Raw genomic sequence first — 46,424 nt, 5'->3', positions numbered from 1 at the left:
ACGACGCCCCCGAGGCCAGCATCGCCGCAGCCGCCAGCGCTGTCAGTTTCAGTCTCATATCTCCACCTTTTCTTGTTAGCTTCCCTATAGCGGTGATGCAAGGCGAGGGGGAAGGGCCTCGCGCAGCATCGAAACGTCGAACGACTTGTTCAGCCCCAACGCATCACGATCAACAACACCACAAAACCAATTGCGCCGCCGATGGCCTGATGCATCTCGGTCAGGCCGGCCCAGGCGAGATTGATATACGCCGCCGTCAGCAGCCCGATGAACAGACGGTCGCCGCGCGTCGTGGAAATCGGCAGGAAGCCCTTGCGCTCGACGCAGGGCGAACGGATTTCCCAGACCGTCATGCCGATCAGCGTCAGCACGATCACGCTGAAAAAAATCGCGACCGGCGTCGTCCATGCCATCCATGCAAATGCGTTTTCCATGTCACACCCTCCCCATCGCAAAGCCTTTTGCGATGTAATGCCTGACGAACCAGATCACCAGCGCGCCGGGCACGATGGTCAGAATGCCGGCCGCTGCCAATACGCCCCAGTCCATGCCTGCCGCGGACACGGTGCGTGTCATGGTGGCCGCGATCGGCTTGGCGTTCACCGAGGTCAGCGTGCGCGCCAGCAGCAGTTCGACCCAGCTGAACATGAAGCAGAAGAACGCAGTCACGCCGACGCCGGCCTTGATCATCGGCAGGAAGATCTTGATGAAAAACTTCGGGAAGCTGTAGCCGTCGATGTAGGCGGTCTCGTCGATCTCCTTCGGCACGCCCGACATGAAGCCTTCCAGGATCCACACCGCGAGCGGTACGTTGAACAGCATGTGCGCCAGCGCCACCGCCAGGTGCGTGTCCATCAGCCCGACCGTCGAATACAACTGGAAGAAGGGCAGCAGGAATACCGCCGGCGGCGTCATGCGGTTGGTCAGCAGCCAGAAGAACAACTGCTTGTCGCCGATGAAGGAATAGCGCGAGAACGCGTAGGCCGCGGGCAGCGCGACACCGACCGACAGCACCATGTTGATCACCACGTAGATGATCGAATTGATGTAGCCGTCGTACCAGGACGGGTCGGTCAGGATGGTCTTGAAGTTGTCGAAGGTGAGGTGCGTCGGAATCAGCGTCATGACGCTGGTGATTTCCTCATTGGTCTTCAGGGCCATGTTCAGCAGCCAGTAAATCGGCAGCATGGCCAGCAGCAGATACAGAAACAGTATCGGGCCGGTAATGCGTTTGTCCATCATTTTGAATCTCCTGTACCGAGGCGCTGCATCCAGTTGTAGAGAATGAAACAGAACAGCAGGATGATGAGGAAGTAGATCAGCGAGAATGCCGCCGCCGGGCCGAGATCGAACTGGCCGACCGCCTTCTGCGTCAGGTATTGCGACAGGAAGGTCGTCGCGTTGCCTGGTCCGCCGCCGGTCAGCACGAAGGGCTCGGTATAGATCATGAAGCTGTCCATGAAGCGCAGCAGCACGCCGATCATCAGCACATTGCGCATCTTCGGCAACTGGATGAAGCGGAACACCGCCCAGCGCGATGCGCCATCGATGCGCGCCGCCTGGTAATACGCATCCGGAATCGAGCGCAGCCCCGCATACGCCAGCAGGATGACCAGCGGCGTCCAGTGCCAGATGTCCATCACCAGCACCGTGATCCAGGCATCGAAGGAATCGCCGGTGTAGTTGTAGCTGATGCCCATGTTATTGATCGTGTATCCCAGCAGACCGATATCGCCGCGGCCGAAAATCTGCCAGATGGTGCCGACCACGTTCCAGGGAATCAGCAAGGGCAGGGCGATCAGCACGAGCGACATCGAGGCCTTCCAGCCTTGCGCAGGCATGGTCAGCGCGACCAGGATGCCGAGCGGAATCTGGATCGCGAGCACGCACAGCGAGAACACCAGCTGGCGCGACAGGGCGCCGTGCAACTCGCTGTCCCGCATGATCATGCGGAACCACTCGGTGCCGACGAAGACTTTCTGCGTCGGGCTGAGGATGTCCTGCACTGAATAATTCACGATCGTCATCAGCGGCAGAATCGCCGAGAACGCCACGCACAGCAGGACGGGAAGGATAAGGAACCAGGCGCGGTTATTAAAGGTTTTCATGTCAAGCCACCCGCTTATCGTTGAGGTAATACAGCGTGCGTTCCGGAGGGAAGCGCAGCCACGTGGTCGAGCCTTGCGTCAGCGGCAGGGGAGTGCGCAGCTTGGCCGAGACCGTACGCTGTCCAAGCCGGAACTCCGCCAGATGATGCGTGCCCAGGTCGCGCACGAAGACCACGCTGGCCGGCACGGTGCCCGCCTGTTCGGTGAGCGAGCATTCGACGAATTCCGGGCGGATGCCCAGCACCGCGTCGCCGCGACCCATGCCCAGCGCGTTCAGGATATTTTCCGGAACACCGACTGCATGCTCTTCGATGGTTGTTACACCGTTCCTGATCGTCAGCGGCAGCAGGTTCATGCCGGGATTGCCGATGAAGTAGCCGACAAAGGTATGGCCCGGCGCTTCAAACAATTCCTGCGCGGTGCCGGTCTGCACCACTTCGCCCTGCGTCATGACCACCACCTTGTCGGCGAAAGTCAGCGCCTCCACCTGGTCGTGCGTCACGTAGATGAGCGAGAGCTTCAGTTCGTGATGGATTTCCTTGAGCTTGCGGCGCAGCAGCCATTTGAGATGCGGATCGATCACGGTGAGCGGTTCGTCGAACAGCACCGCCGCCACATCGGGGCGCACCAGGCCGCGTCCCAGCGAGATCTTCTGCTTGGCATCGACCGACAGGCCGCTGGCGCGATGCTTGAGGTCGCTGCTCAGTTCCAGCATTTCCGCCACTTGCTCGACGCGCTTGCGCAGCTCGCTCTCTTTCCAGCCGCGATTGCGCAGCGGGAAGGCGAGGTTGTCGAACACGGTCATGGTGTCGTAGATGACCGGGAACTGGAACACCTGCGCAATATTGCGCTGCTCCGGCGGCAGGTCCGTCACGTCCTTTCCGTTGAACAGCACGCGGCCATGCGAGGGGCGCACCAGCCCGGAGATGATGTTCAGCAGCGTGGTCTTGCCGCAGCCGGAAGGGCCGAGCAGCGCATAGGCGCCGCCGTCTTCCCAGCTCATGTTCATCGGGCGCAGCGCGTAGTCGGTGGGCTGGGACGGATTGGGCTTGTAGGCGTGCGCCAGGTCAACTAAATCAATACGCGCCACGGTTTCCTCCTGACAGATGGGGGGCGAACAGCAAGTCGCCCTCGGGCGAAAAGACAAACAGCTCGTCCGGCCGGAAGTACATGCGGCAGCGCTCGCCAAGGTCGATGGTGTGCACGCCGGGCAATTGCGCGACCAGGGCAATCCCGTCGCGATGCACGTGCACATAGGTTTCGGAACCGCTGATTTCGGACAGGTCGACGTCGGTCTCGATGGAGGTATCCTTGTCGCTCGCCGGTGCCAGACGCAGGCTGTGCGCGCGCAGGCCCAGCGTGACCTCCTTGTGCGCGCCTATCCTTTCGCGCTGTGCCGGCGACAAGGCCACGGTGAAGTCCACACCCGCACGTGCCATGCCCTGGCCGTCGACTGCTGCGCGGATCAGATTGATCGGCGGATCGCTGAAAGTGCGCGCCGCATCGATGCTGACCGGCGCGTTGAACACGTCGAGCGTCTTGCCGAACTGCAACATGCTCCCTTCGTGCAGTACGGCGGTGTAGCCGCCGAGTTGCAGGGCTTCGAGCGGTTCCGTGGTCGCGTACACCACGGTCGTCTTGCCGTTGGAGAAGAGCTCGGTCAGTTCATTGCGCAGCTCTTCGCGCAACTTGTAGTCGAGGTTGACGAGCGGCTCGTCGAGCAGCAGCAGTTCGGCATCCTTCACCAGCGCGCGCGCCAGCGCAGTGCGCTGCTGCTGACCGCCGGACAGTTCCGCCGGCCGGCGCTGCAGGTAAGGCGTGATATGCAGGCGTTCCGCGATGTCGTGCACGCGGGTGCGGACCTGGCTCTCGGGCACCCGGCGCAGGCGCAAGGGCGACGCGATATTGTCGAACACCGACATCGCCGGGTAGTTGATGAACTGCTGATACACCATGGCGAGGTCGCGCTCGCGCACCGACACGCCGGTGACATCCTGCCCATCCACCAGCACCCGTCCGCCGGTCGGTCTGTCCAGCCCCGCCATCAGGCGCATCAACGATGTCTTGCCGGCACGCGTGGTGCCGAGCAGGATGTTGATGGCGCCCGGTTGGAGCTCCAGTGACAACGGATAGATGTGGTCCTCAGCACCATGCTTTTTGCTGGCACTCTCTAATGCTAGGCGCACTTTGTTCTCCTCCAAAAAAATCCCTTGCGTCGACACTTATGCCGGTGCGATCGCAGCCGTTTCAGTTTCTAGTTTCGCCGATTTTTCAACCAGTCGTCCAAGACGGCTTCGGCGCCGGCCGGAACACGCAGCCCGAGCTTGGAGCGGCGCCACAGGATGTCTTCCGCGCGTGTCGCCCATTCATGCTGCATCAGGTAGACGACTTCTGCCGCATACAGGCCGGGAAGGATTTCCTCGCCCATGTCGCGCAGTGCGTTGCGGCCTTTCAGCAGCACATCGATGCGCCTGCCGTAAGCATGCGCATAGCGCGCAACCAGACCGGCATCCAGCCAGGAATACTGCTGCTGCTTCTGCTGCACGAAGGCGTCGAACTCGAGTACCGAACGGTTGTTGGGACGCGCGCCGTGGATGTCGCCGCCGGGCAGGCAGGCATGCTCGGTCCATGCGCCATGTCGATTGCCGAGACGTTCCGCAACCATGTCGACCGCTTCTTCGGCCAGCTTGCGGAAAGTCGTGATCTTGCCGCCGAAGACCGAGAGCAGAGGCGCGCCGTCGTTTTCCATTTCCAGCCGATAGTCGCGCGTGACCGCCGATGCGCTGGCGGACTCGTCCTCCACCAGCGGACGCACACCGGAGTAGGCCCAGATCACGTCGGACGGCTGCACCGGGCGCTTGAAATAGCGTTGCGTCAGTTCGCACAAGTACACGATCTCCTCTTCATCGATGCGGACCTTGTCGGTGTCGCCGTGGTACTCGATGTCGGTGGTGCCGACCAGCGTGAAATCGTCCTGGTAGGGAATCGCGAAAACGATCCGTCCGTCGGGATTCTGCAGGATGTAGGCATAAGGATGATCGAACAAGCGGCGCACCACGATATGGCTGCCTTTGATAAGACGCAGAGCCTTGTCGGATGGCTGGTGCGCGGCGCCTTTCAGGAAGTCGGTCACCCAGGGGCCGGTCGCGTTGACGATGCAGCGTGCCTGCACCGTGGTGATGGTGCCTGAAGCGTGACGCATCGCGGCCGCCCATCGATCGCCTTCGCGCCAGATGGTTTCGCAGGCGCTGCGGGTGAAGACCTGGGCGCCGTGTTCGGCCGCGTCCATCGCGTTCAGAACCACCAGGCGCGCGTCATCGACCCAGCCGTCGGAATAGACGAAACCGCGCGTGAATTCGGACTTGAGCGGCTTGCCGGCCGGGTGATTGCGCAGACTGACGGTTTCGGACCCCGGCAGCAATTCGCGACGGGCCAGATGATCGTAAAGGAACATGCCGGCGCGAATCATCCATGCCGGGCGTTGCCCCTTGTCGTGCGGCATGACAAAGCGCATCGGCCACATGATGTGCGGCGCCGCGCGCAGCAGCACTTCGCGCTCGATGAGCGCCTTGCGCACCAGGCTGAACTCGTAATGTTCGAGGTAGCGCAGGCCGCCATGAATCAGCTTGCTGGAAGCGGACGACGTATGCGACGCAAGATCATCCTTTTCACACAGCACCACGGACAGGCCGCGACCCGCTGCGTCGCGCGCAATGCCAACGCCATTGATGCCGCCGCCGACGACCAAAAGGTCGCACTGCAAGTTTCCTGATGTCTCCACCGCGTATCCTCGTCGCACGTAGTGTTTAGTAGTAATATCTGATAACAATAGATCGATTGACCTCCTTTTGCAAGCGTTTTTTTTCGTTTGTGTTCGTTTATGATTAATTTGCGTGTTTTTGATTTCGGAGGTGATATTGGCACTTAATCCCAGGCAAAGGCGTTTGCTGGAGTATGTCCGGACGCACGAGACCGTTTCGGTCGAGGAGCTGGCGCGCGAATTCAGCGTCACCTCGCAGACCGTGCGCCGCGACATCAAGCAGATGGCCGAGGCCAATCTGCTGGCGCGCTATCACGGCGGAGTGGGGCTGGCCTCCTCGGTGGAAAACATCGACTACGCGCAGCGCCAGTCACTGCATGTCGGTGCCAAGCGCAGCATCGCCGCGGCCGTCGCGCAGCGCGTGCCCGAGGGCTGCTCGCTGCTGATCAACATCGGTACGACGACGGAAGAAGTGGCGCGCGCACTGGTCAATCACCAGGGACTGCACGTCATTACCAACAACCTCAATGTCGCCACCATCCTGTCCGACAACCCGCGATCAGAAGTCATCATCGCCGGCGGCGTCGTGCGCAAGCGGGACCGCGCCGTCATTGGCGAAGCCACCAGCGATTTCATCCGCCAGTTCAAGGTCGACATCGGCATCATCGGCATCTCCAGCATCGAAGCCGACGGCACGCTGCGTGACTTCGATCCGCGCGAGGTGAAAGTGGCGCAGACCATCATCGAACAATCGCGCGAAGTGTGGTTGGTTGCGGACGGCGACAAGTTCGGCAGGGAGGCGCTGGTGCGCATGGGGCACGTGTCCCAGGTGAACAAGCTGTTCACCGATACGCGCCCGCCGGAAGCGCTCGCCAGGATCCTGAAAACGCATGCAGTGGAGGTCATCGTGACCGAAGCGGCCGACCGCGCCGCGTGAGCGCGAAGCGCGGCCTGATTGCCGCCGGCCAGGATCCGTGAGATTCGGGTCGAAGCGCACAACACCTCAGGCGACCCGCAAACGGGCGCACTTGTCATGCATTGGTTCTATTCAGTTGGAGCAGGTGCTGGAAGTCAGCGTGGCGAATTGCCGGGGGAAGGGCGGAGACACCCTTGCAGAGAAAAAAGAAGGCGGGAACATGCCCGCCTTCTTTTTGTTTTTCCTTGTATTGCGACTTACTTCGCTGCAGCGGCCATGTAATCCACAGCAGCCTTGACTTCATCATCCGAAGCGGTAGAGCCGCCCTTCGGAGGCATCATGCCGGCTTTGCCCTGGAAGCCCTTGATCGCGTGGTCATACAGCGTGGCCGAGCCTTGCTTGAGGCGCGGCGCCCATGCTGCCTTGTCGCCGAACTTCGGCGCGCCCGCGATGCCTGCTCCATGGCAAGCCTGGCAGGTTGCTTCATACAGCTTCTTGCCGTCGGCCTTGCCTGCGTCGGCAGCTTTCGGCTGTTCGGCCGCTGCCGCCGGTGCTGCTGCGGCCGGTGCCGCTGCTGCAGGTGCCTCCGCCGGAGCGGCTGCCTTTGCTGCCGGTTCCTTCAGCTTGCCGCCGGACTGGTTCGCCATGTAGACGACCGCGCGTTCGACTTCGACATCGTCCAGGTCCGGATTGCCGCCCTTGGCCGGCATCGCGCGGATGCCCTTCAGAGCATGATCGACCAGCGTCGACTGGCCTTGCCCGAGACGGGCAGACCAGGCTCCAGCGTCGCCAACCTTCGGTGCGCCTGCTGCGCCGGTTGCGTGGCAGGCAGCGCAAACTGCCTTGAATACCGCTTCACCGCTTTGCAACTGCTTCGGCACGCTCGCGTCCTTCAGCGTGAAGCCCTCATCGGCCACCGGGCGCAGACGCTCGGCGATCGCTTCCGGCGACTGGGCGCCCGATCCGGCGCCAACCTTGTTGCTGTTGGACACATACTGGACCAGCAGCACGATGCAGATGATCGGAACCAGGAAGCCGGCAATCACGGCAGCGATCAGCTGCTTCGGCGTCTTGATGGCGGATTGGTGTTCGTTGTGTGCGTCGCTCATTATTCCCTCAATGCAATTTCGAAACCGATGGGGCGGGTATGCAGATCAAGCGCACAGCGTCTCTGAAGCTCATTAATGCTGCGACGCAATACCTCGCAAAACCCTTGATTATAGACGCAAAGAGGTCGATTTGGAACGAAAGATCAATGGTTTGCATGGACGCGCAGACAGAAAAACGGTATCCTTCATGCCTCTTCAGCATTCCCTCTACGCGGCTGTAGCTCAGTGGATAGAGTATTGGCCTCCGAAGCCAAGGGTCGTGGGTTCGATCCCCGCCAGCCGCGCCAGTATTACCCATAGCCTGCCCGACAGTAAGCGCTATCAATTCTGCAAGCTATTTTCTTTGTCTATCTGGCCTGCTTCCGAATTTCCAAAAAAATAAAATTTGGGAATAGGGATTTCAACTGCGACTTGATATTTGTCCGCTTAACACTTCACGCTGGAATCGCTCCGCTCATGCAGAACTCCCAGCCTAGGCGATGCGGAAATTCAATGAGTGCAGGAAACGAGAATCATGCGATTGCAAACGGTGAATCGGAACACGGGGCGTGTCCTGGCAGCACCACACTACGCGTTGTCCCTGTTCCGTCTCCGAACCGCCTGTCTTAACGGAACTTCACACTCACGGCCGGCGTTCCATCAAGCCCTTCATAGACGACGCGTATGTCCGTCCCCGGCTTCGGCGGCGTGAGTTTCGAGAACGAGCCGAGGCTCAGCAAGTCGCCTGCGCGCAGACGGCCGCCGGCGCGGGCGATGTCTTGTGCGAGCCAGATCACCGCGTTGAGCGGGTGCCCCATGACGTCGCTTCCCTTTCCATGGTCGAGTTCATGGCCTTCGCCGTCGAGCATGCGCACGGTCATGCCGGGAAGCTGACTGCCGAGTGCTGCCGACATGGGCAAGGGTTTGCCCATCACACCCAGCCGCGCGCCGACATTGAGATAGGTGAGCGTGGCGCCATTGAGTTTGCCCGGCTCCTGCACGATCAGATCCGGCAGCTCGATGAAAGGAATGACCGCATCGATATGCTTCATGACTTCCTCCGGGGTCTTGGCCCGGTGGATGGCGGAACTCTTGACCCGAACCAGAAGGTCAGCCTCGAACACCGGCCGCGCGCCGAAGCGTGCCGGTACTTCCGCGCCATCCGGCACCAGCATGCCCTTGAATAGGACGCCGCGCACGGGTTGATCGTGATTGAAGCGCTTCTGCACCGCGGGGTTCGTCAGTCCCGCCTTGTATCCGACGACCGGGCCAAGTTGCTGGCCGAGGAACCGGACAATCTTGTCGCGGCCGCATTGCGCATCGTCGAGCGACATTGGCGGCGGATTCCCGACCGCCTGGCGGTTCATGTAGGAGGCGACAACCGTGGCCGCATCGAGGTCCGAGGGGCAGGCTGCCGAGGCGATGGTGGCGATGCCTGCGCAAGCGAATCCTGCAGCATATTGAAGCCAGCGTTGTTTCTTCATGTGTCCCCCTTGTTATGTTGACTGGACTGCAAAGCATAACCCAATAGTTGTTGCCGCCATCTGCGCATCGATACCGGCGCGGCCTGCATCTGATTCAATCCCCTTTTTCCAGAATACGCAGCGCACCGCCGAAGCGCCACACGCGCCGGATCTCGACGACGTCATATCGGCGCAGCAGATCAGGGGGAAACGCATTCTGTTGTCCTGGAGATGCGGCAATCCGGCGCACCGTCTGGTCCAGTTCATGCAGCTCGTCCGAGCGATGGATGATGACGTTTTCGATGCTCCCGTCGCTGCGAATGACGACGGTCACCTCGGCATCGCCCTGAACCTGGGATTGCTCGCGATCGGGATTGCCGTTGCGCTCGACCGTCTGGCGCCAGCGATCGATATACATTTTCAGGACGATATCGTCATCGGCACCGCCGAAGATCGTGCGGCGGCGCGCGTCCTGCTCGGTATGCGCTTCAAGCCGGGTGGCATCGACTTTCCGGAGCTGGACGACTTTGGCAGCGGCAAGATCGCTATCGGAAAGCAGGATCGGGCCCTCATCGGTATCGGCCGGCGCGCTGTCCTGCGCCTGCACGGCGGACGCGCCCGAGGAGGGCGAGGTCGGCCTCTCTTGAGGCGCGGCGGACAGGCTCGATGTCGCCGCATTGTCGCCATGGGGCACGAGGGCTTGCCCTGGCGCAGGCGACGCAGCCTGCGCACGCGCCTCGTGGTCGGCGGCTTCGCGTCTGGCGTTTTCATCCGCTCGCCTTGCTTCCTCCAAGCGCTTGCCTTGTTGTAGACGTTCTTCCTCCCGTTGCTGCGCCGCCTGCTGCTGTGCCATCTGTTCCGCTTGTCTGCGCGCTTCCAGTTCCTCGGCCTGGCGCCTTGCGTTCTCTTCTTCCTGCCTTGCCGTTTCGAGTTGCCGGGCGCGCCGCTGTCTTTCTTCTTCAAGTTGCTGGACGGCCTGCCTTTGCGCTTCCAGCTCCATGGCTTGCCGTTTTGCATTTTCTTCTTCCAGCCTGAGTGCCTCGATTTGCGCGATGCGACGCAGGTTTTCTTCTTCACGTTGCTGGGCGGCCTGCTGACGGGCGATTTGTTCGGCCTGTCGTTGCGCTTCCTGCTCCTGGGCTTGCCGTCTGGCGCTTTCCTCCTCCAGCTTTTGCGCCGCGATTTCGTTCTCTATTTCGTGCTCTCTTTGCAGGCGTTCCTCTTCGCGCTGCGCAGCGAGAGCCTGTTCGCGCGCATCCGTTTCCGCAGGAGGCGCGTGCGGCTCGACCATCTCCGGCGCCTGCTCTTGCCTGCCGGTTGCATTGATCGGTTCGCTTGTAGCGATCGGTACCGAAAAACTATCCTGCGCAGGCTGTTCCTTTGCGACGAGGCGCGGATGCGGCTTGGCCGGAACGGATTTGCGATGCGGATGACGCTGTGGAGCGCGCGCCTTGTGCGGCTGTTTCGCGGTTGACGGACTGCGTTTGCGTTTCTGGCGCGGCGTCACGCGATGCGGCGCTTTTTCTGAAGGCTGCAACAGCTTCAATCCAGGAGCGGGAGCGGGCGAGCTGCCGGAAGGAATCTCCGCGTGCCGCACATTGTTTTCAAGTGGCGGGAGTGGCGCGACATTGACGGCATTTGCCGAAGCGCTTGTTGTGCTGTTCACACCGGCAATGCGGATATTCAATGCCGGTGCGTACGCGCGCCGCTCATCCCAGGGCAGTTGCAGACCGGGCAAGCCAAGTCCTCGGATGCCGAACTGCAGCGACAGCAATAGTGCGTGCGCCAGCAAGGAAAGCAGCAGTGCCGTGGTCAGGCGGCGTTGTGAGTGCGCACGTCGCGTTGCGTCTTCGGTGTTGCGAGCTCCGTTGAATCCCGACGCATGCTGGAAGATCATCCGCATCCCGTGCAATTGCTCAATGCCCTTGCGCGCGTGCGTCATGCGCCGTGCCAACTATTGAGCCGTCCACTATCTGTCTCAGCGTCTGTTCTTCCTGCCTCGCCATGGCCTTGCTCGCATCTGCTGTGGAACAAGTGAAGCTACAGCACACGCATCATCGGCTTCTTGTGTAAGCGCAAAAATCGATCGCAGTTGATTGCGTTCGCGCTATCCCATGGCCATCCGGAATTGTTGTGCGGCGAGCGCAAGAGCAGGCGAGCACAATGCAGGTCGGGATGGTTCGTGCCGTGTGCCGGCAGACCATCCCGACCTGCGAATGCAAAACGCCGCGCGGGCGGCCTTTGCCTTGTTTTAATGCAGGGTGGTGTTCGTCACCAGAGCCCCGTGCCGCCCGCGGGGCGTGGCTTTGGTGACGGCGCCTTTCCCTTTGCCTGCCTTGGCGCTTTTGGTGGGGCTCTTGGCCTGGGCCTTGTTCGCCGTTTTCGCGCTTGCCTTGCTCACGCCCTGCACGCCGCCCTTGGTCGCGGTCTTCTTGCCGATTGTCGATTGCGCGGGTCGATTAACGCGGCCTTTTGTGGTGCCGGCGGATTTGGCGGCGGCTTTCGCCTTGTCCGAAGTTGCCCGCTTGGTGGTACTGGTCGTCGTGCTTTGGGCCGGTGTCGCGACTTTGCCGCTTGACTTCGCCGGCTTGGCTGACATGGTGCCTTGCGAAGCGGCACCACTGCCTGCCTTGGCGGACCGTCGCTCAAAGCGTGCCAGCGTTTCCTCGAAAATTTTTTCCTTTGACATCGCTTCCTTCAGATTGGCCGAGGGAGCGGTGCCGCGTTGTGTGGTGGAGGACGCCTTGCTGCGCTGCCGTTCCAGCATGGTGTGATATCTGTCCCGGGCCTTGCGTGCCCGCTCCTTCCGCTGCAGGAGTGCCTTGTCGCTCAATTCACCGACCAGGGGCGGGAAGCTCTCATTGATCAGCTTGAACTCGGTATCGGAAACCAGTCGTTTTGCGGTCGATCGTTGAATCGGCATGTGTATCTCCTTGTGAAAAGATGGGAGTGAGATAACACGCACACCAGAAAGTTTCCATTTTTGATAACAAGAAGTGACTCCGCGCGAATTATTGGATTGATCTTCACGCCGATGGCCACCCTGGCTCCGGCATACACACCTATTGAACAGGCCCGTTCACATCACTGCAGCGCTGCACGGACCAGCGGAGCCAGCGGCGTGGTCGGGCGACCGATGAGCTGGCTCAGCTGGCGGCTGTCGTCGAACAATCCACCCTTGGAGGCGCCGACGTCGGATTCCGCCAGCAAAGTGGCGAGCCCTTCGGGCAAGCCCGCACCGATCAATACGGACCTGAACTCCGCTTCGGGAAGATTTTTATAGGCGACGGGCTTGCCTGCCTGCCGTGCAATCTCTGCAGCGAGCTCCGCCAATGTATATGCCGCATCGCCCGCCAATTCATGGACACGGCCGGCCTGCTGGTCGAGCGTGAGCACGGCGGCTGCTGCGGCGGCATAGTCGGCCCGGGCCGCGGAAGCGATGCGTCCTTCGCCGGCACTGCCGAGGTAGACGCCGTGCTGCAGCGCTGCCGGGATGCTGGCAAGATAGTTTTCCGTATACCAGCCGTTGCGCAGCAATACGAACGGGATGCCGGAGGCGCGCAGCATGGATTCGGTTTCCTTGTGCTCGGCGGCCAGAGGCAATGGCGAGGTATCGGCGTGAAGAATACTTGTATAGGCCAGCAGTTTCACACCGGCGCGCTGCGCGGCGTCGATCACGGCGCGGTGCTGTGGGACGCGCCGCCCCACTTCGCTGGAAGAAATCATGAGCAGCTTGTCCGCTCCCTGCAGCGCTGTGTGCAGGGTCTCGGGCTGATCATAGTCGGCGTGCCTGACCTGAATCCCGCGCGCGGCCAGGTCTTTGGCTCGATCGGGATTGCGCACGGCGGCAACGATCTCATTGGCGGGCAGCTTCTGAAGCAGAGAATCGATAACCAGGCGGCCAAGCTGGCCGGAGGCAGCAGTGATGACGATCATGTCGGAACTCCTTGATGGATACATGGAGCCGGTATAATAATGCTCAAGCTAACTTAAAGTAAGTACGCACAAAAAGGTAAGTGTCAATGAGCAAGAACGCCGAAAAAAATGCAGGAAAGCCGTCCCGCCTGTCGGCAAAAATGCAGCGCGGGAATCTGTTCTCCGAGAAGTGCCCGTCGCGAGAAGTGCTGAAGCATGTGACGAGCCGCTGGGGCGTGCTGCTGCTGGTTGCGCTGCTCGGCGGGACGCATCGCTTCAGCGACTTGCGCCGCAAGGTGAACGGCATCAGCGAGAAAATGCTGGCCCAAACGCTGCAGTGGCTGGAGGCCGACGGATTTGTGGAACGCATCTCCTACCCGGTCGTGCCGCCTCACGTGGAATACACGCTGACCCCAATGGGCCGCGCGGTCGGGCAAAGGGTGGAGTCGCTGGCCGACTGGATCGAGGGAAATCTGCCGAAGATCATGGCCGCGCAACGGGCAGGAGCGGACGCGCGATAATCGACGCGAGACCCGCTGCGTCAAGCAATGCGGTTGAGCTGCCCCGTCTTGTGCAGCCGGTAGCGGGCGAAATCCTCAGCCAGAAACAACTGCCCGGGATAATTCGCCGCCGCTTCGGCACGAATGTCTTCGATGGAAGGCGAGCGGCTGGCGTCCGACTGATAGCGCGGGCTGAAATGGGTCAGCACCAGATTCGGCAGCCCGGCCGAACGCGCGAAGGAAGCGACTGCCGCGGCCGCGCTGTGACGCACGACGCTGCCGGCCTTGTCCGCCATTGCTTTTGTATAAGTGGCTTCATGGACGAGAGCTTGCGCCTGCCGGCATGCCTCGCCTAACAGCTCGGGACGATCGTTGTCGCCGCCGATCACAATGCGCCTGGGCGTATTCGGAAAATAAATATAGTTGCTGCTCTCGAGCGTCCGGCCTTCGTAAGCGACATCCATGCCGTTTCTCAGCTGCCCCCAGACAGGCCCGCGAGGGATGCCCTGTGCCTCGAGCTTGCCGATGTCCAGACGCGCTTCGGTGCTCGCTTCGGTAAAGCGGTAGGCAAAGGAGGGCACTCGATGCGAGAGAGGATAGGCATCGACCAGCCAGTGATTGATCTCCCACTGCGCGAGCGATTCGGCAGCCAGGAATTCCAGATCGTAGGGCAGAAGGAGCTGGGTCAGCCGCAGAGTCGACCGGATCCATTCTTCGATCCCGTTCGGTCCGATGATCCGCAACGGCTTGTTTCTGCCATGCATACCCGCGCTGGCGAGGAGCCCCGGCAAGCCATAGCAATGGTCGCCATGCACATGCGTGATGAACACCGCATGCAGATCATGCAGTGACAGCGGCGCGTGCAGAAGCTGATGCTGCGTGCCTTCACCGCAGTCCACCAGGTACCAGGCGCTGCCGATTTCATCGATCAGGGCCAGGCCGGACACATTGCGCGTCCTGGTCGGTGTTCCAGATGACGTACCTAGAAAAAGCAGGTCCACGGATGTCGTCTCGATGCATCGCGTTGCAAACGGGATAGAGAATGCGCTCCGTTTCGATCCTTCGCAAGCCGCGTCAGTTCACTCGATCCGCCAGCATTCCTTGATCGCACAAGGCCGATGCCGGCAAGCACGTCAGCAGAGGTATTCGATGGCGTGCACTCGGCGCACACAAGGCGAGGGCGGCGAAGCTCTGGGTCGCTTCGCCGCAGCGTCTTATTGCACGGAAATGGCCTTGCCGGTCAGCGAGGCATCGAAAATCAGGGTTCCGGGCCAGGTCGGCCAGACCACGTCGATCGACCGGTTATTCGGATCGCCCTTCTTGGCGAAGGCGCCGATGGTTCGCATCATCGCTTTCGACAAGTCCATGCGGCCGGGGAGGTTTGCGCTCGTATTCATGATGTTGGACATCAGGGATGGGCCGAAATTGCCGAACACAAAGGGCAGATCGAACAGGTGTGCAGCACCGTAGATGTCGTTCCAGGGGGAACGAGCAACAGTTTGCGTGAAATCAAGCTTGAATCGCGGGCAGCGCATTCGGGCGGACGGGCCAAGGCTGCCACCGTGATCGCAATTCACTCACCGCGCGCAGTGGCGAGCTGATATTTCTTCAGCTTGTCGTACAGGGTCTTGCGCGGAATGCCCAGTGCGTCTGCCGCGGCGGCGACGCTGCCTTCGTTCCCGGCCAGCGCGTCGACGATCAGCATGCGCTCGAAGGCGTCGACTTTCTGCGGCAGGCTGTTGCCCTCCGTCATGGCGTCGCCCTTCGGCAATGCGGCAGTCCCGTCGCCGACACCCAGCACCAGACGATCCGCGAAGTTGCGCAGCTCGCGCACATTGCCCGGCCATTCGCGTGCCTGCCACTGCGCCATCTGCGCCGCTGTCCATTGCGGCAGCGGGCGCTGGTAGCGGATTGCCGCGCCCTGCGCGAAATGCGCGAGCAGCAGGGGGATGTCTTCACGGCGCTCGCACAGGCGCGGCAGGTCGATGCTGACCACGCCGATGCGGTAGTAGAGGTCTTCGCGAAACATCCCCTGCGCCGAGAGCTTCAGCAGGTCGGCCTTGCTGGCGGCGATGATGCGGCAGTCGATCGCCACCGCGTCGTTGCCGCCGAGGCGTTCCAGGCGGCGCTCCTGCAGCACGCGCAGCAGTTTCACCTGCAATGCCAGCGGCATGCTTTCGATTTCGTCGAGGAAGACGGTGCCGCCGTTCGCATATTCAAGCTTGCCGATGCGGCGCTTCTGCGCGCCCGTGAATGCGCCGGCCTCGTGCCCGAAAATCTCGCTTTCGAACACGGTCTCCGGCAGCGCGCCGCAGTTGATGGCGACGAAGGGACCTTTCCTGCTGCTGGCAACATGCAGCTGGCGCGCGACGACCTCCTTGCCGGTGCCGGTCTGGCCGTTGATCAGGATATCGGCCGCGGTGGGGCCGAGACTGCGGATCAGGGTGCGCACCGCTTCGATTGGCGCCGACTGGCCGATCAGCGAGGGCATGTCGGGATGTGCGGACCACGCCGCCTTGAGGCGTCGGTTCTCCAGTGTCAGCGTGCGCTTTTCCTGGGCGCGCCGCACCGTTTCCAGCAGCCGGTCTGCGGCGAAGGGCTTTTCGATGAAGTCATAGGCGCCGGCACGCATCGCCTCGACCGCCATGTCGATGTCGCCGTGGCCGGTGACCAGGATCGCCGGCAGTTCGTCGTCCAGCGTCGCCAGCCGCGTCAGCAGGTCCAGCCCGGAACATCCCGGCAGCTTCACGTCGGAGACCACCACGCCGGGATAGCCGGGCTGCAGCCAGGGCCAGGCTTCTTCCACGCTGCCGCAGGCACGCACCGAGAAGCCGCCCAGTTCGAGCGTCTGCGCAGTCGCAATGCGCACCGCCTGCTCGTCTTCGATCAATATCGCTTCAAGCGTCGTCACCTTGCTCTCCTTCCTCTTCTTCCTGTTCTGACGGCAGACGCACCACGAATTCCGCGCCGCCGTCCGCATGGTTGTGCGCCTCCAGCTTGCCGTTCATCGCCTGCACGATGGATGATGAAATCGCCAGTCCGAGGCCGAGTCCCTGGCCGGACGGCTTGGTGGTGAAGAACGGTTCGAACAAATGCTGCACCACCTGTTGCGGAATGCCCGTGCCCGAGTCGCGAATGCGCAGCACGGCGTCCGTGCCTTCGCGCTCCAGCACGGCCGTCACGGTCTTGACCGGTGCCTGTTCCACCGCATCGCAGGCGTTGCGCATCAGGTTGATCAGCACCTGCTCGATGCGCACCGCGTCGCCCAGCACCCGCACCGGCTCGCGGATGTCGACCGTGAAGCTGATGCCGCGCCGGCGGAAATCGCTTTCGAGCAGCAGCGCCGACGCTTGGATCGACTGCGCCAGGTCCACGGTGGAAATCGTGTCGTGGCTCTTGCGCACGAAACCCTTGAGCTGGCCGATGATGGAGCCCATGCGCGCACTGGCATCGCTGATGTGCGTCATGTTCTGTTTCGCCTGTTCCGGCTGTTCGCGCGTCAGGAAGGTAACCGCGTTGTCTGCGAAAGTGCGGATCGCGGCCAGCGGCTGGTTCAGCTCATGCGCAACGCCGGCCGCCATCTGGCCCAGCATCGCCAGCTTGCCCGCCTGCACCAGTTCGTTCTGCGTCGTGCGCAGCAGCTGTTCGGTTTCCTTCAGCTTGCCGTATTTGGTTTCCAGATCCTGGTTGGCTTGCAGCAGCTCCTTGGTGCGCTGCGCGATCTTGCGGTCGAGTTCCTCCGCCGCTTTCTGCAGCGCCTTGCGCGATGCCATGCTTTCTTCCAGGCGGCGTTTGCGCTGATGCATCGCCCACAGCGAGATCGCGCCGATCGCCAGCAGCAAGGCCGCCGCACCCGCCCAGTAGGCAGCGGTGCGCGTGATGCGCGCCTGCGACGGAAACAGCATCAGGTGCCAGCCGAGGCGGCCCACCGGCTGGCTGATGTAGGCGCCGAAACCGGCGCGCTCCGCCTTCGGCAGCGACGCGATCGGCTTTACCGACTGGCCGGCGTATTGCAGCGTGCCGGCGAGGATGCGTTGCGCCTCGGCGTCGAGCGGCGTCAGGCTGTGATAGTGCCAGCCGGCGCGGTTGCTCAGGAAGACCACGCCGCTGCGGTCGGCCAGCGCGATCGGCTCTTCGCTCTTCTGCCAGGTCTGCTCGAATTCCGCCAGGCTGATCTTGACCGCCATCACGCCGATCGGCGCAGCCGAGCCGCGCGGCGCGTTGTGCGCATACACAGGCTGCGCGATGAAGTAGCCGGGCTCGCTGGTGGTGCTGCCGATGCCATAGAAGCGGCCGGCGTTGCCGCGCAAGGCTTCGCGGAAGTAGGGCCGGTAGCCGAAGTTCTTGCCGACGAAACTGAGCCGCTGGTCCCAGTTGCTCGCGGCCAGCGTGTTGCCATCGCGATCCATCAGATAGAGTGCGCCGACCTTGGCCTGGGTCTGGATCGATTGCAGCGTCAGGTTGAGGCGCTGGATGACCGCTTCGTCGCCGGGATGCGTCAGCGCTTCGGCGACGTCGGGTTGATAAGCCAGCGCGAACGGCAAGGTTTCGAATTTCTCCAGCACCGATTCGAGGTCGAGCGCGATGATCTGCAACTGCCGCTCGCCGGCGGCGTTGATGTCGGCAGCGGCCTTGTGCGCACCGGTGAGGTAGGTCGCGAACACGACGAGCGCGGCGCATAGGACGCCCGCGCCGATCAGGCCGACATTTTTTCTTGCGCTCATGCGGGGTGCGAGGCCGATGCCATCGCTATTGCTTGTAGACGCCGCAGTTGACGATCAGGTCGCCGACACGCTCGAAATACATGGATTTCGATTCGATCTGCTTGGTCTCGGGATTGACGAACTTGTAGTCCTGCCAGCCCTTGCCCTTGGTCCTGGCCAGCTCCATGCGTTCGCGCATGAAGAATTTTCCGTCGGCGTCCTTCAGGTCGATCAGATTACGGCCTTGCATGCGCACATTGGCGCCGTGCGCCAGCGTCTTGGCGTTCAGGTCGTTGATGGTCACATACAGGTCGCGGTCGCGGAACTGGCCCTGCACGTTGTTGACTTCCGCAATGGCTTTCTCGGTGCCATTGGCCTTCATGTATTCAATGACCTTCTTGACCATCGCAACTGCTTCCTCGGGCGTGCCGCGGTCCGCAGCGGATGCGTTGATACCGAATGTCGCGGCTGCGAATACAAACAGTAACTTGATCAATGCTTTCATGTTGTCTCCTTGGTTGTTCATTCGGGTGGCCGTACGCACGGTGTGATCGTTTGCGATCGCTTGCGTGCCAGTCCCCTTTATCGGTTATCGGCGGGATTGCCGTGATACTTGAACTTCAGTCTACTGCAGCCATGCGCAATTCGTCATCATGATGCCGCTGCTGCTCTTCCATCACCAATTGGCCGAGCAGGTATTTCAGCGCATTGAACTCCGGCGAGGCCGGATCGCGCAGGCGCGGCAGCTTCACCTGCATGTCTCGCTTGACCGTGCCGGGGCGATACGTCATCACGACGATGCGGTCGGCGAGGTATATCGCTTCCTCGATGCTGTGCGTGACGAAGATGATGGTCTTCTTCAGTTCCGCCCAGATGCGCAGCAGTTCGTCCTGCAGGTTGCGGCGCGTCAATGCGTCGAGCGCGCCGAAGGGTTCGTCCATCAGCATGATGGGCGAGTCGAGCGCCAGCACGCGCGCAATCGCCACGCGCTGACGCATGCCGCCCGACAGGTCTTTCGGAAAACGGTTGCGGAAATCGCTCAGACCCAGCTTCTCGAGCAGCTGCAGCACGCGCGCCCGGATCTCGCCCTGGCGCATGCCCTTGATCTCGAGGCCGAAGCCGACGTTCTGCTCGACCGTCATCCAGGGGAACAGCGCGTATTCCTGGAACACCATGCCGCGCTCCGGCCCTGGTCCCGTGACCGGCTTGCCGTCGACGCTGATGAGGCCGGAGGAGGGCGGAGAAAAACCGGCAATGGCATTGAGCAGGGTCGACTTGCCGCAGCCGGAAGGTCCGAGCAGGCAGACGAACTCGCCGCTCGGAACCTCGAGCTGGATGTCCTTGAGTGCGACGACTTCGCGCTCGCCGGTCTTGAATACCTTGTTGACGCCTTCCACCTTGATCTGTGCTGGGCTCATATCAGTTCTCCAGTCCGCGGTGCCACCGCAGCAAATGATTGTTCAGTTTGTTCATGCCGATGTCGATCGCCAGACCGAGCAGGCCGATGCTGATCATGCCGGCGATGATCTTGTCGGACCAGAAGTATTCGCGCGCTTCGAGAATGCGGAATCCGAGGCCGTTGTTCACTGCGATCATCTCCGACACGATGACCACGATGAAGGCGGTGCCGATGCCGATGCGCACGCCGGACAGGATGTAGGGCACCGCTGCCGGCAGCATCACGCGCAGGAACATGGTGCGCTGATTGGCGCCGAGATTGCGCGCAGCGCGCAGGTAGATGCCGTCCACGTGGCGCACGCCGGCGATGGTGTTCATCAGTACCGGAAAGAAGGCGCCGAGCGCGATCAGGAATACCGCTGGCGGATCGCCCAGTCCGAACCACAGGATCGCCAGCGGGATGTAGGCGATCGGCGGAATCGGCCGGATCACCTGCACCAGCGGATTCAGCCATGCATAGACGCGCTTGCTCGCGCCCATCGCCAGTCCGAGCGGCAAGGCCAGCACCGCGCCGAGCAGAAATCCCGCCACCACGCGATACATGCTGCCGATGGTGTCGCGGATCAGTTCACCCGAGACGGCCCACGCCAGCCAGGACTCGGAAGACGGCGAATACGGCTCCATCGGCAGCAGATACTGGATCCACTTGCTCACCACCGCCAGCGGCGAGGGCAGCACCTGCTCGTTGGCCAGGCCCGACACGGCGGCGGCTTGCCAGAGTGCGATCAGGGCGATCGGCACGATCAGTCCCGCGGCGATTTCTCGCCAGTCGATTTTTTTCATGATGGTCTCCTCACTGGATGTTCAGGCTTTTCTTGGCGCCGTCGAGCAGGTCGAGCTTGACCCATTCCTTCGCGACCGGCGGATTGCTCATCCTGCCGACCTTGTACTTGTTCATGACCTCGGTCGTGATCTGGATATGCTCGGGCGTGACGTCGTAGGAATAGGGCGAATTGCCGATCGCGTTGTAGAAATCATCCTTGCTGAGCTGGCCCTTGAAGATGGTCTCGCGTACATACTTCTCTGCGACATCCTTGTTGTCGATGAAGGTCTTGGTGGCCTGCACGAAACAGCGCATGAAGCGTTCCGCCACCGCGCGACGTTCGCGGTAGAACTTCTCCGTCATTACCATGGTGCGCACCGGTTCGCCGACCGCGGTGTCGTAGGGCTTCAGGATCTCCACGCCGTAGCCCTTGCTGATGGCTTGCGAGCTTTGCGGCTCGCTTTGCATGATGGCGTCGACGTTCTTGCCGAGCAGCGCCTGGTTAAGGTCGGGAAAGGCGAGATAGATGATCTGCACATCCTTGCCCGGCTGGTCCGACATCGTGAGACCGGCCTGCGCGAGTTCCGCCGCCAGCAGCACTTCATGGATGCCGCCGCGCGTGACGCCGACCTTCTTGCCCTTCAGATCCTTGACCGATTTGATGCCGTTGTCGCTGCGTGCCAGCAAGCGCGCGCCGCCCTTGGCGAAGCCGGCGACGATGTAGATCGGCGCACCGTTGGCGCGACCGGAAATCGCCGCTTCGGAAGCGGTCGCGCCGACATCGAGTTCGCCGGCGAGGATCGCCTGCATCACGTCGGGACCTTTGGCGAAAACGCGTTCCTCGACCTTGATGCCGCACTTCGGTGCGATCTCCTTGATATAGGACACCGCACCGTAATGCGCGAACTTGAGATTGCCGAGGCGGACCACGTCCTCCGCATGCGCGGACGTGGCACAGGTAACGATCAATGCGAGCAGGGTATGTTTCAGTATTGGGGTCATGCGAGTCTCCTTGAATGATGACGATCTTGTTTGTTGCGTGGCAGTTATTGCAGCTTCCGTGCCACTCCTTGGGATTGGTCTCAAATGCTTGATTTCATGCGGCTTTCCTGTTTTCTGCGATGCTGCGCGGTAGCGCAAACTGGCGGACTGCCGGAATGCCGCGCCGTGCGCTGGCGGAAGTCCGCCGCCGCAGAACATGTACTCAGCGAATGAAATGCCCGCCCTTGCCGATCATCGTCAGCTCGACGTATTCGCTGCCGGTGTGATCGTCCGGCGCGTAACTGACCATCAGGCCGCCGAGATCGGCATGACGTATCGATTCCAGCGCGTGGATCAGCCGCTCGCGCGTCAGGTTGCGGCCGGCGCGCTGCAGACCCTCGACCAGCACCTTGGCCGCGACGAATCCTTCCATCGCCGCATACGACACCGTGGCGCCGGATGCCTTGGCCGCGATCTTGAATTCCTGGCCCAGTCCGCTCGACACCAGATGCGGTGCCGGCGTGACTTGCGACACAATGACGCCAATGCCGTCGGCGCCCAGGCGGGAGACAAAGGATTGGGCGGAATTGTTCGACAGCGTGAGGAGCTGCGCCCGGCTGCCTTCCTTGCGCAGGCGTGTGATGAGTTCGGCGGTGGTGGCGGCGGACCCGACGATGATCAGTGCGCGCGGATCGGCCTTGAGTGCCGCGTGCACGGCGGTATCGATGTCGGGATGGGCGCGGTCGAACGCGGCGAGCAGCGCCGGTTTCAATTGATGCGCCTGCATCGCCTTCTCGAAGCCGGCCAGTGCGTCGCGCCCGAAGCCGTCGTCGACATGCAGGATGCCGATTTCCTTGAAGCCGACCGTCGTGAAATGCTCGACGGCCTTGATCACCTCGTCCTGGTATTTGGCGCGCACGTTGAAGATCAGACGGTTGACCGGCGCATGGAACAGCGCGGCGCCGGTGCTCGGCGCAATCAGCGGCACCTGCGCCGACGCCAGCAGCGGCAGGATGGCTTCGGTATGCGGCGTGCCGCGATTGAGGAACAGCGCGAGCACATGGTCCTTGCCGATCAGGGTTTGCGCATTCTTCGCCGCCAGCGCCGGATCGAACCTGTCGTCGAGCGTGCGGATCTCGATGCGGCGGCCATGCACGCCGCCCTGGCGATTGATCATCGCGATGTAGGCGTTGGCGCCTTCGTTCATTTCCTTCACCGAGCCGGCGATCTGCCCGGTGAGTCCGACCGTCTGCCCGATCAGGATGCGGTCCTCGGTCACGCCGTCCTCAGCACTTGCCGCGTGAGTGGCGGCTGATAACAACAAGGCGGCTATCCATTTCATCTGCTGTGCACGCATGTTCTTTTCCTTTTGTTGAAGAGTCAACAAGGCGAATGTCTCCCTTCGCCTGCCTTTGATGTGTGTGCTGCGTGGCAGGTCTTGCAGGCTTCGTGCCATGTGGAAGGAATGCGGCAAGTCGTTGAATTTACGGATGTTATTGAGTGAAAAGGGGAGGTGGGGCGATGCTGGCGCGGCGAAAGGCCGGAATTGTCAGCGCCGGGATTGCGGTGTTCCGCCCTCGCTCTCATTGTTGACGCGGACAATCGTGGGTTACACGAGGCTTGAAAACAGCGGTTTTTTATTTATAGGCGTGTTTCGCCTTCTGCATCCCGGGTTGGATTACGCATGCCGCGATGGGAGAAAGAACTGCAGATGCATATTCGTCGCGATGCGCAGTCGCGTACCTGTTCCATGTTTCAGTGCCTGGCGATGCATGGATGCCGGCGCTTTTGCATACATGACGCCTCCTCATCCCCGACAACGAAATCTTTGTGGCTGGCAGAGGCCTGAGTCAGCGTGCCAGCCGTGAACAGGCTTTACTGCATCTCGTCCAATCCGCATATCGCATTCTTTCCATGGCTATGAACAGGATATCCGTAACGCTTGCCCCACCAACAGCGTTATATACGGCCGAATTTCAACAGCCTGCTTGGGCGCCGCCCGCGCAGACTACTGCCGCATATGTCGCAGACGCCGCATGACCAGCTTCTGCCACTCCGGCTGGCCATAACCCGCCACCAGATCGCGCTTCAATGCCATCAGGCTGGATGCGGCGTCCGCCAGGCCGATTGCCTCGATGAAGGGTGCATCCACCACGACAAATTGCTGGCCATAGGGAAACAGGCAGAAGCTTTCGCGCGACTGCAAGGCAGTCAGCGCATCCGTATACGCCGCGAACCAGTGGTTCATGAACACGGTGCACGACTTGTCGTACCAGAGCGTCCCCATGTCGTCGCCGGCACGGGCTTCGCCACCGAGAACACGGCGCGCGTGTTCCCATTGATCGAAGCCCGCTTCGGCTGACACGATGTTCAGGCACAGCGACAGCGTCCAGTGTTCCGGTATCGCCCAGCGCCGACTTTTAGAGACACTTTGCGCGCGACCGAGTGCGTCCGCATCGGCTCGCGCGATTGCGTTGAGCAACAGGCGCGCACGGATCTTGAGTTCCTCGATGGGCGTGGTCATGGCATGTCCTCGAACGTCATCGGCGGCCGGCCTTCAATGACGAGCGCGTGATGACGCTTCTCCATCGCGGCCACCGTCTTGTCATGCGTGAGCCAATAGAAGGGCGCGGCGTCCAGTCCATCGAGCACGCGCCTGGCAAAATCCTCCGCCGGTTCCGCTGCGCGCATGGCCTGCTCAAGCATGGACGTGAGCCTGTCCGACTGCACCGCAGCGCTTTCCTTTTTCGCATTGACAATGATGTTGCTGCGGACCATGCCGGGACACAGCACATGCAGGCTCACGCCGGAACCCTGCGTCTCGTAATACAGGCTTTCCAGCATGCTCAGCAAGGCAGCCTTCGACGCGCGATACAGCGGTGCGCCGGGATAGGTCAGTAGTGCGGCTGCCGATGCTGTCACCACGGCCGTGCCGCCGGCGGCTTTCAAGTGCGGCCACCAGCAGCGCAGCGTGTTGAGCGGCCCCATGGTATTGACGTCCCACGCGCGTTGCCAGTCATCATCGCTTGCGCCGAACACGGAACCCGGCGCAGCGATGCCGGCGTTGGCAAACAAATAGTCCAGCGGACGGCCGGCATAAGCGTCCGCCAGCGCCTGCATGGCGCTCGTGTCGCGGATATCGAATTGCGCGGCCGTGATGCCTGGCATCGACGCGAACGGGCAGGGGTCCTTGTCGATGGCGATCACATCGACATCGCGTTTTGAGAGTTCCGTGGAGAGTGCGAGCCCGATGCCTGAAGCGGCGCCGGTGACTACGGCAAGTGGTCTGGTCATGTCATCTTCCTATTCGCTGTGTGGCTTCCCGCTGAGCCGAACGAATGGGTCGATCACATCCAACATGGAGATGAGAAACGAAGGGTGAGAGCCTCTTTTGCGGGACGGCGTCCCTTAACGCCGCAAACGAGCTGTGATTGTGGCACAGGCTTTCGGGGGATGTAAAGCGCGGAGATGGCGGTGATCCCTTCAAACGAATTTGTCGCTTTCGTCATCAGTCGGCAGAATGCGAGGATTGGCATCGACATGCAGGCGCCGAGCCATGCAGGTTCTTTGCGCCTCCCATGGAAGGGTGATTGTGGTTGCAACTCCGGTGTGGCAGGATGCGGAAATATCGTCCTGGCAAGCTTGTTGGGCATTCGCTACTTCATGGAGGTTTAATGGATACATCATTGGTGACAACTGCGCTGGAATTGCCCGGCTACGACATCGTCGGCAACATTGGCGTGGTCCGGGGCATTGTGGTCAGGTCGCGATCCATTGTGGGTTCCTTCTTCGCCGGTCTGCAGACCGTCGTTGGAGGCAACATCACGGTCTACACGAATATGTGCGAGCGGGCGAGAAGAGACGCTTTTCAACTCATGTGCGTCCAGGCGGATAACCACGGCGCAGACGCCATCATCGCAATGAAATACGACGCCACCGAAGTCATGCGGGGCGTGACTGAAGTTCTATGTTATGGAACTGCAGTCACGGTTCGGAAGCGCTGAGGAAGAAACGATGAAAAAACTGTTTGTCACGGGCATCGGAGTGTTTGCCCTTTGTGTGCTGCTCGGCATTGCGCAGCTTTGGTTCGCGCCGTGGAATTACGACGTTTTTATCAAAATCGAACTCACTCTCTGCGGCGTATTGGCGCTGATCGTTGTCTGCTGGTTTGCCGTTAGAGAGTACGCGGAATACAAAGTCACACGAAGCGGCAAGCATATGGACCGCCCATGAGCTTGGCCGCTCCTCGATGGATGAACAATTTCATATGAATCAAGTCAAAAATCCATTCTGTTTTCCATCGAGCCTTCCATGCCGAGTTCGTCACATGCGCGCCGGGCGCCGGGAGGTCGCGCGGTTCGCGCCAGATCTTATGTCGTGAAAGCGTCACCCGTCCACGGCAAAGGCGTCTTTGCCACCCGCATGATTCCCGCAGGCAGCCGCATCATCGAATACCGCGGCGAGAGAATCGACTGGGCAGAAGCGGAGCGCCGCGCCGCGGAAAAAGGCGGGCCGCTCAATCACACCTTCTTCTTTTCCCTGCACGACGGCCGCGTGATCGACGGCGGGCGTCGCGGTAACGCTGCGCGCTTCATCAATCATGCCTGCGAGCCGAATTGCGAAGCGCTTGAGCACGAGGATGGGCGCGTTTATCTTTATGCCTTGCGGCCAATCGAGCGCGGCGAGGAACTGAGCTACAACTATGCGCTGATCTACGAGGGGCGGCACACGCCGGCCGTCAAACGCGCCTTTGCCTGCCGTTGCGGCACGCCCGGTTGCACCGGCAGCTATCTGGCGCCGAAGACGCGGCGCAAGGCAAAGAGATAGCGGAGGGATACATTCCGGCCTCCTGTTCTCGATAAAAAAGAGCGCCTTCCGGTTTCGCGGAAAGCGCTCAACGCACCAGGGGAGAAAACGACAGGGGGAGTAAAGCCTTAAATGCCGGGGTTAGCCAGATAGGCTGCGATATCGCTTGCCTGCGTGCTCTTGATGGTCGCCGACAGGAAACTCATCCCACCCTTGTTTGATGCGATGGCGTTGAGGATGGTGTTGGGTGAGTTGGCGCCGAGCAGAATCTTGTTGGTGTTCAGAGCCGGATTGACTCCGTGACAGATCGCGCAGTTGGCGGCATACAGCGTCTTGCCGTTGGTGGCAGATACGGTTGTCCCCGTTGTTGTGCCTGTCGTCGTGCCGGTCGTCGTACCCGTCGTTGTGCCTGTTGTCGTGCCGGTCGTTGTGCCTGTGGTCGTGCCGGTCGTTGTGCCGGTCGTTGTGCCTGTGGTCGTGCCGGTCGTCGTACCAGTCGTTGTACCTGTGGTCGTGCCGGTCGTCGTACCAGTCGTTGTACCTGTGGTCGTGCCGGTCGTCGTACCAGTCGTTGTGCCTGTGGTCGTGCCGGTCGTCGTACCAGTCGTTGTGCCTGTGGTCGTGCCAGTCGTCGTACCGGTCGTCGCGCCTGTCGTCCCGCAACTCAGCACAAGGGCCTTCACCTGAATGCTGCTATCGCAGTCCCTCGCGAAACTGCCGCTGGCGCAGGCCTCGTGTTCGATTTCGTCGGAAACCGTGCGAATCTCGCCCAGCCTGGTCACGAGATCGTCGTCGATGCGACTGGCTTCGGTGTGGTCCTGGTCATGTTCGTGCTCCGACTCGGTTTGGCAAGCGGTGGCGTTCGCGGCTGCGCCGGCACCGGCACGCCTGGATTTTTGTGCACTGACGACGAGCAGACGGGCGATCTCGCCGGCTTTCCTGTGTTCGGCGCTCTGGGAGCGTTTGGCGATGAAGTCATCGAACATGGAGATATTCAGGCCAGTTTGCGTCTTGACATAGGCTTCCGCGGCTTCGACGCCGACTTTGTCGCGGCGGATCTTGGCCTGCACCATGTCGGTCAGCGGGCTGATCACGTCGTGCCTGCCCGCCGGCGCCATCAAGGTATACGGCGTGGTGACCGGCCCGGTGTCGGCGTCGGTGGCGTCCGTGCCCACCATCGCGACCAGTCGCGCGTTGGACACGTCGGTCGTGCCGACGTCCAGCGTGACCTTGCCGTTGACGTCGGTACGGCCCTGGATTTCGCCCGTATCGCAGACGCCGTTGCTGTTGCTGTCGACGCAGACCAGCGCGTTCTGGACCAGGCCGTCCATGACGGTGGGCGTCAGCGTGCTGCTCGCTGTCCCCGGCGTGCCTGGGCCTCCGCCGCCGCATGCGGTGAGCGTCATGACGGCAGTGGCGATCAGGCCCAGGGTGAATCGGGATGCGGAATTTTTCATGATGCGGCTCCTCTGTTTAAGGCGGTAATAAAAAGTCCGTCAGGACCGTGGGTCATGCTTGTTGGCGAAGCTGGTCGCCGATGTCGGCAGTGCCGTTGCGCACCACCTGCCCGTCGTGTTGCACGGCCAGATAACGCACGTTCTGGGTTTGCAGCCAGTCGATGGCCTCCGGGCCTTTCAGCATGGCGATGGTTGACAGCGCGCCGGCGGTCGTGGCATTGGCCGCCAGGATGCTCACCGACTGCCAGTGCGACACGGGCCAGCCGGTATGGGGATTCAGGATGTGGCAATAGCGCTGTCCTTCGTGCATGAAAAAGCGTTCGTAGTCGCCGCTGGTGGTCAGGCCGCCGCGCGCCAGCGGCAGCAGTGCCAGCGGCGCTGCGGGCCTGGCCGGATCGGGCCGCGGATGCTGGATCTCGACCAGCCAGGGCTCACCTTCGTGCTCCGGCAGACCGCGTGCGCCCAGTGCGTACAGGTCTCCGCCGAGATTGACCAGCGCGTGCGCGATGCCGTGGCCTTGCAGGACCGCGGCAGCGCAATCGACGGCGTATTCCTTGCCGAATCCGCCGAAGTCCAGCTCCATGCCGGACAGCGACAATCGCAGCTTGTTGCCGTCGCGCTCGACGTGTTGCCATCCCACCAGCGGCATCAGCGCATCCAGCGCTGCGGGTTCGGGCAGGCGGCCCTTGCGGAAATCCCAGGCACGGCGCAGCACGCCCGAGGTGATGTCGAACAGCCCGTCGCTCAGCATCCAGAGCTGCTGCGCGAAATCCAGCAGGCCGGCGGTTTCGGCATCCACGTCCACAGCCTGCGCCCCGGCGGCCCGGTTGATGCGGCTGATGACACTCGTCTCGCGGTAGCGCGAAAACTTTTCCTCGATGCGGCGCACTTCGGCGATGGCATCCGTGGCGGCCCGACGCATGGCGCGCTCATCCTGGCCATCCATCTGCAGGCTGCAGGGAGAGGCCATGGACTGGAAGTCAAAACGCAGGGTTCGCCAGCGGCTCATTGGTCACCTTCAGAAGCGATGGGTCAGGCCGACCTGCATGAAGCGCGCGCGGAAGGGATCGAGGCCGGGGCTGCCATTCCCGCCCAAGCGCATTCCGGACGTCTGCCGATAGGTCTCGACCTTGATGTCGGCGCTCGTGTCCGGCGTGAAGGCGTAGGCGACCTTCATCGACAGCGTGGTGGCGCCGAAGGCGGCGAGCCGCTGGTCGAAGGATTTGTCGCCCGGCACGGCAATCGCGCCGAGGATGGTGGCGGTCATGTCGTATCCGCCCTGGGCATCGAACTTCGGATCGAGGTAGAAATGCGCCGCGCTTTGCGTGTAGTAGCGCACGCCCGGCGTCAGGGTCCACTTGCCCGCTGGCTGCACCCAGTCCAGGCCCACGGTATGCGATTTCACGCCGAAGGTATCGCTGTAGTAGCGGTAGCTGCTGCGCAGCGCGGCGCCGAACTGTTCGACATAGTGGTTCCAGCGCACCAGGCCGATCCACGCATTGCGTTCGCCGGGCCGCTGGTCGAACGACTTGTAGGGGTCGTTGAAGTAGCCGTGTCCGGTGCTGCGCGTGATGTTGAGTTGCGCGATGTCCGCGGGAGTCAGCACCTGCGTGACGCCGGCCATGATTTCATGGGTGCGCTTGCGCTGGTTGATCGCCGTGTTGACGCCGTTGGAGGTGTTGTCGATCCGGTCGATCGAGGTGCCGTAGCCGAGCGTCCAGGTGCGGTTGTTGTCCTCGGAAGACCAGCGGCCGTCGATGCCGAAGGCGCGCGAAGTGTAGTCGTGTTCGTCCGAGTACGCCACGCTCGCCGACACGGCGGCACGCGGCATGTAGCGCGTCACCTTGAAGTCGCCGGCCTTGCGCTCGTCGCTCATGTTGCTGGCGCCCGAACGCTGCGTATGCATGCGCGGCGACGCGCCCGAGACGCTGTCGGCCACGGCGGAACCTTCGATCGACCATTCGCCGGCGACAGGTGCCTGCACATAGACCTGCGGCGCGTTGACCTTGACGCGCTCCCAGCCGGGCTGGCTGTCCTTGTAGCTGCCGTACTTGACGCCGATGGTGGTTTTTTCCGGGGCGTTTTCCGCCGATGCGTTCGATGGCGCGAGGGCGCTCAGCGCCGCCAGGCCGGGCAGCATCAGCGACGCGAGCAGCACGCCGGTCGCGGCCTGTGGACCGTGGGAATTCTTCGTCATGGGTTCGTCCTCTAGTTGCATCCGCAGCCGCCACCGCCGACGCCATAGCCGCCGCTGGAGTTTTCCTTGCTGCCGTAGATGTGTTGCACGAAGCGCTGGTCGAGCGGATCGCCTTCGAAAGTCATGGCCGGCTTGGCGAGATTGCCTTTTTCCCAGGGGCTGACCTGGCCGAGATTGGCGCAGCCGCCGAGCAGCGACAGGCCCGCGAGGGACATCAGGAGGAGGGCCGTCTTCATCATTGATCCTTCAGATTGAGCGCGGTCTTGATGTGGCGCTCCAGTTCCTCGCGCTTCTCTTCCTTGAAGCCGCCGTGCACCATCAGCACCTTGCCGTCCGGCCCGATCAGCATCGAGGTCGGCATGCCCTTGATCGCATAAGCGTGCGGGACCTTGCCGGCCTGGTCGAAGGCCACGTCGAAGCCGGCGGGGTTGGCGCTGAGGAATGCCTTTGCGTCGTCGGGCTTCTGATCGACGTTGACCGCCACCACCCGCAATCCCTTGCTGCCATAGCGGGACTGCATCTCGTTCATCCACGGAAACGACTGCTTGCAGGGGCCGCACCAGGATGCCCAGAAATCCAGGTAGACGGTCTTGCCCTTGAAGTCGCTGAGCTTGACGGCGCTGGCCCGGCCGGGCAGTTCGAAATCGGGAGCGGACTGGCCGGTTTCGACGGCCTGCGCCGGAACGCATAGCAGCGCCGCGAAGGCGACGCCGGTCGCCATGACCGCTGGTAGGTGGAGATTTTTCATCGTCGGTAGCTCCTTGCGAAGTGGGAAAACGCGGAAAAGGCTTGCGTTGAATTCGATAATTTGGGAAAATTTCCCATAAATAGTCAGCGATTTGAAACGTGCTGTCAAGCAACCCGCTGACAAATTCGTAAGCAAATGTAAAAACCTGTTCAGGGTCTTTTTCAGGCGGGCGCAGCCTTGTAAAAAAACCGGAACAGGTTCCGAGCGGGCATAATTCCTCCTTTCCGGCCATATCGAAAACCTTCATGAGCGCGCGCAAACCACCTGCCGAACCCGAAGCGCAGCCCGCCTCGGGCCTGCCCGAGCCGGCGCTCGCGGCAGAGGCCATCGCACGCCTTTTGCAGCCGTTGGCGCGGCTGATGATTGACCACGGCCTGCAACTGCCTTCCATGGTGGAACTGCTGAAGAAGGCGCTGGTGGATGAAGCCGTCGGCGCCTACGGCCTGGCCGACAAGGGCAGCTCGGACGCCCGCATTGCGATCCTGACCGGCGTCCATCGCAAGGACGTGAAACGCCTGCGCGATACGCCGGCCGCTGCCGATCCGGCACCGCCCATGGTGCCCGTGGCCGCATCGGTGGTGGCACGCTGGATCAGCGAGCCGCGCTTCCTGACGGCGGAACAGACCGCCCGCCCGCTGGCGCGCACGCCGAAGCGGGGCCATGCCGGCGAGCCGGACTTCAGCACGCTGGTCGCCGAGGTCACGCGCGACGTGGGCGCGCGCGCCGTGCTGGACGAGCTGGATCGGCTGGGTGTGGTGGAACTGAGCGAGGACGGTTACGTGCATCTCAAGTCGACATCCTTTGTGCCGAACAAGGGCTTGAGCGAATCCTTCCATTTCCTCGCAGCGAACGTCAGCGACCACCTCGCCACCGCCGTCCACAACCTGGCACCCGGCCGGCGCAATCCGCTGATGCTGGAGCAAAGCGCCTTCCTGGAGAATCTCCCGCCTGTCGAGGCCGAGCAGCTGCAGCAACTGGCGCGCCGCCTGTGGAGCACCGCCCTGCAGCAATTCCTGCAGATGGCGTCCGCCGCGAAGCAGCGCAGCGCCGGCAGCGAGGGAGCAAAACACCGGATCCGCTTCGGCGTCTATTTCCACGACGCGCCCCAGCCCGACACCGCATCCAACAGCAAGGCGGCCAAAGCGGCCGCGTCGAAAACCAGACGAAAGAGGTCAACATGAAACCTTGGACAGTGAGACTGTCGCGGCGCAGCGTGCTCGCCATTGCCATATCGGCCCTCGTGGCCTGCGGGGGCGGGACGCAGGTCGGAATGCCTGGCACGGGCGGCACCGGCATGTATGCGCAAGGGTCGATCTCCGGTTTCGGCAGCGTCGTGGTCAACAACATCAAGTTCGATGACGTGAATGCGACGGTTCAGGTGAACGGCATGGCGGCGCGCTCGTCCGACCTGCGCATCGGCATGGTGGCCAGCGTGCAGGGACAGCGCGGCGCGACGCCGACCCTGGGTACCGCCGAGCGGATCGAGGTATGGTCGGTGGCGCAGGGCGTGATTTCGCAGCTTGCCGCCGGTCAGTTCACGCTCAACGGCATGACCATCAAGACCGACAGCGGCACCATGTTCGACGGCGTTGCCTCGGCGGCGCAGTTGTCGCCCGGCTTGCGCGTGGCGGTGTGGGGATTGCAGGCGAGCGCCGACGGACGCAGCTGGACGGCAACCCGCGTGGCCATCGTCCCGGACACGGCGGCCGTGAGCAGCGGCGTGGTCGGCGTGACCAGCGGCCAGCGCTTGCTCAATGGCGTCGTGCTGACCGGTACAGCGGCCGGGACATTGAACGCAGGCGACCTGGTGCGGGTCACCGGCACGCTATCTGCCGCGGGTGACAGTCTGGAGGTCGCGAGCGTCAGGCTGCAAGGCCCGCTTGCGGGAACCGCGCAGGGCGAGGGTGAAGTCGAAGGCGTCGTGACCAGTGTGCTGTCGGCCCGTCATTTCATGATGGGCAGCATCGAGGTCGATGCGAGCAGCGCGGTCCTGAGTCCGTCCACGCTGCAGATCACCGCCGGCGCCCGGCTCGAGGCCGAGGGCACGTGGCAGGCCGGCGTGCTGAAGGCGACCAAGTTGGAAGCCGAGAGCGAGCAAACGCTGACGGAAGTGGAAATCGAGGCGACCATCGAGCAATTCACCAGTGTTGCCAACTTCGTGGTGCGCGGACAGCGTTGCGATGCCTCGCAAGCCGTGATCAGTCATGGCACCGCTGCCGACCTCAAGGCGGGAATCAAGGTGAAGGTCAAGGGCAACAAGGCAGGCGATGTGCTGATGGTGACCGAGCTGGAAATCGAAACCTGACGAGGACGCCGCCCCGCCAAGGGGCGGCTTTCCGCACCGTCAGCGGATGGCGGCGGTGCTGAGCGACGCGAGGAAATCCTTCGGCGGCTGGTAACCGATCACCTTGTGCGTCACACGTGAGGTCGCGGCACTGTCAAAGAAGACGATGGCCGGCGGGCCGAACAGACCGAACCGCTTGAGCAAGGCTTTCTGTTCCGCGTTGTTGTCGGTCACGTCGGCTTGCAGCAGCCGCACCTTGCCCAGGCGTTCCTTCACCTGCGGATCGCTGAAGGTGAAATTCTCGAATTCCTTGCACGACACGCACCAGTCGGCATAAAAATCCAGCATCACCGCTTGCCCCTTTTGCTGCGCTTGCGCCAGCGCGGCATCGAGCGCCTGTGTGCTGGTCACGCGCTCGAATTGCAGGCCGGAGCGCGCGGCGGTCACAGCATTGCCGGCAGCGCCAGCAGTGCCAGGAATTGCGCGCAGATGTGCCAGTGGCTGCAGCACTGACTGCCCTCCCGACGCCGCGCCCACCAGCAGCACTATCGCCAGCGCCAGAAGACCCGCGCCTGCCGCACGCGCCGCAACCGGCGGGCTCGACTGCGATGCCGCTGCGCCAAACAATCCGAGAAGCGCAGCAGCCGTCAGCAGCCATGCCGCCCACAGCAGCATATGCACCGCAGCCGGCAGCACTGGCGACACCATCCAGACCGCAACCCCGAGAAGCATCATGCCGAACAGCTGCTTGACGCGTTCCATCCAGGCGCCGGCCCGCGGCAGCAGGCTCCCCGCCGACAGGCCGACCAGGAGCAGCGGCACACCCATGCCCAGCGCCATCGCGAACAGGGCCGCTCCGCCCAGCAGCACATCATGCGTTTGCGCGATATAGACCAGCGCACCGGCCAGCGGCGCGGCCACACACGGCCCTACAACCAGCGCCGAGACACCGCCCATGATGAAAACGCCGACAAAGGAGCCGCCCCGAAACCGGTTGGACCAGCCGGTGGCGCGGCTCTGGATTGCGCTCGGCATCTGCAGTTCGTACAAGCCGAACATCGACAGCGCGAGCGCCGTCAGCAACAGCGCAAAGGCGCCCAGCACCCAGGGGTTCTGCAGCGCCGCCGCCAGCCCTTCACCGGCCAGGCCGGCCGCGACGCCGAATGCGGCGTAAACCAGCGCCATGCCGAGCGAGTAGGCCAGCGCAAGAGCAAATCCCTTGCCGCGGCTCACGGTACCGGACTGGCCCGCGATCAGCGAGGACAGGATGGGCACCATCGGCAGTACGCACGGCGTGAACGACAGCAGCAGCCCGGCCAGCCAGAACATGCCCATCGTGCGCAGCAGGCTCCCCGATGCCAGCGTTGATGCGATCGAGTCCGTCGCCGATGCGGCCTGCTGCGACGGCGCGGCTGAAACCGGCTGTGCCGTCAGCGGCGCGTCGTCCGCAGCGGCAAGCCCCACGCTCGCCAGGTCAAGCCTGCTCGTGGCCGGCGGATAGCACAGCCCTGCATCGGCACATCCTTGCCACCCCACGCTGACCGGCATGCTCTTGCTGCCCCTGATGAGGTGTACGTCCACATCCAGCGCTCCCTCATAGATCGCCATGGTCTTGTTGAAATTGGGATCGAATTGGTCTTTTCCGGGCGGAAGCGCGAGCGGCTCCAGTTGCACTTCCTTCGACTCCGGCTGCACCTCGATGCGCTCGCGATACAGGTGATAGCCGGGAGCGATGTCCCAATGCAGCCGCACGGTCTGCCGGTCAACCGCCTTGGCGGAGAAAGCGAACGCCTGCTCGGGCGCGAGGAAATCGTCGGCCGTGGCGCTGGTTGCCAGTCCGGCAAGAAGGATCAGGCCGAACAACAGCCTGCGAGAAATTCTGGTCCAACACACGCTGATCCACATACATTAGCCTCCATCCACACGACACGAAGCGTGGGTCGTGAGATTTTAGGGAAAATTTCCCTAAAATAAAAGTGGATTTAACGAATGCTTACGTTTGGAGGCGTGCGGCTCGAGGACTCCGGTGGAACTGTTCCGCTTCTGACCTGGCGTCCGAGTGCGGCACTCGCCGCAAATAGCCGTTATCCCTGCGAGTTGGACGGGATTCGTGCCGAACGTTGTTTCTTTGGCTATCTGCCGGCTTCTCGCGCGGCGCGCCACACTTATCTCCATAATTCCAGACGAAAAGCGTCTTTCCCCCAAAGTTATTGGATAATGGAAATCCAGATCTCATGCGGCATGAGCGCGCCGCAGCGACGCAGATTTTTCATGAAGCAAGCGCTTGAATCGAGAGGTTGTTCCTGACGGCGGAGGATAGTCCCGCCGAGCCCGGAAAAACCGGCAGGCTTGGAAAGGGCTTGGAATCGCAATGACCGTCATCACTCCCGGTGCCCGCAGTGTGCAGGAGATCACGCGCCGCCTCGCCGATAGAGCGGCGATGATTGTATGGGAGACCGACCTCCAGGGCCGCTGCACCTACCTGAATCCGAGCGCCATGCAGGGCCTGGCCGATCCGGGCCAGGTCAGTTTCACCGACTGGCAGCGCTTCATGCATCCGGACGATCGTGCATCGGCCACGCGGGCGATTCTGGATGCCAGACAGCATCAGCGCGAATACCAGGTGAAATACCGCCTGCAATGCAGCGACGGTTCGACGCGCTGGATCATGGAAACCGCCGCGCCGCGCTTTGCACCTGACGGCAGGCTGAGTGGATACTTCGGAACCATCGTCGACGTGTCGGTCAGCCACGATGCCGTCGACCGCCTCGCGCGCAGCGAACTGGAGCATCGCCTGATGACCGAGTTCGCGGGCGACATGATTTCGCACAGCGACGCGGACAACGTCTATGTCTATGTCTCGCCTTCGCACAAGGACACGCTCGGTTACGAGGCGCACGAACTGATCGGCACCCACGTCTACGATTACATCCATCCCGACGACCTGAAGGAAGACGCGAAGCGCACGCCCGCACAGCGGCGCGCGCTGGTCAACATTCGCTTCCGCCACAAGAACGGCCACTGGGTCTGGCTAGGCGCGACCACGCGCACCATCCGCGACCCGCACACCGGGGTCAAGCTCGGGATTGTTTCGGTTGCGCGCGACATCACCGCGCAAATCGAGGCCGAGCAGGAGCTGCGGCGTCGCGAGGAACGTTTTCGCAGTCTGACCACGCTCTCATCCGACTGGTACTGGGAAACCGATACGGCACTACGCTTCACGGTGTTCTCCGAAGGCGTTCTTGACCGGCTTGGCATACATCCCGAGGAATTGCTCGGCACCAGCATCACCGCGCATGTGAAGGATCAGTCGGAGCCCGGCCTGCTTGCCGCGCTGGAGGCCATGGCGGAGCGCAAGCCTTTTCACGACCTGCTGTACCCGGCAGAACTGGCTGCCTATCCGGGGGTGGTCCGTTACCTGCGCATTTCCGGCGAGCCGTTCAGCGAGAACGGTGTGTTCTGCGGCTACCGCGGCGTCAGCCGTGATGTCACGCGTGAAGTCCGTACTGCGCGGGCGCTGGAGCGGCTGGCGACCTGCGACGTGCTGACCGAATTGCCCAACCGTGCCCGGTTGCAGGAGCGCCTCAAGGAGCGCCTGGATGCGGGTTGCGCGACGATGTGCCAGGCGGTCCTGTTCATCGACCTCGACGACTTCAAGGAAGTCAACGATTCGCTCGGCCATGCGGCCGGCGACATGCTGCTGAAGGAGGTTGCCGCACGCCTGCGGCAACTGGTGCGCGTGGACGACATGGTTGCCCGCCTCGGCGGCGACGAATTCGTGGTGCTGGCCGAGTGCAAGTACGGCGAACGATCGGCCGTTCGCCTGGCCGAGAAGCTCTGCGAGGCGGTCGACAAGCCGATCGTGATCGCCGGATATGAAGTCAAGGTTTCCGCATCGGTCGGCGTTGCCCTCTACCCGCGCGACGGCGCAAGCAGCGACATCCTGCTGCAGAATGCCGACACCGCGCTGTACCGCGCGAAGGCATCCGGCGGCAACTGCTATTGCCTTTTCACTCCGGAAATGGGCGCCGCCTCGCGCTCGCGCATGCTCTTGCAGGGCGCGCTGCGCCACGCGTTGTCGCGCAAGGAATTCGATGTCCACTATCAACCGCGCGTCGAGCTGGCAACGGGGGAAATTACCGGCATGGAAGCGCTGCTGCGCTGGAATCATCCGGAGCTCGGCCCGATCTCGCCGAACGAATTCATCCCGCTGGCCGAAGAGAGCGGCCTGATCGACGAGATCGGCGCCTGGGTGCTGCAACATGCGACACGGCAGGCGCAGCAATGGAGCGAGCACTTCCGGCGGCCTCTGCGCATTTCCGTCAACCTGTCCGCGCGCCAGTTGCGCAGCCAGAAGCTGCTGACGACAGTGATCGACGCCCTGCGCGACAGCGGATTGCCGGCAAGCCGGCTTGAACTGGAGTTGACCGAGACCGCACTGATGGAAGACCCGGAGCAGGCGGCCGGATTGCTGAAGGAATTGAAGGGACTCGGCTTGCGGCTTGCCGTCGATGATTTCGGCACTGGCTATTCGTCGCTATCCTACCTGTGCCGCTTCCCGCTCGACAGCCTGAAACTCGACCGCTCCTTCCTGCTGCAGGCGCGCCCCGAAGACGCCGGCACCTGGAAACTGGCCGAAGCCATCATTACGCTGGCGCACGCCTTGCAGTTGTCGGTCGTCGCCGAAGGCGTCGAGACGCAACAGCATCTCGACTTTCTTCGCACCACCTCCTGTGACGAGATCCAGGGCGCCTGCATCAGTCATCCGCTGCCTGTCAAGGCGATCGAGCGACTGCTGCAGGCAGGCACACGGTGCGCCCAGGTGGTGGCGTAGTGCTTACGCCGCCGTCAATTGAGGGGCGGCAGCGACTGCCGACTTTGGCTTGGAACGCGAATGCGAGGGCGGCAGGCGGCGCAGCGTGCGCAATGCCTGCACATCATGCAACACGATCGCGCGCTGGTCGACCGAGATCAGGCCGATGGAATTGAAGGCCGAAAACGTGCGGCTGACGGTCTCCAGCGTCAGACCGAGGTAGTTTCCGATTTCCTGACGCGTCATGCGCAGGTTGAACTGCTTGCCCGAGTAGCCCATGTCGGTAAAGCGTTCCGACAGGAAAACCAGGAAGCGGGCGACGCGTGCTTCCGCGCTCAGGGAGCCGAGCGTGCCGACCATCGACTGCTCGCGCACCAGTTCGCGGCTCATCACGCCGTAGATCGCGGCTTCCAGCTCGGAATGGGTGCGGCCCAGCGAGGAAAAGATCTTGAACGGCACCAGGATCACCTCGCAGTTGGACAGGGCCACGGTCTCGGTCGAGTACACCCGGGAATGAATGCCGTCGATGCCGAACATGTCGCCCTTCATCGGGAAGCCAAGCACCTGCTCGTTGCCGGCTTCGTCGATCATGACCGACTTCAGGAAGCCGGAATAGACGATGTACAGCATGTCGAAGGGCTGGCCGATGGTATGGATGCGCTGTCCAGCCTTGAATTGCATGTGCTGGAACTGCAGTTCGTCGCCGGCAACACGTGCGGACGCCGGAATGCGCAGCAGATCGCAGACTTCTTTCAGATTGGACCATAGCTTGCCCTGGCGTTGCCAGCCGGGAACGGTCGCCGTCGCGTTTGCAGAATGCAGCGTGGCGGGCCGGGTATCAGAGAGTTGTATCGTTGACATTGTTGTTCCTGTTATCGAATAAGTTATGAACAAGTACGAAACTTCTTTCAATGCATGCGATTTGCGTATGGGCAATCGGTGAATGGATTATGTCGATTGTCGGATGTAAAGAACATCGGCCAGCGGATGAAAAAAAAGGTCGGAAGTCGGGAAGCGCGGGGTAAGGCTTTTCCTACGCCGCGAAGTAATGAATTGCCTTCAGGAGCCAATTAAAAAAATGGAATGTTGAGGCGAAAATATGCTGTAATGAACCCGGTGTGTTCCCTGAACCTTTGCAAAGGAGGCAATAATGAAAAAACTGATCGGCGCGGCATTGCTCGCCCTGCCATTCCTGCTTAACTCCGCATTCGCGGCAACCGAGCAGCAAAACAAGATGGCTTCGTGCAACAAGGAGGCTGGGGCGAAGAAAGGCGATGAGCGCAAGGCCTTCATGAAGGAATGCCTGAGCAGCAAGCCGAAGGTAAGCGAAGCGCAAAAGGCGCAGCAGGAAAAAATGAAAACCTGCAATGCGCAGGCCAAGGGCATGAAAGGCGACGAGCGCAAGAAATTCATGAGCGACTGCCTGAAGAAAGACTGATGCCGCACAGACGTACCAGGCCCGCTTCGGCGGGCTTTTTTCATGCAGGCGCGCATGGCGGCATGCCGCCGGCTTTGCCGGATGATTTTCTATAATGTGCCATGGGCATATTCGATGTTTCTCTTCCCCCGGCGTTCGCCTACCTGACGGTGGCGGCCGCTGCGGTCGCGCTGGTGCGCGACGCCAGAAGCACACAGTGGCAGCGCGTTGACCGGATCGGCGCTTTTTCCGCCTGGTGCTTTTTCGTCATTGTCCTGCCTCTGCTGTGGCGCATGGATGTGCGCATCGGCAATGGCATTGCCCTGCAGTTGCTGGGTGTGCCGCTGTTTGTCCTGATGTTCGGGCGGCCCTTGGCGACGGTCGGCCTCAGCCTTGCGGTGATCGCCTCCACGGCGCTGCAGGATGGGCTGTGGGGCAATATCGGATTGAATATCCTGATGCTGGCTGTCTTTCCCGCCTGGTGCGGCGAAGCGGTGATGCGTGCGACGCGACGCTATCTGCCGCATCACATCTTCATCTATTTGCTGGGCAACGGATTTTTTGGCGCGATGGTGATGCTGGTTGCCACCGATCTGGTTTCGCTCGTTGTGTACCAGCTATGGGCAGGACCGGTCGGTGGAGATACCGTTGCCTACATGCTGCTGCTGGCCTGGGGCGAATCCTTCCTGACCGGATTTCTGCTCACGATCTTCACCGTGTACCGCCCGGAATGGGTACTGACCTTCGACGACAACGTCTACCTGCGCGGCAAGTAGTCCGTGATGAAGCTTCCCGCCTGCGCGCTCAATAGCGCCGGCTGATCGCGGTGCGGGACATGGCCGCACTGCGCCAGCGGCACGGCCCTGGCGTTCGGGGCCAGCCGTTCTATCCCGTAGATTTGCTCCAGCGTGCCGTACTCGTCGTCTTCGCCTTGCAACGCGAGCACCGGACAGCGGATCTTGCCGAGCTGGTCTTCGATATTCCAGCCGCGGAATGCCGGATCGAGCCATGCATCATTCCAGCCCCAGAACACCGAGTCGCCGTCGGTGTGATAACGCGCCAGCCTGCGCGGAAAGTCGCTGTTCAGATATGTTTCGCGCACCTTGCGAATGCCGTCCACCGTTATGTCTTCAACGAAGATGTGGGGTGCGACCACCACAATCCCGCTGACCGCGTCGGGGAAGTTCGCCGCATACAGCAGCGCGATCGAACCGCCGTCGCTATGGCCGAACAGCCAGGGGCGTTGCACCCCAAGTTGCGACAGCAGGGAAGGCAGCACTTCCAGCGCCTGCTCATGCAGATAAGACGGCGAGAGTTTTTCATCGGCCGGGCGCGGCGTCGAGCGGCCATAGCCGTAGCGCGAGTACATCAGGCCGCGCAAGCCGTGTTCATTGCAGAAGCGTTCCGGAAAGTCGCGCCACATCGCAATCGACCCCAGTCCTTCATGCAGAAAGACCACCGTCGGCCAGGGCGATGCCGTGTCGCCCAGCCATTGATACTCCAGCCTGATCGCGCGTTCCTTCCAGTCGAGGTCGGCGAATTGAATGTCATGCTTGCTGCCGTTCACGGTGTTTCCCTTGATGGTTTCCGATCTCCCCGGATTATTGCAGCTCAGGCCAAAACCTGCAGCCCGGTCCGGCGCGAAACGCGTTGCGGCGAATCCGGTTAAACTTTTTCCTCGCCATTCCTCCCGTATCCGCCAGATGAGCTCAACCACACCTTCCGCGACGCCGGCCGACGCCCGTTACGACTCATTGCTCGCCTGGTTCTTCGTGCTGGTCTGGGGCTCCGGTTATCTCGCCAGCAAGACCGGGATGCATTACGCGGCACCGTTCACCTTTCTGTCGCTGCGCTACGCCTTCGGCGTGTTGTGCCTGATTCCCTTGCTGATCATCACGCGTCCCGCGTGGCCGGCAGACCGGCGCGAACTGTTCCATGTCTGCGTGGCGGGATTGCTGATGCATGCGATCTACCTGAGCGGCAGCCACTACGCGCAGTACCTCGGCATGTCGGCAGGCGTGACAGCCCTGATCCTGGCGACGCAGCCCTTGTTCACTGCCGCGTTTGCCCATCGCGTCATGCGCGAACACCTCGGTTGGCGGCAGTGGCTGGGCGTCGCTCTCGGCCTGGCGGGGGTGATGCTGGTGGTGTGGCACAAGTTCAACCTGCGCGCGGTGACGGTGTCCAGTCTGTTTGCGGTCATTCTGTCGCTGGGCTCGATCACGGTCGGTACCTTGTATCAGCGCAGTTTCTGCAAGACGGCCGATCTGCGCAGTTCTTCCTTCATCCAGTTCGTGGTGTCGCTGCTGGTGCTGGCGCCGCTGGCCTGGCGCGTCGAGGGCTTCGTGGTGCACTGGAGCTGGCAGCTGGTGGTGTCGATCGTGTTCCTCGTGATCTTCGCCTCGATTCTCGGGGTGAACGCCTTGCATACATTGATGCGGCGCGGCCATGCGGCCAAGGTCACCAGCCTGCTGTTCCTCACGCCCATCATCGCGGTATTTCTGGAATGGATCATGTTCGATGTGGTGCCGGGCTGGTTGAGCGTCATCGGCATTGCGGTCACCTGCGCCGGCGTGGCGCTGGTGTCGGCGCAACGCCGCAAGTGAGACCGTTCAGCTGCTCGCGCCCGGCTTCGTGGGAATCGTGTCGCAAGGCTCGACCTTGCGTCGTGTACGCGGCGTGAACCACAAATAATCATATTGCGCGCCGAGCGGTCCATAGGCATACACGTCAGGGTCGGTCGGTGTGTCGGTTTCCACCAGACCGAGGGCCAGCACCGATGTGTCCGGCGCGCGCGCCGCGAGATACAGCGGCACGCCCATGTCCTTGCGCGCGTGGCCGCGGCCGACGATGGCGACTGCGCCGTTCTCCCTGAACCCGAGCAGCGTATCGGCCATCACCGCGTCGCGCGCACGCTGCGCTTTCGCAATCGCGCCGATCACGTGTTCCGGAATCTTGCCGCAATGTCCCGCATAAACTTCATGGATCAGATGCTTCTGGCGTTCCGGCGTCCAGACGCTTTCCAGCGCAAGCCGGTTCTCCGCGTCGGCGCCCAGCGCGGAAAAGCCGTTGCGCGAAACCAGGCGCGTCATGTCGCGCGACAGATTGGCGGCGGCCAGCGGCAGTCCCTGCTGCACGGCCTGCCTTGCAATCGGCTCATACATCGGCCAGTCCCAGCTCGTGCGCATCAGCTGCGACAGCTCCCGCATCTTCCCTTCGGATTCGCTTTCGCGCAGCACGGTGGCGATCTTGTCCTGCTGGTCGGTGTCGTATTGTTCCATCACCAGCGCCGGGCGGCGTCCACGCCTGAGCATGTCGTCGAGGATGCGCGCCTGGATGCGATGGTGTTCGCGGTTGTCGTGGATTTCGCCCAACAGTACCAGGCGGGCCGATGCGGCCTGCTCCAGCACCACGGCGGGATCCACGAAGCGGCGTCCGGCAACGTCCCATACCTTGCCGTTCAAGGGATTGTGTTGCGACGCCCAGTCGCCGGTATGCGCGCAGGCCGCCAGCAGCAGGGCGAGGGCGCATGTGGCCAGTCGTTTTCCAAAAGTGGTTTTTCGTTTCATCTCAGTCGGATTCCGGTCAGTGGCGCTGGTCGTCACGGCAAGCGTCCGGCGCAAGTTCGCAGGAAAACGGGAAATTATCGTTGAGGCCGCGACGCTGTCGCGGGCGGCCGCAGATTATTGTTGATTCTGCTGTTTCACATCAATTCCGGGATGCTGTCGCGCTGCCTCATTCGGCGGCAAACTCCGCGGCGGCTTTCGCCGTCCAGAGCGCCTTGTTGTAGGACTCGAAGGGCTCATCGTAGCCAGAAACTTCGCCGTTGTCGCCGACGAAGTGCGCCCACCAACCATGTTCGTCCTGCACGATGGCGATATCGCCGCTGCGGCAGTGTTCGGCGATGCTTTCGCCGGCCGCGAGGGTGACGATGTTGATCCGGCGATGCTTGATTACGGTAGGCATGGGCAGTCCGATCAGAAGGAAGGGCAGTCTGTTCGACCGCCGCTTGCCTGAATTATTACAGCAGGCTTGTCATGTTTTCAGTGTAGCCGCATCATCCGGCCGCATGCGTTTCTTGTCACTTCATTCATGCGTTTTGAACGCTGCGCTACACTCTTGAACACAAACCGGTTCTTGCGCAAAAAAATCTTGCGGCAGCGTTGCCCGCAGGCTATATTTACTCCAAGCATTCGACCAATCGAGTGCGGATACACGAGCAGATTCATTCAACTGGGGCCACTCTCCAGATAGGACCGGGCTTCAGGAATCTACTCTTGTATTCAATTGCAAGCTCGCTACGGCGGGCTTTTTTGTTGTGGCGCATTGATGCGGCGCAGCAAAGCCGCCGTTGTCCGGGCTATATCCAAATGTGTAACTTCGGTGTAATATTTCCCGCACAAAAAATCCACTTAAGGATGGAGAATGGAGACAAGGACCCGCAAGGTGAAAGCCTTGCGGGTTTTTCTTTTTCGGTGAGATATACAAGAATCGTATAACCGATATCACCACAATAAAGCAGACATCGCATGGGGCGGGCAGTATAGTGAACCTGTCTCCTCCAACTCTCCTAGAATTGGATTTGCCCGCTACCGCAAGGTCAGCGGGCTTTTTTTTGCCTGCAGTCTGGGAAGGATTGGCGAAGCCTTGCCATAAGTCGTTGGTCCTGCCTGCTTCGGGAGTTACCATACGGAACTATTTTCCCGCTCCGGAGCGCCTCATGAAAACATCCTTGCTGCTGTTTGTCCTGCTGGCCGTTGCCGGCTCGGCGAGCGCGCAGTCCATTGTCCCCGATCTTGACCAGAGCGGCCGCAAGGGCGATATGGCCCGTCTCGCCTACAAGCAGGCGGTCGGCGAATTCGACGCCGCCGATACCGACAAGGACGGCAAGCTGACCAGGGACGAAGTCGCCAAGGTCGCGCCCTTCAAGGCAGACAATTTCAGCCGCTACGACAAGAACAAGGACGGCTTCCTGAGCTGGGAAGAATTCGTCGGCCACAACAAGTGGAAAAAGGAGTGACGCGGCGACCGTTTTGCATGCCACAATGCCGAAGGATTTTTCAGGAGAAACTCTTTCGCAATGCAGCATTTTCGCCTGCCGGAACAAGCGACCTTCACACCGGAAATACTTGATCTGGATCAAGGTGAGTTCGTTTACGGCCTCGCTAGAATGACTTCCGGCCAGCCGGACCGAGAGCCGCCGGAAATTCGATTTTTGCGGTCATTCGGCCGGCCCGAACCAACGCTACCAGGACCAACGAGTGATTTCATGATCGCGACCCGGTTTTCAATCAGCACGACCGTCCTGGCAAGCGCCGCAACCATCCGACACAACGCACCTTGATATGGCCATCAGTCACATCGCAGGTGCATCGACACCAGAACCCGCAACACGTTTTCATTCGATCGCCCGACGCTCCGACGTCGGCTCCAAGGAGTCATACATGCATAAACTAGAAAGCGCGGTCATCGCGCTCGCCGAGCCACAAGACATCTCCACCGAGGTCCTGATCGAAAAATACGCCAAAGGCGACGAAACCACGATCGAACAGGTCATCACCCGTGTCTCCAAAGCCCTGGCCGAGGTTGAACCGCAGAAGACGCGCAAAAAGCATGCAGACGACTTCCTGTGGGCGATGCGGCAAGGCTTCATCCCGGCCGGCCGTGTCAGCAGCGCCGCCGGTACCGGCCTGCAGACCACGCTCATCAACTGCTTCGTGCAGCCGGTCGGCGATTCCATCACCGAGGACGACCACGGCAAGCCCGGCATCTATACCGCTCTCGCACAGGCCGCCGAAACCATGCGCCGCGGCGGCGGCGTCGGCTACAACTTCTCCGCCATCCGCCCCAAGGGCGCGCGGGTGAAGGGCACCGGCAGCAGCGCCTCCGGTCCGATCTCCTACATGAAGGTGTTCGATCGTTCCTGCGAAACCGTGGAATCGGCCGGCGCACGGCGCGGCGCGCAGATGGCCGTGCTCAATGTCGATCATCCGGACATCCTTGACTTCATCACGGTCAAGCAGGAAAAAGGGCAGCTCAACAACTTCAACGTCTCGGTCGGCGTCACCGACGAGTTCATGCGCGCGGTCGACGCGGACGGTGAATTCGAACTGGCGCACAGCGTCGAACCCAATGCCGACTTCAAGGAGAAGGGCGCCTACCAGCGCGAGGACAGCAAGTGGGTCTACAAGAAGGTCAAGGCGCGCGAGATCTGGGACCTGATCATGAAGAGCACCTACAACGCCGCGGAACCGGGCGTGCTCTACCTCGATCGCATCAACCAGGAAAACAATCTCGCCTATTGCGAACGCATCGAAGCCACCAATCCCTGCGGCGAACAACCGCTGCCGGATTACGGCTGCTGCTGCCTCGGCAGCCTCAATCTCACCGCCTACGTCGAGGAACCCTTCAGCGAAGACGCGAAGTTCAACTTCGACACGCTGGCGAAAGTCACGAAGATCGCCGTGCGCATGCTCGACAACGTGCTGATCGCGACCAAGTGGCCGCTGCCGGAACAGGCCCGCGAAGCGGATGCCAAGCGCCGTCTCGGCCTCGGCTTCACCGGCCTGGGCGATGCGCTGATCATGCTCGGCGTGCGCTACGACACCGAAGAGGGCCGCAAGCTGGCCGGCGAGATCTCGCGCGTGATGCGCGATGCCGCGTATGAAGGTTCGATCGACATCGCGAAAGAGCGCGGTGCATTCCCGCTGTTCGACGCCGACAAATACCTGGCCGGCGGCTTTGCCTCGCGCCTGCCGGAGTCGCTCAAGGATGCGATCCGCAAGCACGGCATCCGCAATTCGCACCTGACCTCGATCGCGCCGACCGGCACCATTTCGCTGGCCTTCGCCGACAACGCGTCGAACGGCATCGAGCCCGCCTTCTCGTGGTTCTACAACCGCACCAAGCGCATGCCCGACGGCACCAAGAAGGACTACACCGTCGAAGACCACGCCTACCGCGTCTATCGCGCGCTCGGCCACGACACCGCCAGCCTGCCGGAAGCCTTCGTCTCCGCGCTGGAAATCTCCGCCATCAATCACATGC

Annotated in this window: 46 protein-coding genes and 1 tRNA gene (1 of these 47 cut by a window edge); 15 read left to right on the top strand and 32 right to left on the bottom strand. The window is 62.0% G+C overall.

The window, feature by feature from the left end:
- Positions 1-149: 149 nt before the first annotated feature.
- The 6 genes from E6W33_RS14680 to glpD form a co-directional block, all read right to left on the bottom strand.
- The gene (locus E6W33_RS14680) at positions 150-434 is read right to left on the bottom strand and encodes a DUF2160 domain-containing protein (RefSeq protein ID WP_136418048.1); all 285 of its coding nucleotides are present in this window, start codon (positions 432-434) and stop codon (positions 150-152) included.
- A gap of 1 nt (position 435) precedes the next feature.
- On the bottom strand, positions 436-1,239 hold the full coding sequence (locus tag E6W33_RS14675; protein WP_136418069.1) for a carbohydrate ABC transporter permease: 804 nt from the start codon (positions 1,237-1,239) through the stop codon (positions 436-438).
- Positions 1,239-2,108, bottom strand: coding sequence for a sugar ABC transporter permease (locus E6W33_RS14670; protein ID WP_136418047.1), 870 nt, complete (start codon positions 2,106-2,108; stop codon positions 1,239-1,241). Before E6W33_RS14670 ends, E6W33_RS14675 begins: the two co-directional genes overlap by 1 nt.
- Before the next feature lies 1 nt (position 2,109).
- Entirely contained in the window at positions 2,110-3,198 is a 1,089-nt protein-coding gene (locus tag E6W33_RS14665; protein WP_136418046.1) for an ABC transporter ATP-binding protein, read from the bottom strand.
- A complete protein-coding gene (locus tag E6W33_RS14660) occupies positions 3,185-4,294 on the bottom strand; it encodes an ABC transporter ATP-binding protein (RefSeq protein WP_247869650.1) in 1,110 nt (369 codons plus the stop codon). Before E6W33_RS14660 ends, E6W33_RS14665 begins: the two co-directional genes overlap by 14 nt.
- Before the next feature lie 68 nt (positions 4,295-4,362).
- Positions 4,363-5,871: a glycerol-3-phosphate dehydrogenase gene (gene glpD, locus E6W33_RS14655; protein ID WP_247869649.1), complete on the bottom strand. Its 1,509-nt coding sequence runs from the start codon at positions 5,869-5,871 to the stop codon at positions 4,363-4,365.
- Positions 5,872-6,025: 154 nt separating this feature from the next.
- Here glpD and E6W33_RS14650 point away from each other — a divergent pair, with 154 nt between their 5' ends.
- Entirely contained in the window at positions 6,026-6,805 is a 780-nt protein-coding gene (locus E6W33_RS14650; protein ID WP_136418044.1) for a DeoR/GlpR family DNA-binding transcription regulator, read from the top strand.
- A gap of 236 nt (positions 6,806-7,041) precedes the next feature.
- Here E6W33_RS14650 and E6W33_RS14645 read toward each other — a convergent pair whose 3' ends face one another.
- Positions 7,042-7,893, bottom strand: coding sequence for a c-type cytochrome (locus tag E6W33_RS14645; protein WP_136418043.1), 852 nt, complete (start codon positions 7,891-7,893; stop codon positions 7,042-7,044).
- A gap of 211 nt (positions 7,894-8,104) precedes the next feature.
- Here E6W33_RS14645 and E6W33_RS14640 point away from each other — a divergent pair.
- A tRNA-Arg gene (locus tag E6W33_RS14640) sits at positions 8,105-8,180 on the top strand.
- Between the two features lie 318 nt (positions 8,181-8,498).
- On the opposite strand, the gene E6W33_RS14635 is transcribed toward E6W33_RS14640, so the two are convergent.
- The 4 genes from E6W33_RS14635 to E6W33_RS14620 all read right to left on the bottom strand — a co-directional run bounded on the left by E6W33_RS14635 (position 8,499) and on the right by E6W33_RS14620 (position 13,271).
- Positions 8,499-9,356, bottom strand: a complete 858-nt coding sequence (locus E6W33_RS14635) for a fumarylacetoacetate hydrolase (protein ID WP_136418042.1) — start codon at positions 9,354-9,356, stop codon at positions 8,499-8,501.
- A 94-nt stretch (positions 9,357-9,450) separates the two neighbouring features.
- Complete coding sequence (locus tag E6W33_RS14630; protein ID WP_136418041.1) at positions 9,451-11,277, bottom strand: hypothetical protein; 1,827 nt, start codon at positions 11,275-11,277, stop codon at positions 9,451-9,453.
- A gap of 309 nt (positions 11,278-11,586) precedes the next feature.
- Complete coding sequence (locus E6W33_RS14625; RefSeq protein ID WP_136418040.1) at positions 11,587-12,258, bottom strand: hypothetical protein; 672 nt, start codon at positions 12,256-12,258, stop codon at positions 11,587-11,589.
- A gap of 161 nt (positions 12,259-12,419) precedes the next feature.
- Positions 12,420-13,271 carry an SDR family oxidoreductase gene (locus tag E6W33_RS14620; RefSeq protein ID WP_136418039.1) on the bottom strand — a complete coding sequence of 284 codons (852 nt, stop codon included), beginning with the start codon at positions 13,269-13,271 and terminating at the stop codon, positions 12,420-12,422.
- 86 nt (positions 13,272-13,357) lie between these two features.
- Between E6W33_RS14620 and E6W33_RS14615 the strand changes: the two genes are divergently transcribed.
- Positions 13,358-13,771, top strand: a complete 414-nt coding sequence (locus tag E6W33_RS14615) for a helix-turn-helix domain-containing protein (RefSeq protein ID WP_136418038.1) — start codon at positions 13,358-13,360, stop codon at positions 13,769-13,771.
- Positions 13,772-13,791: 20 nt separating this feature from the next.
- On the opposite strand, the gene E6W33_RS14610 is transcribed toward E6W33_RS14615, so the two are convergent.
- The 11 genes from E6W33_RS14610 to E6W33_RS14560 form a co-directional block, all read right to left on the bottom strand.
- Entirely contained in the window at positions 13,792-14,751 is a 960-nt protein-coding gene (locus tag E6W33_RS14610) for a ribonuclease Z (protein ID WP_136418037.1), read from the bottom strand.
- Between the two features lie 213 nt (positions 14,752-14,964).
- On the bottom strand, positions 14,965-15,285 hold the full coding sequence (locus E6W33_RS14605; protein WP_136418036.1) for a carboxylesterase family protein: 321 nt from the start codon (positions 15,283-15,285) through the stop codon (positions 14,965-14,967).
- Positions 15,286-15,323: 38 nt separating this feature from the next.
- Positions 15,324-16,661 (bottom strand): sigma-54 dependent transcriptional regulator, encoded by a 1,338-nt coding sequence (locus E6W33_RS14600; protein ID WP_247869648.1) that lies wholly within the window; start codon positions 16,659-16,661, stop codon positions 15,324-15,326.
- Positions 16,648-18,474, bottom strand: a complete 1,827-nt coding sequence (locus tag E6W33_RS14595; protein WP_136418034.1) for an ATP-binding protein — start codon at positions 18,472-18,474, stop codon at positions 16,648-16,650. Before E6W33_RS14595 ends, E6W33_RS14600 begins: the two co-directional genes overlap by 14 nt.
- Positions 18,475-18,499: 25 nt before the next feature.
- The gene (locus E6W33_RS14590) at positions 18,500-18,958 is read right to left on the bottom strand and encodes a cache domain-containing protein (protein ID WP_136418033.1); all 459 of its coding nucleotides are present in this window, start codon (positions 18,956-18,958) and stop codon (positions 18,500-18,502) included.
- A 115-nt stretch (positions 18,959-19,073) separates the two neighbouring features.
- Positions 19,074-19,871: an ABC transporter ATP-binding protein gene (locus tag E6W33_RS14585; RefSeq protein WP_136418032.1), complete on the bottom strand. Its 798-nt coding sequence runs from the start codon at positions 19,869-19,871 to the stop codon at positions 19,074-19,076.
- A gap of 1 nt (position 19,872) precedes the next feature.
- On the bottom strand, positions 19,873-20,694 hold the full coding sequence (locus tag E6W33_RS14580; RefSeq protein ID WP_136418031.1) for an ABC transporter permease: 822 nt from the start codon (positions 20,692-20,694) through the stop codon (positions 19,873-19,875).
- 10 nt (positions 20,695-20,704) lie between these two features.
- Positions 20,705-21,676, bottom strand: a complete 972-nt coding sequence (locus E6W33_RS14575) for an ABC transporter substrate-binding protein (RefSeq protein WP_136418030.1) — start codon at positions 21,674-21,676, stop codon at positions 20,705-20,707.
- A 202-nt stretch (positions 21,677-21,878) separates the two neighbouring features.
- On the bottom strand, positions 21,879-23,012 hold the full coding sequence (locus E6W33_RS14570; RefSeq protein ID WP_136418029.1) for an ABC transporter substrate-binding protein: 1,134 nt from the start codon (positions 23,010-23,012) through the stop codon (positions 21,879-21,881).
- 651 nt (positions 23,013-23,663) lie between these two features.
- On the bottom strand, positions 23,664-24,179 hold the full coding sequence (locus tag E6W33_RS14565; RefSeq protein ID WP_136418028.1) for a hypothetical protein: 516 nt from the start codon (positions 24,177-24,179) through the stop codon (positions 23,664-23,666).
- The gene (locus E6W33_RS14560) at positions 24,176-24,949 is read right to left on the bottom strand and encodes an SDR family NAD(P)-dependent oxidoreductase (protein WP_136418027.1); all 774 of its coding nucleotides are present in this window, start codon (positions 24,947-24,949) and stop codon (positions 24,176-24,178) included. Before E6W33_RS14560 ends, E6W33_RS14565 begins: the two co-directional genes overlap by 4 nt.
- Positions 24,950-25,329: 380 nt before the next feature.
- On the opposite strand from E6W33_RS14560, the gene E6W33_RS14555 reads away from it, so the two are divergent.
- The 3 genes from E6W33_RS14555 to E6W33_RS14545 all read left to right on the top strand — a co-directional run bounded on the left by E6W33_RS14555 (position 25,330) and on the right by E6W33_RS14545 (position 26,482).
- Positions 25,330-25,659, top strand: a complete 330-nt coding sequence (locus tag E6W33_RS14555) for a YbjQ family protein (protein ID WP_136418026.1) — start codon at positions 25,330-25,332, stop codon at positions 25,657-25,659.
- 10 nt (positions 25,660-25,669) lie between these two features.
- Complete coding sequence (locus E6W33_RS14550; RefSeq protein ID WP_136418025.1) at positions 25,670-25,888, top strand: hypothetical protein; 219 nt, start codon at positions 25,670-25,672, stop codon at positions 25,886-25,888.
- Positions 25,889-25,966: 78 nt separating this feature from the next.
- Entirely contained in the window at positions 25,967-26,482 is a 516-nt protein-coding gene (locus E6W33_RS14545; RefSeq protein WP_136418024.1) for an SET domain-containing protein-lysine N-methyltransferase, read from the top strand.
- A 107-nt stretch (positions 26,483-26,589) separates the two neighbouring features.
- On the opposite strand, the gene E6W33_RS27540 is transcribed toward E6W33_RS14545, so the two are convergent.
- Genes E6W33_RS27540 through E6W33_RS14520 form a run of 5 tightly spaced genes read right to left on the bottom strand, consistent with a single transcriptional unit; the run spans position 26,590 to position 30,863 of the window.
- Positions 26,590-27,918, bottom strand: a complete 1,329-nt coding sequence (locus E6W33_RS27540; RefSeq protein ID WP_136418023.1) for a cytochrome c — start codon at positions 27,916-27,918, stop codon at positions 26,590-26,592.
- 52 nt (positions 27,919-27,970) lie between these two features.
- On the bottom strand, positions 27,971-28,927 hold the full coding sequence (locus E6W33_RS14535; protein ID WP_136418022.1) for an FAD:protein FMN transferase: 957 nt from the start codon (positions 28,925-28,927) through the stop codon (positions 27,971-27,973).
- A 9-nt stretch (positions 28,928-28,936) separates the two neighbouring features.
- Entirely contained in the window at positions 28,937-30,115 is a 1,179-nt protein-coding gene (locus tag E6W33_RS14530; protein WP_136418021.1) for a DUF3570 domain-containing protein, read from the bottom strand.
- Between the two features lie 11 nt (positions 30,116-30,126).
- The gene (locus E6W33_RS14525; protein WP_211097345.1) at positions 30,127-30,351 is read right to left on the bottom strand and encodes a DUF4266 domain-containing protein; all 225 of its coding nucleotides are present in this window, start codon (positions 30,349-30,351) and stop codon (positions 30,127-30,129) included.
- Complete coding sequence (locus tag E6W33_RS14520) at positions 30,351-30,863, bottom strand: TlpA disulfide reductase family protein (protein ID WP_136418019.1); 513 nt, start codon at positions 30,861-30,863, stop codon at positions 30,351-30,353. The genes E6W33_RS14525 and E6W33_RS14520 overlap by 1 nt, the downstream gene beginning before the upstream one ends.
- A gap of 245 nt (positions 30,864-31,108) precedes the next feature.
- Here E6W33_RS14520 and E6W33_RS14515 point away from each other — a divergent pair, with 245 nt between their 5' ends.
- Together E6W33_RS14515 and E6W33_RS14510 are read left to right on the top strand one after the other, a co-directional pair.
- Positions 31,109-32,044, top strand: coding sequence for a DUF6502 family protein (locus E6W33_RS14515; RefSeq protein ID WP_136418018.1), 936 nt, complete (start codon positions 31,109-31,111; stop codon positions 32,042-32,044).
- Positions 32,041-33,168 (top strand): DUF5666 domain-containing protein, encoded by a 1,128-nt coding sequence (locus tag E6W33_RS14510; protein ID WP_136418017.1) that lies wholly within the window; start codon positions 32,041-32,043, stop codon positions 33,166-33,168. Before E6W33_RS14515 ends, E6W33_RS14510 begins: the two co-directional genes overlap by 4 nt.
- Positions 33,169-33,207: 39 nt before the next feature.
- Here the strand turns inward: E6W33_RS14510 and dsbD are convergent, their stop codons facing one another.
- On the bottom strand, positions 33,208-35,040 hold the full coding sequence (gene dsbD / locus E6W33_RS14505) for a protein-disulfide reductase DsbD (RefSeq protein WP_247869647.1): 1,833 nt from the start codon (positions 35,038-35,040) through the stop codon (positions 33,208-33,210).
- A 478-nt stretch (positions 35,041-35,518) separates the two neighbouring features.
- Here dsbD and E6W33_RS14500 point away from each other — a divergent pair, with 478 nt between their 5' ends.
- Entirely contained in the window at positions 35,519-37,981 is a 2,463-nt protein-coding gene (locus tag E6W33_RS14500; RefSeq protein WP_136418015.1) for a bifunctional diguanylate cyclase/phosphodiesterase, read from the top strand.
- Between the two features lie 3 nt (positions 37,982-37,984).
- On the opposite strand, the gene E6W33_RS14495 is transcribed toward E6W33_RS14500, so the two are convergent.
- Positions 37,985-38,821 (bottom strand): helix-turn-helix domain-containing protein, encoded by an 837-nt coding sequence (locus tag E6W33_RS14495; RefSeq protein WP_136418014.1) that lies wholly within the window; start codon positions 38,819-38,821, stop codon positions 37,985-37,987.
- 289 nt (positions 38,822-39,110) lie between these two features.
- Here E6W33_RS14495 and E6W33_RS14490 point away from each other — a divergent pair, with 289 nt between their 5' ends.
- Positions 39,111-39,398, top strand: coding sequence for a PsiF family protein (locus tag E6W33_RS14490; protein WP_136418013.1), 288 nt, complete (start codon positions 39,111-39,113; stop codon positions 39,396-39,398).
- A 101-nt stretch (positions 39,399-39,499) separates the two neighbouring features.
- Positions 39,500-40,153: an energy-coupling factor ABC transporter permease gene (locus E6W33_RS14485; RefSeq protein WP_136418012.1), complete on the top strand. Its 654-nt coding sequence runs from the start codon at positions 39,500-39,502 to the stop codon at positions 40,151-40,153.
- Here the strand turns inward: E6W33_RS14485 and E6W33_RS14480 are convergent.
- Positions 40,135-40,944 carry an alpha/beta hydrolase gene (locus tag E6W33_RS14480; RefSeq protein WP_136418011.1) on the bottom strand — a complete coding sequence of 270 codons (810 nt, stop codon included), beginning with the start codon at positions 40,942-40,944 and terminating at the stop codon, positions 40,135-40,137. The genes E6W33_RS14485 and E6W33_RS14480 overlap by 19 nt on opposite strands.
- Before the next feature lie 136 nt (positions 40,945-41,080).
- Between E6W33_RS14480 and E6W33_RS14475 the strand changes: the two genes are divergently transcribed.
- Positions 41,081-41,983: a DMT family transporter gene (locus E6W33_RS14475; RefSeq protein WP_168798649.1), complete on the top strand. Its 903-nt coding sequence runs from the start codon at positions 41,081-41,083 to the stop codon at positions 41,981-41,983.
- A gap of 6 nt (positions 41,984-41,989) precedes the next feature.
- On the opposite strand, the gene E6W33_RS14470 is transcribed toward E6W33_RS14475, so the two are convergent.
- Positions 41,990-42,946: a ChaN family lipoprotein gene (locus E6W33_RS14470; RefSeq protein ID WP_136418009.1), complete on the bottom strand. Its 957-nt coding sequence runs from the start codon at positions 42,944-42,946 to the stop codon at positions 41,990-41,992.
- A gap of 166 nt (positions 42,947-43,112) precedes the next feature.
- Positions 43,113-43,343, bottom strand: a complete 231-nt coding sequence (locus E6W33_RS14465) for a hypothetical protein (protein WP_136418008.1) — start codon at positions 43,341-43,343, stop codon at positions 43,113-43,115.
- Between the two features lie 754 nt (positions 43,344-44,097).
- Here E6W33_RS14465 and E6W33_RS14460 point away from each other — a divergent pair.
- The 3 genes from E6W33_RS14460 to E6W33_RS14450 all read left to right on the top strand — a co-directional run.
- Positions 44,098-44,397 (top strand): EF-hand domain-containing protein, encoded by a 300-nt coding sequence (locus E6W33_RS14460; protein WP_136418067.1) that lies wholly within the window; start codon positions 44,098-44,100, stop codon positions 44,395-44,397.
- A 60-nt stretch (positions 44,398-44,457) separates the two neighbouring features.
- A complete protein-coding gene (locus E6W33_RS14455; protein ID WP_136418007.1) occupies positions 44,458-44,721 on the top strand; it encodes a hypothetical protein in 264 nt (87 codons plus the stop codon).
- Positions 44,722-44,821: 100 nt separating this feature from the next.
- Positions 44,822-46,424, top strand: the 5' portion of a protein-coding gene (locus E6W33_RS14450; protein WP_136418006.1) for an adenosylcobalamin-dependent ribonucleoside-diphosphate reductase. Its footprint extends 1,241 nt past the window's final position; only the first 1,603 of its 2,844 coding nucleotides appear in the window; its start codon is at positions 44,822-44,824; the stop codon falls past the right edge of the window.

Source organism: Herbaspirillum sp. ST 5-3, assembly GCF_004804275.1.
GTDB lineage: Bacteria > Pseudomonadota > Gammaproteobacteria > Burkholderiales > Burkholderiaceae_D > Noviherbaspirillum.
Note: the sequence above shows the minus strand (reverse complement) of the source record. Positions and strands in the feature narration are given on the sequence as shown.

Bases quoted from the DNA above. Each gene is read 5' to 3' on its own strand.
- E6W33_RS14680 (WP_136418048.1), bottom strand. From the start codon at position 434: ATGGAAAACGCATTTGCATGGATGGCATGGACGACGCCGGTCGCGATT.
- E6W33_RS14675 (WP_136418069.1), bottom strand. From the start codon at position 1,239: ATGGACAAACGCATTACCGGCCCGATACTGTTTCTGTATCTGCTGCTG.
- E6W33_RS14670 (WP_136418047.1), bottom strand. From the start codon at position 2,108: ATGAAAACCTTTAATAACCGCGCCTGGTTCCTTATCCTTCCCGTCCTG.
- E6W33_RS14645 (WP_136418043.1), bottom strand. From the start codon at position 7,893: ATGAGCGACGCACACAACGAACACCAATCCGCCATCAAGACGCCGAAG.
- E6W33_RS14635 (WP_136418042.1), bottom strand. From the start codon at position 9,356: ATGAAGAAACAACGCTGGCTTCAATATGCTGCAGGATTCGCTTGCGCA.
- E6W33_RS14630 (WP_136418041.1), bottom strand. From the start codon at position 11,277: ATGACGCACGCGCGCAAGGGCATTGAGCAATTGCACGGGATGCGGATG.
- E6W33_RS14625 (WP_136418040.1), bottom strand. From the start codon at position 12,258: ATGCCGATTCAACGATCGACCGCAAAACGACTGGTTTCCGATACCGAG.
- E6W33_RS14620 (WP_136418039.1), bottom strand. From the start codon at position 13,271: ATGATCGTCATCACTGCTGCCTCCGGCCAGCTTGGCCGCCTGGTTATC.
- E6W33_RS14615 (WP_136418038.1), top strand. From the start codon at position 13,358: ATGAGCAAGAACGCCGAAAAAAATGCAGGAAAGCCGTCCCGCCTGTCG.
- E6W33_RS14605 (WP_136418036.1), bottom strand. From the start codon at position 15,285: ATGCGCTGCCCGCGATTCAAGCTTGATTTCACGCAAACTGTTGCTCGT.
- E6W33_RS14595 (WP_136418034.1), bottom strand. From the start codon at position 18,474: ATGAGCGCAAGAAAAAATGTCGGCCTGATCGGCGCGGGCGTCCTATGC.
- E6W33_RS14590 (WP_136418033.1), bottom strand. From the start codon at position 18,958: ATGAAAGCATTGATCAAGTTACTGTTTGTATTCGCAGCCGCGACATTC.
- E6W33_RS14585 (WP_136418032.1), bottom strand. From the start codon at position 19,871: ATGAGCCCAGCACAGATCAAGGTGGAAGGCGTCAACAAGGTATTCAAG.
- E6W33_RS14580 (WP_136418031.1), bottom strand. From the start codon at position 20,694: ATGAAAAAAATCGACTGGCGAGAAATCGCCGCGGGACTGATCGTGCCG.
- E6W33_RS14575 (WP_136418030.1), bottom strand. From the start codon at position 21,676: ATGACCCCAATACTGAAACATACCCTGCTCGCATTGATCGTTACCTGT.
- E6W33_RS14570 (WP_136418029.1), bottom strand. From the start codon at position 23,012: ATGCGTGCACAGCAGATGAAATGGATAGCCGCCTTGTTGTTATCAGCC.
- E6W33_RS14565 (WP_136418028.1), bottom strand. From the start codon at position 24,179: ATGACCACGCCCATCGAGGAACTCAAGATCCGTGCGCGCCTGTTGCTC.
- E6W33_RS14560 (WP_136418027.1), bottom strand. From the start codon at position 24,949: ATGACCAGACCACTTGCCGTAGTCACCGGCGCCGCTTCAGGCATCGGG.
- E6W33_RS14555 (WP_136418026.1), top strand. From the start codon at position 25,330: ATGGATACATCATTGGTGACAACTGCGCTGGAATTGCCCGGCTACGAC.
- E6W33_RS14550 (WP_136418025.1), top strand. From the start codon at position 25,670: ATGAAAAAACTGTTTGTCACGGGCATCGGAGTGTTTGCCCTTTGTGTG.
- E6W33_RS14545 (WP_136418024.1), top strand. From the start codon at position 25,967: ATGCCGAGTTCGTCACATGCGCGCCGGGCGCCGGGAGGTCGCGCGGTT.
- E6W33_RS27540 (WP_136418023.1), bottom strand. From the start codon at position 27,918: ATGAAAAATTCCGCATCCCGATTCACCCTGGGCCTGATCGCCACTGCC.
- E6W33_RS14535 (WP_136418022.1), bottom strand. From the start codon at position 28,927: ATGAGCCGCTGGCGAACCCTGCGTTTTGACTTCCAGTCCATGGCCTCT.
- E6W33_RS14530 (WP_136418021.1), bottom strand. From the start codon at position 30,115: ATGACGAAGAATTCCCACGGTCCACAGGCCGCGACCGGCGTGCTGCTC.
- E6W33_RS14525 (WP_211097345.1), bottom strand. From the start codon at position 30,351: ATGAAGACGGCCCTCCTCCTGATGTCCCTCGCGGGCCTGTCGCTGCTC.
- E6W33_RS14520 (WP_136418019.1), bottom strand. From the start codon at position 30,863: ATGAAAAATCTCCACCTACCAGCGGTCATGGCGACCGGCGTCGCCTTC.
- E6W33_RS14515 (WP_136418018.1), top strand. From the start codon at position 31,109: ATGAGCGCGCGCAAACCACCTGCCGAACCCGAAGCGCAGCCCGCCTCG.
- E6W33_RS14510 (WP_136418017.1), top strand. From the start codon at position 32,041: ATGAAACCTTGGACAGTGAGACTGTCGCGGCGCAGCGTGCTCGCCATT.
- E6W33_RS14500 (WP_136418015.1), top strand. From the start codon at position 35,519: ATGACCGTCATCACTCCCGGTGCCCGCAGTGTGCAGGAGATCACGCGC.
- E6W33_RS14495 (WP_136418014.1), bottom strand. From the start codon at position 38,821: ATGTCAACGATACAACTCTCTGATACCCGGCCCGCCACGCTGCATTCT.
- E6W33_RS14490 (WP_136418013.1), top strand. From the start codon at position 39,111: ATGAAAAAACTGATCGGCGCGGCATTGCTCGCCCTGCCATTCCTGCTT.
- E6W33_RS14485 (WP_136418012.1), top strand. From the start codon at position 39,500: ATGGGCATATTCGATGTTTCTCTTCCCCCGGCGTTCGCCTACCTGACG.
- E6W33_RS14475 (WP_168798649.1), top strand. From the start codon at position 41,081: ATGAGCTCAACCACACCTTCCGCGACGCCGGCCGACGCCCGTTACGAC.
- E6W33_RS14470 (WP_136418009.1), bottom strand. From the start codon at position 42,946: ATGAAACGAAAAACCACTTTTGGAAAACGACTGGCCACATGCGCCCTC.
- E6W33_RS14465 (WP_136418008.1), bottom strand. From the start codon at position 43,343: ATGCCTACCGTAATCAAGCATCGCCGGATCAACATCGTCACCCTCGCG.
- E6W33_RS14460 (WP_136418067.1), top strand. From the start codon at position 44,098: ATGAAAACATCCTTGCTGCTGTTTGTCCTGCTGGCCGTTGCCGGCTCG.
- E6W33_RS14455 (WP_136418007.1), top strand. From the start codon at position 44,458: ATGCAGCATTTTCGCCTGCCGGAACAAGCGACCTTCACACCGGAAATA.